At 61.5% G+C, this 53,171-nt stretch carries 61 protein-coding genes and 1 pseudogene (1 of these 62 running past the window's edge); 35 read left to right on the forward strand and 27 right to left on the reverse strand.

Annotated features, from left to right (window positions below):
* Positions 1-85 precede the first annotated feature (85 nt).
* On the reverse strand, positions 86-1,480 hold the full coding sequence (locus tag ACYP2Q_RS25155) for a sensor histidine kinase (RefSeq protein WP_459732956.1): 1,395 nt from the start codon (positions 1,478-1,480) through the stop codon (positions 86-88).
* The gene (locus tag ACYP2Q_RS25160; protein WP_020796732.1) at positions 1,458-2,141 is read right to left on the reverse strand and encodes a response regulator transcription factor; all 684 of its coding nucleotides are present in this window, start codon (positions 2,139-2,141) and stop codon (positions 1,458-1,460) included. The genes ACYP2Q_RS25155 and ACYP2Q_RS25160 overlap by 23 nt, the downstream gene beginning before the upstream one ends.
* Positions 2,142-2,460: 319 nt before the next feature.
* On the opposite strand from ACYP2Q_RS25160, the gene ACYP2Q_RS25165 reads away from it, so the two are divergent.
* On the forward strand, positions 2,461-3,390 hold the full coding sequence (locus ACYP2Q_RS25165) for a hypothetical protein (protein ID WP_459732957.1): 930 nt from the start codon (positions 2,461-2,463) through the stop codon (positions 3,388-3,390).
* 251 nt (positions 3,391-3,641) lie between these two features.
* On the opposite strand, the gene ACYP2Q_RS25170 is transcribed toward ACYP2Q_RS25165, so the two are convergent.
* Entirely contained in the window at positions 3,642-4,256 is a 615-nt protein-coding gene (locus ACYP2Q_RS25170) for a glutathione S-transferase (RefSeq protein WP_459732958.1), read from the reverse strand.
* Between the two features lie 364 nt (positions 4,257-4,620).
* Here ACYP2Q_RS25170 and ACYP2Q_RS25175 point away from each other — a divergent pair, with 364 nt between their 5' ends.
* From ACYP2Q_RS25175 to ACYP2Q_RS25185, 3 genes are all read left to right on the forward strand, one after another.
* Positions 4,621-5,025, forward strand: a complete 405-nt coding sequence (locus ACYP2Q_RS25175; RefSeq protein ID WP_007935965.1) for a TraR/DksA family transcriptional regulator — start codon at positions 4,621-4,623, stop codon at positions 5,023-5,025.
* Between the two features lie 577 nt (positions 5,026-5,602).
* Positions 5,603-6,826, forward strand: a complete 1,224-nt coding sequence (locus tag ACYP2Q_RS25180; protein ID WP_459733036.1) for a methyl-accepting chemotaxis protein — start codon at positions 5,603-5,605, stop codon at positions 6,824-6,826.
* A gap of 221 nt (positions 6,827-7,047) precedes the next feature.
* Positions 7,048-7,257: a hypothetical protein gene (locus tag ACYP2Q_RS25185; RefSeq protein ID WP_459732959.1), complete on the forward strand. Its 210-nt coding sequence runs from the start codon at positions 7,048-7,050 to the stop codon at positions 7,255-7,257.
* 2 nt (positions 7,258-7,259) lie between these two features.
* Here the strand turns inward: ACYP2Q_RS25185 and ACYP2Q_RS25190 are convergent, their stop codons facing one another.
* The 3 genes from ACYP2Q_RS25190 to ACYP2Q_RS25200 all read right to left on the reverse strand — a co-directional run bounded on the left by ACYP2Q_RS25190 (position 7,260) and on the right by ACYP2Q_RS25200 (position 8,261).
* Complete coding sequence (locus ACYP2Q_RS25190) at positions 7,260-7,499, reverse strand: DUF2789 domain-containing protein (RefSeq protein WP_459732960.1); 240 nt, start codon at positions 7,497-7,499, stop codon at positions 7,260-7,262.
* A gap of 137 nt (positions 7,500-7,636) precedes the next feature.
* Entirely contained in the window at positions 7,637-7,867 is a 231-nt protein-coding gene (locus tag ACYP2Q_RS25195; RefSeq protein WP_046817580.1) for a hypothetical protein, read from the reverse strand.
* 154 nt (positions 7,868-8,021) lie between these two features.
* A complete protein-coding gene (locus ACYP2Q_RS25200) occupies positions 8,022-8,261 on the reverse strand; it encodes a hypothetical protein (protein WP_459733037.1) in 240 nt (79 codons plus the stop codon).
* Between the two features lie 408 nt (positions 8,262-8,669).
* Here ACYP2Q_RS25200 and ACYP2Q_RS25205 point away from each other — a divergent pair, with 408 nt between their 5' ends.
* The 4 genes from ACYP2Q_RS25205 (at position 8,670) to ACYP2Q_RS25220 (ending at position 11,016) form a co-directional block, all read left to right on the forward strand.
* Positions 8,670-9,140, forward strand: a complete 471-nt coding sequence (locus ACYP2Q_RS25205) for a hypothetical protein (protein ID WP_459732961.1) — start codon at positions 8,670-8,672, stop codon at positions 9,138-9,140.
* Entirely contained in the window at positions 9,140-9,343 is a 204-nt protein-coding gene (locus ACYP2Q_RS25210) for a hypothetical protein (RefSeq protein ID WP_459732962.1), read from the forward strand. The genes ACYP2Q_RS25205 and ACYP2Q_RS25210 overlap by 1 nt, the downstream gene beginning before the upstream one ends.
* Positions 9,344-9,461: 118 nt before the next feature.
* Positions 9,462-10,475 carry an ABC transporter substrate-binding protein gene (locus ACYP2Q_RS25215; protein WP_459732963.1) on the forward strand — a complete coding sequence of 338 codons (1,014 nt, stop codon included), beginning with the start codon at positions 9,462-9,464 and terminating at the stop codon, positions 10,473-10,475.
* Between the two features lie 103 nt (positions 10,476-10,578).
* Positions 10,579-11,016 carry a DUF3995 domain-containing protein gene (locus ACYP2Q_RS25220; RefSeq protein ID WP_459732964.1) on the forward strand — a complete coding sequence of 146 codons (438 nt, stop codon included), beginning with the start codon at positions 10,579-10,581 and terminating at the stop codon, positions 11,014-11,016.
* 149 nt (positions 11,017-11,165) lie between these two features.
* On the opposite strand, the gene ACYP2Q_RS25225 is transcribed toward ACYP2Q_RS25220, so the two are convergent.
* The 7 genes from ACYP2Q_RS25225 to ACYP2Q_RS25255 all read right to left on the reverse strand — a co-directional run bounded on the left by ACYP2Q_RS25225 (position 11,166) and on the right by ACYP2Q_RS25255 (position 18,477).
* Positions 11,166-11,528, reverse strand: a complete 363-nt coding sequence (locus ACYP2Q_RS25225; protein WP_459732965.1) for a Na+/H+ antiporter subunit G — start codon at positions 11,526-11,528, stop codon at positions 11,166-11,168.
* Positions 11,525-11,803, reverse strand: a complete 279-nt coding sequence (locus ACYP2Q_RS25230; protein ID WP_046817574.1) for a K+/H+ antiporter subunit F — start codon at positions 11,801-11,803, stop codon at positions 11,525-11,527. Before ACYP2Q_RS25230 ends, ACYP2Q_RS25225 begins: the two co-directional genes overlap by 4 nt.
* Positions 11,800-12,288: a Na+/H+ antiporter subunit E gene (locus ACYP2Q_RS25235; RefSeq protein WP_459732966.1), complete on the reverse strand. Its 489-nt coding sequence runs from the start codon at positions 12,286-12,288 to the stop codon at positions 11,800-11,802. The genes ACYP2Q_RS25230 and ACYP2Q_RS25235 overlap by 4 nt, the downstream gene beginning before the upstream one ends.
* The gene (locus ACYP2Q_RS25240) at positions 12,285-13,970 is read right to left on the reverse strand and encodes a monovalent cation/H+ antiporter subunit D (RefSeq protein ID WP_459732967.1); all 1,686 of its coding nucleotides are present in this window, start codon (positions 13,968-13,970) and stop codon (positions 12,285-12,287) included. The genes ACYP2Q_RS25235 and ACYP2Q_RS25240 overlap by 4 nt, the downstream gene beginning before the upstream one ends.
* Positions 13,967-14,311, reverse strand: coding sequence for a Na+/H+ antiporter subunit C (locus tag ACYP2Q_RS25245; protein WP_007986256.1), 345 nt, complete (start codon positions 14,309-14,311; stop codon positions 13,967-13,969). The genes ACYP2Q_RS25240 and ACYP2Q_RS25245 overlap by 4 nt, the downstream gene beginning before the upstream one ends.
* Entirely contained in the window at positions 14,311-17,229 is a 2,919-nt protein-coding gene (locus tag ACYP2Q_RS25250) for a monovalent cation/H+ antiporter subunit A (RefSeq protein ID WP_459732968.1), read from the reverse strand. The genes ACYP2Q_RS25245 and ACYP2Q_RS25250 overlap by 1 nt, the downstream gene beginning before the upstream one ends.
* Before the next feature lie 219 nt (positions 17,230-17,448).
* On the reverse strand, positions 17,449-18,477 hold the full coding sequence (locus ACYP2Q_RS25255; RefSeq protein WP_459732969.1) for a DMT family transporter: 1,029 nt from the start codon (positions 18,475-18,477) through the stop codon (positions 17,449-17,451).
* Here ACYP2Q_RS25255 and ACYP2Q_RS25260 point away from each other — a divergent pair.
* From ACYP2Q_RS25260 to ACYP2Q_RS25275, 4 genes and pseudogenes are all read left to right on the forward strand, one after another.
* Positions 18,472-19,035, forward strand: a complete 564-nt coding sequence (locus ACYP2Q_RS25260; RefSeq protein ID WP_459732970.1) for a helix-turn-helix domain-containing protein — start codon at positions 18,472-18,474, stop codon at positions 19,033-19,035. The two genes, ACYP2Q_RS25255 and ACYP2Q_RS25260, sit on opposite strands and share 6 nt — an antisense overlap.
* A 162-nt stretch (positions 19,036-19,197) precedes the next feature.
* On the forward strand, positions 19,198-20,601 hold the full coding sequence (locus tag ACYP2Q_RS25265) for an LLM class flavin-dependent oxidoreductase (RefSeq protein WP_459732971.1): 1,404 nt from the start codon (positions 19,198-19,200) through the stop codon (positions 20,599-20,601).
* A 109-nt stretch (positions 20,602-20,710) separates the two neighbouring features.
* A pseudogene (locus ACYP2Q_RS25270) lies at positions 20,711-20,794 on the forward strand (ABC transporter ATP-binding protein); the annotation flags it as partial.
* Positions 20,795-20,817: 23 nt separating this feature from the next.
* Positions 20,818-22,248 carry an FAD/NAD(P)-binding protein gene (locus tag ACYP2Q_RS25275; RefSeq protein ID WP_459732972.1) on the forward strand — a complete coding sequence of 477 codons (1,431 nt, stop codon included), beginning with the start codon at positions 20,818-20,820 and terminating at the stop codon, positions 22,246-22,248.
* Between the two features lie 68 nt (positions 22,249-22,316).
* Here ACYP2Q_RS25275 and ACYP2Q_RS25280 read toward each other — a convergent pair whose 3' ends face one another.
* The 5 genes from ACYP2Q_RS25280 to ppnN form a co-directional block, all read right to left on the reverse strand.
* Positions 22,317-22,529 (reverse strand): hypothetical protein, encoded by a 213-nt coding sequence (locus ACYP2Q_RS25280; protein ID WP_459732973.1) that lies wholly within the window; start codon positions 22,527-22,529, stop codon positions 22,317-22,319.
* Between the two features lie 159 nt (positions 22,530-22,688).
* Positions 22,689-23,027, reverse strand: coding sequence for a hypothetical protein (locus ACYP2Q_RS25285; RefSeq protein ID WP_459732974.1), 339 nt, complete (start codon positions 23,025-23,027; stop codon positions 22,689-22,691).
* Positions 23,028-23,204: 177 nt separating this feature from the next.
* Positions 23,205-23,945 (reverse strand): response regulator, encoded by a 741-nt coding sequence (locus ACYP2Q_RS25290; RefSeq protein ID WP_459732975.1) that lies wholly within the window; start codon positions 23,943-23,945, stop codon positions 23,205-23,207.
* Between the two features lie 681 nt (positions 23,946-24,626).
* Complete coding sequence (locus ACYP2Q_RS25295) at positions 24,627-25,067, reverse strand: NUDIX hydrolase (protein ID WP_459732976.1); 441 nt, start codon at positions 25,065-25,067, stop codon at positions 24,627-24,629.
* Positions 25,068-25,143: 76 nt separating this feature from the next.
* Entirely contained in the window at positions 25,144-26,517 is a 1,374-nt protein-coding gene (ppnN, locus tag ACYP2Q_RS25300; RefSeq protein WP_323608044.1) for a nucleotide 5'-monophosphate nucleosidase PpnN, read from the reverse strand.
* Positions 26,518-26,751: 234 nt separating this feature from the next.
* Here ppnN and ACYP2Q_RS25305 point away from each other — a divergent pair, with 234 nt between their 5' ends.
* Positions 26,752-27,279, forward strand: a complete 528-nt coding sequence (locus ACYP2Q_RS25305; RefSeq protein WP_459732977.1) for a DUF3087 family protein — start codon at positions 26,752-26,754, stop codon at positions 27,277-27,279.
* A 6-nt stretch (positions 27,280-27,285) separates the two neighbouring features.
* Here ACYP2Q_RS25305 and ACYP2Q_RS25310 read toward each other — a convergent pair whose 3' ends face one another.
* Positions 27,286-28,239 carry a LysR family transcriptional regulator gene (locus tag ACYP2Q_RS25310; RefSeq protein ID WP_459732978.1) on the reverse strand — a complete coding sequence of 318 codons (954 nt, stop codon included), beginning with the start codon at positions 28,237-28,239 and terminating at the stop codon, positions 27,286-27,288.
* Between the two features lie 132 nt (positions 28,240-28,371).
* Between ACYP2Q_RS25310 and ACYP2Q_RS25315 the strand changes: the two genes are divergently transcribed.
* From ACYP2Q_RS25315 to ACYP2Q_RS25340, 6 genes are all read left to right on the forward strand, one after another.
* Positions 28,372-29,547, forward strand: a complete 1,176-nt coding sequence (locus ACYP2Q_RS25315) for a M20 aminoacylase family protein (RefSeq protein WP_459732979.1) — start codon at positions 28,372-28,374, stop codon at positions 29,545-29,547.
* 60 nt (positions 29,548-29,607) lie between these two features.
* Complete coding sequence (locus ACYP2Q_RS25320) at positions 29,608-30,396, forward strand: ABC transporter substrate-binding protein (RefSeq protein WP_459732980.1); 789 nt, start codon at positions 29,608-29,610, stop codon at positions 30,394-30,396.
* Between the two features lie 58 nt (positions 30,397-30,454).
* The gene (locus tag ACYP2Q_RS25325) at positions 30,455-31,144 is read left to right on the forward strand and encodes an ABC transporter permease (RefSeq protein ID WP_459732981.1); all 690 of its coding nucleotides are present in this window, start codon (positions 30,455-30,457) and stop codon (positions 31,142-31,144) included.
* Positions 31,141-31,854, forward strand: a complete 714-nt coding sequence (locus ACYP2Q_RS25330) for an ABC transporter permease (RefSeq protein ID WP_459732982.1) — start codon at positions 31,141-31,143, stop codon at positions 31,852-31,854. Before ACYP2Q_RS25325 ends, ACYP2Q_RS25330 begins: the two co-directional genes overlap by 4 nt.
* Positions 31,855-31,874: 20 nt before the next feature.
* Positions 31,875-32,642 carry an ABC transporter ATP-binding protein gene (locus tag ACYP2Q_RS25335; RefSeq protein WP_459732983.1) on the forward strand — a complete coding sequence of 256 codons (768 nt, stop codon included), beginning with the start codon at positions 31,875-31,877 and terminating at the stop codon, positions 32,640-32,642.
* Positions 32,643-32,738: 96 nt separating this feature from the next.
* Positions 32,739-34,292 carry a sensor domain-containing diguanylate cyclase gene (locus ACYP2Q_RS25340; RefSeq protein ID WP_459732984.1) on the forward strand — a complete coding sequence of 518 codons (1,554 nt, stop codon included), beginning with the start codon at positions 32,739-32,741 and terminating at the stop codon, positions 34,290-34,292.
* Positions 34,293-34,295: 3 nt separating this feature from the next.
* Here ACYP2Q_RS25340 and ACYP2Q_RS25345 read toward each other — a convergent pair whose 3' ends face one another.
* The 3 genes from ACYP2Q_RS25345 to dapA are packed head-to-tail and all read right to left on the reverse strand — an operon-like array spanning position 34,296 to position 36,538.
* A complete protein-coding gene (locus ACYP2Q_RS25345) occupies positions 34,296-35,213 on the reverse strand; it encodes a LysR family transcriptional regulator (RefSeq protein ID WP_459732985.1) in 918 nt (305 codons plus the stop codon).
* Between the two features lie 29 nt (positions 35,214-35,242).
* Positions 35,243-35,611, reverse strand: a complete 369-nt coding sequence (locus tag ACYP2Q_RS25350; RefSeq protein ID WP_459732986.1) for a DUF2784 domain-containing protein — start codon at positions 35,609-35,611, stop codon at positions 35,243-35,245.
* Positions 35,612-35,662: 51 nt separating this feature from the next.
* Entirely contained in the window at positions 35,663-36,538 is an 876-nt protein-coding gene (gene dapA, locus ACYP2Q_RS25355; protein WP_459732987.1) for a 4-hydroxy-tetrahydrodipicolinate synthase, read from the reverse strand.
* A gap of 428 nt (positions 36,539-36,966) precedes the next feature.
* On the opposite strand from dapA, the gene ACYP2Q_RS25360 reads away from it, so the two are divergent.
* The 3 genes from ACYP2Q_RS25360 (at position 36,967) to ACYP2Q_RS25370 (ending at position 38,195) form a co-directional block, all read left to right on the forward strand.
* The gene (locus ACYP2Q_RS25360; protein WP_459732988.1) at positions 36,967-37,665 is read left to right on the forward strand and encodes an AzlC family ABC transporter permease; all 699 of its coding nucleotides are present in this window, start codon (positions 36,967-36,969) and stop codon (positions 37,663-37,665) included.
* Complete coding sequence (locus tag ACYP2Q_RS25365) at positions 37,665-37,976, forward strand: AzlD domain-containing protein (protein WP_175649005.1); 312 nt, start codon at positions 37,665-37,667, stop codon at positions 37,974-37,976. The genes ACYP2Q_RS25360 and ACYP2Q_RS25365 overlap by 1 nt, the downstream gene beginning before the upstream one ends.
* Before the next feature lie 72 nt (positions 37,977-38,048).
* Entirely contained in the window at positions 38,049-38,195 is a 147-nt protein-coding gene (locus ACYP2Q_RS25370) for a hypothetical protein (protein ID WP_459732989.1), read from the forward strand.
* Positions 38,196-38,325: 130 nt separating this feature from the next.
* Here ACYP2Q_RS25370 and ACYP2Q_RS25375 read toward each other — a convergent pair whose 3' ends face one another.
* Positions 38,326-38,595 carry a hypothetical protein gene (locus ACYP2Q_RS25375; RefSeq protein ID WP_459732990.1) on the reverse strand — a complete coding sequence of 90 codons (270 nt, stop codon included), beginning with the start codon at positions 38,593-38,595 and terminating at the stop codon, positions 38,326-38,328.
* A gap of 180 nt (positions 38,596-38,775) precedes the next feature.
* Complete coding sequence (locus ACYP2Q_RS25380) at positions 38,776-39,459, reverse strand: SOS response-associated peptidase (RefSeq protein WP_459732991.1); 684 nt, start codon at positions 39,457-39,459, stop codon at positions 38,776-38,778.
* Positions 39,460-39,857: 398 nt separating this feature from the next.
* Here ACYP2Q_RS25380 and ACYP2Q_RS25385 point away from each other — a divergent pair, with 398 nt between their 5' ends.
* Positions 39,858-40,757 (forward strand): polysaccharide deacetylase family protein, encoded by a 900-nt coding sequence (locus ACYP2Q_RS25385; RefSeq protein ID WP_459732992.1) that lies wholly within the window; start codon positions 39,858-39,860, stop codon positions 40,755-40,757.
* A gap of 52 nt (positions 40,758-40,809) precedes the next feature.
* On the opposite strand, the gene ACYP2Q_RS25390 is transcribed toward ACYP2Q_RS25385, so the two are convergent.
* Entirely contained in the window at positions 40,810-41,706 is an 897-nt protein-coding gene (locus tag ACYP2Q_RS25390; protein WP_459732993.1) for a LysR family transcriptional regulator, read from the reverse strand.
* Between the two features lie 127 nt (positions 41,707-41,833).
* Between ACYP2Q_RS25390 and ACYP2Q_RS25395 the strand changes: the two genes are divergently transcribed.
* From ACYP2Q_RS25395 to ACYP2Q_RS25430, 8 genes are all read left to right on the forward strand, one after another.
* Positions 41,834-42,973, forward strand: a complete 1,140-nt coding sequence (locus ACYP2Q_RS25395) for a muconate cycloisomerase family protein (RefSeq protein WP_459732994.1) — start codon at positions 41,834-41,836, stop codon at positions 42,971-42,973.
* 10 nt (positions 42,974-42,983) lie between these two features.
* Complete coding sequence (gene catC, locus ACYP2Q_RS25400) at positions 42,984-43,274, forward strand: muconolactone Delta-isomerase (RefSeq protein WP_008053771.1); 291 nt, start codon at positions 42,984-42,986, stop codon at positions 43,272-43,274.
* A 52-nt stretch (positions 43,275-43,326) separates the two neighbouring features.
* On the forward strand, positions 43,327-44,256 hold the full coding sequence (catA, locus tag ACYP2Q_RS25405; protein WP_406592443.1) for a catechol 1,2-dioxygenase: 930 nt from the start codon (positions 43,327-43,329) through the stop codon (positions 44,254-44,256).
* Positions 44,257-44,466: 210 nt separating this feature from the next.
* Complete coding sequence (locus ACYP2Q_RS25410) at positions 44,467-45,426, forward strand: AraC family transcriptional regulator (RefSeq protein ID WP_459732995.1); 960 nt, start codon at positions 44,467-44,469, stop codon at positions 45,424-45,426.
* A 229-nt stretch (positions 45,427-45,655) separates the two neighbouring features.
* Positions 45,656-47,020: a benzoate 1,2-dioxygenase large subunit gene (gene benA, locus ACYP2Q_RS25415; protein ID WP_459732996.1), complete on the forward strand. Its 1,365-nt coding sequence runs from the start codon at positions 45,656-45,658 to the stop codon at positions 47,018-47,020.
* Positions 47,017-47,505, forward strand: coding sequence for a benzoate 1,2-dioxygenase small subunit (gene benB, locus ACYP2Q_RS25420; RefSeq protein ID WP_459732997.1), 489 nt, complete (start codon positions 47,017-47,019; stop codon positions 47,503-47,505). Before benA ends, benB begins: the two co-directional genes overlap by 4 nt.
* Before the next feature lie 10 nt (positions 47,506-47,515).
* Positions 47,516-48,529: a benzoate 1,2-dioxygenase electron transfer component BenC gene (gene benC, locus ACYP2Q_RS25425; RefSeq protein WP_459732998.1), complete on the forward strand. Its 1,014-nt coding sequence runs from the start codon at positions 47,516-47,518 to the stop codon at positions 48,527-48,529.
* A gap of 25 nt (positions 48,530-48,554) precedes the next feature.
* The gene (locus ACYP2Q_RS25430) at positions 48,555-49,328 is read left to right on the forward strand and encodes a 1,6-dihydroxycyclohexa-2,4-diene-1-carboxylate dehydrogenase (protein WP_459732999.1); all 774 of its coding nucleotides are present in this window, start codon (positions 48,555-48,557) and stop codon (positions 49,326-49,328) included.
* 10 nt (positions 49,329-49,338) lie between these two features.
* Here the strand turns inward: ACYP2Q_RS25430 and ACYP2Q_RS25435 are convergent, their stop codons facing one another.
* On the reverse strand, positions 49,339-49,701 hold the full coding sequence (locus ACYP2Q_RS25435) for an NUDIX hydrolase (protein ID WP_459733000.1): 363 nt from the start codon (positions 49,699-49,701) through the stop codon (positions 49,339-49,341).
* Between the two features lie 218 nt (positions 49,702-49,919).
* Between ACYP2Q_RS25435 and ACYP2Q_RS25440 the strand changes: the two genes are divergently transcribed.
* Complete coding sequence (locus ACYP2Q_RS25440) at positions 49,920-50,117, forward strand: DUF2188 domain-containing protein (RefSeq protein ID WP_459733001.1); 198 nt, start codon at positions 49,920-49,922, stop codon at positions 50,115-50,117.
* 48 nt (positions 50,118-50,165) lie between these two features.
* On the opposite strand, the gene ACYP2Q_RS25445 is transcribed toward ACYP2Q_RS25440, so the two are convergent.
* Positions 50,166-50,987 carry a class I SAM-dependent methyltransferase gene (locus ACYP2Q_RS25445; protein ID WP_459733002.1) on the reverse strand — a complete coding sequence of 274 codons (822 nt, stop codon included), beginning with the start codon at positions 50,985-50,987 and terminating at the stop codon, positions 50,166-50,168.
* 179 nt (positions 50,988-51,166) lie between these two features.
* Here ACYP2Q_RS25445 and ACYP2Q_RS25450 point away from each other — a divergent pair, with 179 nt between their 5' ends.
* The 3 genes from ACYP2Q_RS25450 to ACYP2Q_RS25460 all read left to right on the forward strand — a co-directional run.
* On the forward strand, positions 51,167-52,108 hold the full coding sequence (locus ACYP2Q_RS25450; protein ID WP_459733003.1) for a fatty acid desaturase: 942 nt from the start codon (positions 51,167-51,169) through the stop codon (positions 52,106-52,108).
* An 8-nt stretch (positions 52,109-52,116) separates the two neighbouring features.
* Complete coding sequence (locus ACYP2Q_RS25455) at positions 52,117-52,908, forward strand: phosphate/phosphite/phosphonate ABC transporter substrate-binding protein (RefSeq protein WP_459733004.1); 792 nt, start codon at positions 52,117-52,119, stop codon at positions 52,906-52,908.
* 169 nt (positions 52,909-53,077) lie between these two features.
* Positions 53,078-53,171, forward strand: the 5' end (the start) of a protein-coding gene (locus ACYP2Q_RS25460; protein WP_459733005.1) for a sigma-70 family RNA polymerase sigma factor. It continues 449 nt past the right edge of the window; only the first 94 of its 543 coding nucleotides appear in the window; its start codon is at positions 53,078-53,080; its stop codon lies off the right edge, out of view.

Genomic DNA, 53,171 nt, shown 5'->3' on the forward strand with positions numbered 1-53,171 from the left:
CGAAGGCGGCGGCACATTCAGCATCGTGGTGCCAGACAGTCTGTCTTCGCTGGCAAGCCAGCTCCTACAAAGGGACGCGTTGGGTTCAGGTCTGTGCAATCAAACTCTGCCGACAATCGAGCACCAACCGCGCCCCACCCAGCTCGCTGTTACCCACTTCCAGCGTAAACCCGTGCAGGCTGACAATCGCCGCGACGATCGACAAGCCCAGGCCAAAACCGCTTTTCTGGTTGCCCGCCTCGGCGCGATAGAAGCGCTGGAACACCGCCACCCGTTCTTCCTCTGGAATGCCGGGACCGGAGTCGAGCACTTCGATGCGGGTATGCCCGCTTTCATTGAGCCCTCGCAAAATCACCTGGCCACCGGGCGGGGTGAACTTGATCGAGTTGCTCAACAGGTTGGCCACGGCCTCGAACAGCAAGGCGCGGTCGCCATTGAGCGGCGGCAACCACTGCGGCAGTTGCAGTTCGAACTTCAGGCCGTCGTCTTCCGCCAGGGGCAGGTAGAAGTCATGCAGTTCCTGCAGCAACGGCATCGGGTCGAGCTGCACGAAGCCGGAACGGCGTTGGCGATCCTCCAGTTCGGAAATTCGCAACAAGCCACGAAAGCGCGCCATCAGTGTATCCGCCTCGCCCAGCACCAGGTCCAGTTGGGCCGCTTGCGCCGAGCCTTCGCCAGCCTGTTGTTGCATGCGGTAGAGCTGCGCGCGCAGGCGGGTCAGGGGGGTACGCAGGTCGTGGGCAATGTTGTCGCACACGCCCTTGACCTCGTGCATCAGGCGCTCGATGCGTTCGAGCATGGCATTGACGATGGCGGCGAGCATGTCCAGTTCGTCGCGGCGATTGGACAGCGGCAAGCGTCGGGTCAGGTCACCGTTGACGATCGCTTCGGCGCTGCCCTGGATCGCGCGAATCCGCCGCAGCGGGCGGCGGCGCAACAGGTGCCAGCCGACGATGCCCGGCAGGATGGTCAGGGTCACTCCCCAGAACAGCGCGTGCAAGATGATCCGCGTCACGGCAAACAGCGAGCCGTTGTCACGCACCAGTATCAGCCAGAGGCCATCGCGGGTCTGGGTCGCCACGGCGTCGCAGCTGTCGTTGGGCAGCGTCGGGTCGTCGGAGTCGGCGCAGTCGCTGAGCATGTGGATCTTGCCATCGAGCGGCAAGCCTCGGGGGATATGGTTCAGCGCACCGCTGAGGTAGCGATGCTGGCTGTCGAACAGGCCATAGGCGTCGAGGCCGCGGATGTCGAAGGTCATGCTGACGGCGAGGGCGTCCACCAGTTGTTCGCCCTGGAAACGCGAGAACAGGTGCTGGCGCTGCATCAGCGAATGCTTGGCCAGGTTGTCCAGGTAAGCGGAGACCTCGTAGTACATGACCCCCATGAGGATCCCGCTCCACAACACGAACAACGCGCTGTACAGCGCCAGCAGGCGACTGCTGGAGGAACGCCAGCCTTTAGACGGGTTCGGCAATGACATAACCCGAGCCTCGCACGGTTCGAATCAGTGGAACATTGCCAGGAGGGTCGATCTTCTTGCGCAGGCGGCCGATGTGCACGTCGATCAGGTTGGTACCGGGGTCGAAGTGATAACCCCAGACCTCTTCGAAGATCATCATCCGCGAGAGAATTTGCCCGGTGTTGCGCATCAGGAATTCCAGCAGCTTGTACTCGGTGGGCAACAGCGTCAGCAGCTGGCCGTCGCGGCTGGCTTCGTGGCTGATCAGGTTCAGTTCCAGGTCTGCCACGCGCAACGTGGTGGCTTGCGCGGTCACGGTGTTCTGCCGGCGCAGCAGGACTTCGACCCGGGCGGCCATTTCATCGGTGGCGAAGGGCTTGGTCAGGTAATCGTCGCCGCCGGCACGCAAGCCGCGCACGCGCTCGTCGACGTCGGAGAGGGCGCTGATCATCAGGATCGGCGTGGCCACGCCCATGGTCCGTAGCGTGGTGACGATCGCCAGGCCGTCGAGCTCGGGCAGCATGCGGTCGAGGGTGATCAGGTCGTAGTTGCCGCTGACCGCACGCTCCAGGCCCTCTCGACCGTTGTCGACCCAATCGACGTCAAGGCCGTGGCTGCTCAGTTCGGCGACAATTTCCCGGGCGGTCACGGCGTCGTCTTCGATGGTCAAGATGCGGGTCATGGAGTTGGCCTGATATTCGGTTCAAAACAGAGTGGAGAGCATTTTGCCAAGAATTGCTCGCAGGCTTCCTAAATAAAAGTTCATTTGAAACATATCCCCCCGTAGGAGCCGCCGACAGCTGCGATCGTTTGATCTTCGCAATCAATGCATAAAACCCGTCGAGCATACCGATTCCTTGCATATTGCATGGATCGTGGAAGTTCAAACTTTCTAACACACTGAAAAAACAGGATTTATTAAAAGTGCGCGACTGGCACGGTGACTGCAATTGCTCTTTCGAGACTTGTAACACCATCTTTCTGCCTGGAGCGATACAACAATGAATAGATCCTCTGAGGGTTTCTATCCCGCCACGGATGAGTCGAGCACGGTGTCCGGCGTGTCCTGGGGTGCGATCTTCGCCGGGGCCGCGGCTGCGGCGGCGTTGTCGCTGATCCTGGTGCTGCTCGGTTTCGGCCTGGGGTTCTCGGCGGTTTCGCCGTGGGCCAATGAAGGTATGAGCGCCAAGGGCCTGGGTATTTCGACGATTGTCTGGCTGGCCGTCACGCAAATAATCGCGTCCGGGGCCGGTGGCTACATCGCCGGCCGGCTGCGGGTGAAGTGGGCTTACATGCATGGCGATGAAGTCTACTTTCGCGACACTGCCCACGGTTTTCTCGCCTGGTGCGTGGCGACGTTGGTAACAGCGACGTTGGTGGCCGGCTCGGTCAGCAGTGTCATCAGCGGCGGGGTACAGGCCGGGGCGCAGGTTGCCGGTGGTGCGGCCAATGCTGTCACTCAAGCAGCGGGAACTGCGGCAGCCAACACAGACAGTGATCAGTATGGCTACTACATCGACAGCCTGTTTCGCGATGACCGTCCGGCCGCCGTCAGCGATGACGCCGCCCGAGGCACTGTGACGCGCATTTTTGTGCGCTCCCTGAGCGATGGTCAGTTGGCCCCTGAAGACCGCACCTACCTGGCTCAACTGGTGGCGCAGCGGACCAACCTGACGCAAGCGGATGCAGAGCGTCGTGTGGACGAGGTCTATGCCCGCACGCAAAAAGCCGTGGCCGACGCCAAGCTGGCAGCCCAACAGGCCGCTGACACCGCCGCCAAAGTCGCTGCCTGGACCACCTTGTGGATGTTCGTCGCGCTGCTGGCCGGTGCGTTCTTCGCCAGCCTGGCCGCCACCTTCGGCGGTCGTCGCCGGGATGCCGTGGTGTATGTGGAAACCGACACCTACGTCACCACCGCTCCGATTCGTTAACCCAGGAGAATCATCATGCGTTCATTACTGTTGTTCTTTCTCGGTGTACCTATCCCGATCATCATCCTGATCGCTCTGTTCATGCACTGATCTACTGGGGCTTGTGCCTCTGCCGCTCCTGCCTTGCGCAGGAGCGGCGTTTTTATTTTCGACAGTTACATTGATGTTGGCTGTAATTGCCTCTTCGCGAGCAAGCCCGCACAGTGGACCGCGGGCTTGCTCGCGAAGAGGCCTTATCAGGCGCTATAAATTCATCCATCAATAGGAGAAGCAACAAACGCCTCAAGCCCCTCGGCATAAGCGGTAAACGCAGCAATCAGCGGAAACTGCGCGGCATCAACCTGATCTGGCACCACCAGATTGGTAAAACTCCAGGCCACGGCGAGCGTGATGCCATCCTGACCAATCGAGCCGTCACTGGGCAGCGGTTGCTTTTCCAGCTCCCTTTCCAGCGCCGACCAGGCGGCCGCCAGTTGTCCCTCGACGCGTTCGACCCAGGGTTGGAACTGGATCTCTGCCGGGCGCAGGTTGCGCTCATAATAAAGCTGCACCGATTTTTCACTGGCCGCCAGTGCCAGGCCAATCAGGCGCAATGAACGCAGGCGTTGCTCGATACCCTTGGGCATCAGGCTGCGGCCAGGTGCGGCCAGCGCTTCCAGGTAATCGATGATCAGCGTCGAATCCATCAACACCTCGCCATCGTCGAGCAGCAGGGTAGGTGCCTTGACCACCGGGTTGATTTGCTGGAACTGCTCGAAGGTCCTGAATACCGACACCGATTGCTGCTCCAGGGCGATGTCCAGGCGCTTGGCCGAAATGGCGACGCGTCGCACGTAAGGTGAATCCAGCATGCCGATCAGCTTCATATAACCGCTCCTTGGGATAACCATTTGTCGAGCAACAACCTTAGCTGAGCCCGATCGACCTGCACCAGGGCCGCATGCAGCTCAGCGGTTTGTCTTGCATATCCCTGTGCTGGATTGAATTTCTTGCTATAAACGCACTCCGATATCCGCCTGGATGCCTGGCTTAGAGCATTTTCGAGGCTTTGTCGGACAAATTCGCTGTCTTTTCAGTTGCTGAGGCCTCAAGTCGGCCTTAGACTGCCGCCCCTCGTAAATTGAGTGCCGGGTGGCGCTTGGTATAAACGGCGCCTTTGCGATGACCTTCGATGGTCCGCCGCAACGCTCCCTAATTCGCCTTAATGCACGTTTTTTTATAGAGATATCAATGACAAAGGACAAGTTGCTGGCCATGCCGGCGGATGACTACATGAATGCCGAGCAACATGCTTTTTTCTCCGAGCTGTTGCAGAACATGAAAGTCGAAACCCACGAGCGCATCGAGCAGAACCGCATCGCCATCGAAAGCCTGGACACCCCGGCCGACCCGGCTGACGCCGCTTCCGTCGAAGAAGAGCGCACCTGGCTGGTGAACGCGATCGATCGTGATCAGCGCATGCTGCCCCAGTTGGAACAAGCACTGGAACGCATCAAGGAAGACAGCTTCGGCTGGTGCGATGACAGCGGCGAGCCGATCGGCCTCAAGCGCCTGCTGATCAGCCCGACCACCAAGTACTGCATCGAAGCTCAAGAACGTCACGAGCAGATCGACAAGCACCAGCGTCAGGCCTGATTCTGTAAAAAGATCGCAGCCTTCGGCAGCCCTGTAGGAGCTGCCGCAGGCTGCGATCTTTGCTTTTCGACGTCTACAAATCCCCCTGACTTCTATTGATCTGCTGCAACGTCCCCGACTAAAGGCTCATGGATAATGGCCTTGTGCCGGCGTTTAATGCGAAGACAACAAATAGAATATTGGCGGGGTGACAAAGATGACGAGAGACGGATCTCTGGTTGCGGCAGTGCCCGCAGCCGTGCTTTTGCCGAAAAACCGCTGGCTGACGCCGACCCTGCAAAGCATCGCCCTGGTGCTGTTGCTGTGCGGCATGACCCTGGGCGGCTGGTCGCTCTACCTGGGCCTGCCTTTGGCGGTGATGACCATCTGGCTGCCGCGCTTGCGCTCTCGCGCAATGCCCGAAGCAGTGCCTGCCGATACCTCCAACGCGCTCTCGGCGCTGACCCGCGAACTTTCCTACACCACCAGCCATAACGCTCTGTCAGCTGCCGGCGTGGCTTTTTCGGTCAAGCAACTGGCCGACAAGTTGCAATCGCAATTGGGGGCGGCGGCGCAAATCGTTGGCAATGCCGAAGTCATGATTGCCACCGAGCAGGCCACCTCGACCCTCAGTCGCCAGGCGCTCAGGGCCGCCAGCGAAGCGCATCAGAGCGGTGTGGCAGGGCGCGCCGAGTTGATCGAATCCATCGCCCGCATGCACCAGCTCAGCCAGCGGGCGAGTAATAGCCGTGAACTGATCGAGGCCCTGAGCCTGCGCAGCGATGAGATTCAGCGGGTCACGCTGGTCATCCAGTCCATCGCCAGCCAGACCAACTTGCTGGCCTTGAACGCGGCTATCGAAGCGGCGCGGGCCGCAGAACACGGTCGTGGCTTCGCGGTGGTGGCCGACGAGGTCCGCGGGCTTGCCGCGCGCACTGCCACGGCCACCGGCGAAGTCGGCGAAATGGTCGCCGACATCCAGCAACGCACCGCGCAAGTGGTCGAGCAGATCCGCCAGTTATCCGCCGACCTCGACACCGGTGTCGAGCAGGTCGAACAGACGGGTCAGCACCTGGAAAACATCGCGCGCCTGGCCGCCAGTGTCGAAAGCCAGGTCGGCGCAATCGCCAGCGGTGCTGAAACCAACCGCGAACAACTCGATAGCCTGTTTCACGCCATCGAGCAGATGCGCAGCGACCTGGCCATCAGCGACCAACAGACCCAGCGCCTGGCCCTCGCAGCGGTGCAGATGGAAGGCCAGGCCGAGACCATCAGCGAGCGCCTCGCCGAAGTCGGCCTGGATGACTACCACCAGCGGATATACGACCTGGCCCGGGAAGGCGCGAGCCAGATCGCTGCGCGTTTGGAGGCAGACATCGATGTGGGGCAGATCAGCCTCGAAGACCTGTTCGACCGCCATTACCAGGCGATCCCCGATACCCACCCGACCAAGTACCGGACGCGTTTCGATCGTTATACCGATCAAGTCTTGCCAGGGATCCAGGAGCCGTTGCTGGCACGCCACGAAGGCCTGGTGTTCGCCATTGCCTGCACCCAGCAAGGCTATGTGCCGACGCACAACCAGGCGTTCAGCCAGCCACTGTCCGGCGACGTAGAGCGCGATACCTTGCATAACCGCAGCAAACGCAAATTCGCCGACCGCACGGGGATCCGCTGTGGCAGTCATCAGCAGGCGGTGCTGCTGCAGACCTACACCCGCGACACCGGCGAACTGATGCATGACCTGTCGGTGCCGATCATGCTCAAGGGTCGCCATTGGGGCGGATTGCGCCTGGGCTACAAGCCGCAACACCCTCTGTAGGAGCGAGCTTGCTCGCGATGGACTCAAGAACGCGGCGTTTAGCCGGTAAACACACGCTATGGTTGACGACCATCGCGAGCAAGCTCGCTCCTACAGGGGAGCCCCTGGCTATTGTTACAATTTTGGTAACTGAGATGTACGAAGTCGTTATTGTTTGCGTGCCTGTGGAATCGTTACCATACCTCTATTAGTTAGGTAGCTAACGGAATTCGAGGCGCAACATGCACAGTAAAGTTGATGTCGCGGTCATGATCGGCAGCGGAGTACCCGCCAGTCTGCGGGCTTTGGGGCAAAGCGTCTGCTGGGTGGTACTGGTCAATGGCGAACGCCGCGGCACCGCCTATTCCAGTCGCAATGAAGCCGAAGCGTGCAAGGCTGCCTGGTTGGCGCAATTGCGCGCCGCAACGACCGGCAGCCTGCACTGTGCCTGAGGCTAGTGAACCTGATGCATGCGCAGGTTCAGGTCGTCGACCACCCGCGCCCAGTCGGCGTCCTCACGCAGTTGTTCTTTGAGGAAGCCTGCCTGTTGCGGGGTCCAGAACTCGGCATCGATGAGTTTCTTGTCGTCGGGCAGGGGGGAATGGCTGGCGATGAAATCGTCAATGGCTCGCTCGCTGGAATCCAGGCCGAGCTGGTCGAACAAGCCTTTCAAGTCGTGGGTCGGTGATTCCATCTTGATCTCCTTGCTGGTCAGGGCGTATCGAATGAGAGATAGGAAGGACGTCTCTGGTACATCTGAGGGAGGTGGGCTTCAGTAAGTTCGAAAACGATATTCAACGCAGCAATGAGGATAGACCGCAAATCCGCCTCTCAGCTTTTCAAGGCGCCCGCATCGACGGCGGCCTTGAGTTCCAAGGCCGATTGCTGGGCGGCGAGGGCGGCGATGTCGGAGGACTTGAACCAGCGATCCTTCTCGACCTGATGATAGGTCACGGTTTTCAGCGGCGGTTTGGCGCGCATCACGATCACAGCCTGGAATTCACCGTCGATTTCCCTGGCTTCGCCCCTGATGAAAAACTCGCCGATATCAAATTCCGTCACGTTGCTGCCTTCCCATGAAAAATATTGTTGTTTAACGCGCCCGCCACAGGCAGGCGCGTTTGATTGGTCAGGCAGTATGGCAGCAGTTGCAGGCCGGCGGCTGAGTAAAGTCGCCGGCCTGACGAAACCTTCAATTGAAAACGGAACGAATGTGTCACCTACCTGACTCAAGAGCGCGGGCGAGGGCACAGGCCTGGTTATGATCGCCGCGGAAACCTCTTACGTGCCCCGTGGAAGTTTCCTTGATATGGAAGAACGCGATGCCCGCCAGGACCACCTGGAATCGTGGCAGCGAAGTCTCGACTTGCGCAGCAAGAAACACCGCAGGGTGCGGGGAGGATGGGGGGTTGGAGTAAGATGCCTGGGGATGGGCAAAGTGTGTCAGTGTGCACATATGAAGTCCTTTTCGTGGTTTGCCGACGTAATGTACGTCGTTATGGGTAGTCTCGATGAGCATCGCTGCTCTAGAATCAGCGTTATTGTTGGGTGGACAGGGTTATCTAAAGCAATTTTCGCCTGGCGATATGTCAGAAAAGTGCTTTTTTATAAGAGTTTTTTCCCTAAAGTTGATAGTCCGTATTTTTCTGTCCGTTCCAAGGGCTTTTTCCTTCAGCCTTTGTCGAACGCGGGGCGAGACGATGTGAGCGGCATCCAGTAATCTGCTCAAGCCTCGAGAGGGATGAACACTCTGCTCATCCCAGGATCTCAACCCGGGTTAACTGGCTTCACCTCGGCATTGCCGCTTTTTTGGCTGTGCGCTTTTTTCGCGTGCGGCATCATTTTCAGATGTGGGGATGTTTCCTTGGCAGTAAGTAATCTCGATATGCATGCCTTGTTCGTGCTGGGTGATTTGCGCGCAAAGCTGGTTAAACAGTTTCAGTCACGTTTTGTTTACCTTACCGAACAGAGCGCCGAAGGCATCTACATTGCCGAAATCGACACCGAAGCCGCGCTGGTGGTGGACGATAAACCGGGGCTCAAGCTCAAGGTCGGCGATCATTTCAGCGCGTCGGTGTTGCCCAGCCGCGAAGGCGGCAAGCTGGAAATCAAGTTTCGCGACATCAAACTGACGGTCTACGGCCTGGGCGACTACGCCTTCGTCACCACCGCCGATGGCCATGCCATCCTGTTCAAGGAAGGCCACAGCGTGGTGACGGTGTTCGCCGCCCACCAGCAACTGCAGGAAGGCCTGACCAAGACCCTGAAAGCCGTGACCGGCAAGGCCGCCAAATGGCGCAAGGGTGAGCTGGTGACGTTCAAGGCCAGTGAGTAGTGAGTCTGCCCCGCGCCGATTTCCATCAGCAGCACCAGGCCAGCGCGCAAGCCGAGGCCCTGCGCCTGTTTGAGCACAAGGCGGTCCTGCAGGGTGCCTGGCTGAACTGGGTGGCCTCGCAGATCTACGCGTTGCAACCCGCGGCGTACGCCAGCATGGTCCGAAGAGAGCTTGCCCTTCTGCAGGAAAACTCCGAAAACTGATCCACTTCCCTCGAAAGCAGGAACCTCTACTACAGTCAGTGGACTGAGTATTCAGAGGCTTTGCGGTCTTCTGCCAGGCCATCCTGCCATTGCTGTGAACAGCACGAGGTGCACAAGCATGAAAGGTATTCGCCGGTTGCTGGCCGCTGTCGTGGCCACGTTCGGATTGTTGGCGTCACCCGTTCCGGTGCTGGCTGCCAGCGCACCGATCCACTTTGCCGACCTTAACTGGGAAAGCGGCAGCCTGATCACCGATATCCTGCGGATCATCGTCGAGAAGGGCTATGGGCTGCCGACCGACACTTTGCCGGGCACCACCATTACCCTGGAAACCGCGCTGGCCAACAATGACATCCAGGTCATCGGCGAAGAGTGGGCCGGGCGCAGCCCCGTCTGGGTCAAGGCGGAGGCCGAAGGCAAGGTCGCGAGCCTGGGCGATACGGTCAAGGGTGCCACCGAAGGCTGGTGGGTGCCCGAGTACGTGATCAAGGGCGACCCGGCCAAGGGCATCAAGGCGATGGCGCCGGACTTGCGCAGTGTCACCGACCTGCCCAAGTACAAGGACGTGTTCAAGGACCCTGAAGCCCCGAGCAAGGGCCGCTTCCTCAACAGCCCCATCGGCTGGACCTCGGAAGTGGTCAACAAGCAGAAGCTCAAGGCCTATGGGCTCGAGGACAGCTATGTGAACTTTCGCAGCGGTTCGGGGGCGGCGCTGGATGCGGAGATCAGCTCGTCGATTCGCCGGGGCAAACCGGTGCTGTTCTATTACTGGTCGCCGACGCCGCTGCTCGGGCGCTTCAAGCTGATCCAGCTGGAAGAGCCGCCCTTCGATGCGCAGGCCTGGAAAACCCTGACCGACGCCGACAACCCGAATCCGCAACCGACCCGCTCGCTGCCCTCGAAGCTGTCCATCGGCGTGTCCACGCCGTTCCAGAAGCAGCACCCGGAAATTGCCGAGTTCTTCGCCAAGGTCGACTTTCCCATCGACCCCTTGAACCGCGCGCTGGCCGAGATGAGTGAAAAGCACACGCCACCGCGACAGGCCGCCGAAGCATTCATGAAGGCGCATCCGGAGGTCTGGAAAGCGTGGTTGCCAAACGAGGTCGCGGACAAGGTGTCTGCCGCTCTTTAAGCGCTGGCTGCCTCGTTGGTCGGGTCGTGGGTGTGAGTGCGTGCACGGCCAAAAAAGCCGACTAGGATGAGTCTGTTCAAATCCCTTTCAAGGATTGCAGACCATGACCTTCGTGTTGGCTCAATGGCTGGCGACGGTAATTGCGGCGATCGCTCTGGTACACGTGTATTGGGCGTTTGGCGGTGAATGGGCCGCTGTGGCGGCGGTGCCGCAGGTGCCCGTGGAGGGCGGTACGCGGTTGCAGCCGGCCTTCAAACCCCGTGGCTGGATGACGATGCTGGTGGCGGCTGCATTGCTGGTCATTGCCCTGCTGGTGTGCCTGCGGGTCGGCTGGTGGCTGCCGCAGGTCGATCATCGAGGGTTGCAGTGGCTGATCAGCGCCATTGCGCTGTTGCTGTTCGCCCGGGCCATTGGCGATTCGGAGCTGGTGGGGTTTTTCAAGGAGGTCAAGGGTTCGCGGTTTGCGCGGCTGGATACCTGGGTCTACTCGCCGTTGTGTGTGGTGCTGGGGGCGGGATTGCTGGCGGTGGCCTGGGTCTGAAACAGGCCGCAGCCGATCCAGTGTAGGAGCTGGCTTGCCAGCGAAGGAGTTCAACGATGACGCGGGGAGCCTGAATCCCCGCCGTGCTCTCAGGTTTTTCGCGAGCAAGCTCGCTCCTACAGGTGCTGGCGGAGGCTGCGATCTTTTGCTCAGCCCCCGCTTTCCGTACGCCGACTCGACACCTCCGCCGGCACATCATCCCCGGCCATGCGCTTGCGGAACAACGCCGCGCGGGCCAGCAGCAGGGTGGTCACCGGCACGGTGATCGCCAGCAGGATAGGAATCAGCCAGGCGTGCAGGACTGGCCCTGACTTGAGCGCCGAAAAGAAGATGATCGAGGCCAGGGCCACGCACCAGGCGCCCAGTGTCGAGGCCAGGGCCGGTGGGTGCATGCGCTGGAAGTAATCCTTCATCCGCACCAGGCCGATGGCGCCCACCAGGGCGAACAGGCTGCTGAGCACCAGCAGGATGGCCACGGGTATTTCGACCCACAGGGACAAGGGCGCACTCATTCGATCACCTCGCCACGCAGGAGGAATTTGGCCAGGGCAAACGAGCCGACGAAGCCGAACAGCGCGATCAGCAACGCGGCCTCGAAATAGGTGTCACTGGCATAACGAATGCCCAGCGTCAGCATCATCAGCATCGCGACTATGTAGAGGTAATCCAGGGCCAAAACCCGGTCCTGGGCCGACGGTCCCTTGAACAGGCGGATCAGGGTCAGGATCATCGCCACGCAAAACAGGAACAGGCTCAGCAGGATCGCGTTCGCCAGCAGGCTGCTCATTCGAAAATCTCCATCAGGGGGCGCTCGTAGGTCGCCTTGAAGTGCTGGATGAACAGCGCTTCGTCATCCAGGTCGAAGACGTGCAACAGCAGGATGCTGCGGTCCAGCGCCAGTTCCGACCAGACCGTGCCAGGCACCACCGTGCAGATCATCGACAGCGCGGCCAGGCCGTTGGCGTCGCGCAGGTCCAGCGGCACTTTGATGAACGCCGAACGCGGCGGCCGGCGGCCGGCATTGAGCACGCCAATGGCGACCGCCAGGTTGGACACCAGCACATCGCGACCCACCAGCAGGAACAGACGCAGGATCACCCCGGGCCGGCGGATGCGGATCGGCAGCGGGCGCAACTTGCGCATCATCAACGGCGCGCAAAACCCCAGTAGCGCACCCAGCAGCAAGTTGCCGGGGCTCAGCGACAGATTCAGCAGCAACCACAACAGCCACAGGGCCAGCGATAGCCACGGCGCAGGCAACAGGCGCTTCATGGTTGCACCTCCAGCAGCGCCGCCTTGGCCTCAGGGCTTGGCACCGCGCGGGTGCCGAGCACCGCCATCACATACTGCTGCGGGTTGTTCAAGGCGTTGGCCGCCGCTTGGGTGTAGCGCAACAGCGGCTCGGCCTTGAACGTCAGCAGGATGCTCAGGCCCAGCAGGGCGAGGATCGGTACGCATTCCAGGCGCCGCAGCACGGGCGAGGGGCGTTCCGCCGGAGTCCAGAAACGCTGGATGCCCACCCGGGAAAAGGCGATCAATGATGCCAGTCCCGAGAGGATCAGCAACGCCAGCAAGCCCCACGCAGCATTCGAGACCGGCGCGTCGCCGCCGTTGCCCAGGCCCATCGGGTTGAGCAGGGCGCTGAGCAGGCTGAGCTTGCCGATGAACCCGGAAAGCGGTGGCATGCCGATGATCAACAGGGCGCAGGCGATGAAGCTCAGGCCGAGGAACGCCATGGTCCAGGGAATCACCTGGCCGACCACGGCTTTCTGGTCGTCGTCGAGGTTAATGCCCTTGACCGGATGCAACGATTCCAGCGGCCGAGGCAGCATTTCGTTTTCATCCTCCAGGGGGATTTCGTTGGCCGAGCGCGAACGTTCGATCAGTTCCGCCAGCAGGAACAGCGCACTCAGCGCCAGGGTCGAGCTGACCACATAGAACAGCGCCGCACCGATGAGGTTGGGCTGGGCGAAGCCGATGGCTGACAGCAGGATCCCCGCCGACACCAGGATGCTCAGGCTGGCCATGCGTTCCAGGCGTTGCGCCGCGAGGATCGCCAGTGCCGCGCAGACGATGGTGGCCATGCCGCCGTAGATCAGCCAGTCGCCACCGAAGTACGCCGAGGCCCCGGCCTGACCGGAAAACAGCAGGGTCCACAGGCGCAGCAAGGTGTAGATGCCGACCTTGGTCATGATCGCGAACATCGCCGCCACCGGCGCGCTGGCCGAGGAGTACGCCGGCACCAGCCAGAAATTCAGCGGCCACATCCCGGCCTTCGCCAGGAACGCCACCGCCAGGATGCCCGCGCCCGCGTGCAGCAGGCCGCGATCGGCCTCCGGCACCAGCGGGATCTTCAGTGCCAGGTCGGCCATGTTCAGGGTGCCGGTAACGCCGTAGATCAGCGCCGCGCCGATCAGGAACAGGGTCGAGGCCAGCAGGTTGATCGAAATGTAGTGCAACCCCGACGATACCCGCGCCCGCCCGGAGCCATGCAGCATCAGGCCGTAGGAGGCGGCCAGCAGCACTTCGAAGAACACGAACAGGTTGAACAGGTCCGCCGTGAGGAAGGCGCCGTACAGGCCCATCAACTGGATCTGGAACAGCGCGTGGAAGCTCGAACCGGCACTGTCCCAGCGCGCCATGGCGAACAGCAGGGCGCAGACGCCGATGATGCCGGTCAGTACCAGCATCAGTGCCGACAGGCGATCGACCACCAGCACCAGGCCGAACGGCACTTGCCAGTTGCCCGGCAGGTACACGCCGATGGAGCCGGCGATTTCAGTGCTTTGCGTCCATTGCAGCAGCACAACGGAAATACCGAGCCCGAGCAGGCTGGAGAACAGATTGATTTTCGCCTTGAGCGGGCGATGTTTCTCGCCGAGCATCAGCATGATCGCGGCGGTCAGCAGCGGCAGCAGGATGGGCGCGACGATCAGGTGCGACAACGGATTCATTCTTTAGGCTCCCGGCCATCCACATGGTCGGTGCCGGTCAGGCCCCGGGAAGCCAGCAAGACCACCAGGAACAGCGCGGTCATGGCGAAGCTGATGACGATCGCGGTCAGTACCAGCGCTTGCGGCAGCGGGTCGGTGTAGTGCAGCAGATCCTGGGGCACGCCATCCTTGATGATCGGCTCCTTGCCGATGAACAGGCTGCCCATGCTGAAGATGAACAGGTTGACGCCATACGACAGCAGGCACAGGCCCATGACCACCTGGAACGTCCGTGGACGCAGGATCAGCCAGACGCCGGACGCGGCCAGGACGCCGATGGCGATGGCGATGACTTCTTCCATCAGACAGCCTCCTTCATGACGGCGGTTTTGGGCTGGGCCGCGGTCTTGTGGCCCCGCACCGATTGGTGGGCGAGTGCGGTGAGGATCAACAGCGTCGAACCGACCACCACGGCATACACGCCAACGTCGAAGAACAGGGCGCTGGCAATGTGAATGTCACCCAGCAGCGGCAGCTCGAAGTGCCAGGTGTGGGTGGTCAGGAACGGATACCCGACGACCATCGCGCCGAGCCCGGTGACGGTGGCGAACAGCAGGCCGACGCTCATCCAGCGCAGCGGTCGCAGGCTCATTTGCGCTTCGACCCACTGGGTGCCGGCGACCATGTATTGCAGGATGAACGCCACCGACATCACCAGGCCTGCGACAAAGCCGCCCCCCGGCTGGTTATGGCCGCGCATGAACAGGTAGAACGAGACCACCAGCGCGATCGGCAGCAACAGGCGCACCAGCACCGCCGGGACCATCATGAAGCCGAGCGCGGTGTCACTGGCGTGGCGCGGGTTGACCAGGTCGGTGACCACGTCGGGCGCGAGCAAGCGCTGCTGGGCCGGCAACTGCAGGCTTTCCTTGGGCGGGCGGAAACGCCGCAGCAGGGCGAACACGGTCAGGGCCACCGCCACCAGCACGGTGATTTCACCCAGGGTGTCGAAGCCACGGAAGTCCACGAGCATCACGTTGACCACGTTGCTGCCGCCGCCTTCGGGCAGGGCGCGGCTCAGGTAGAACGAGGAAATGTCGTTCGGCGTCTGCCGGGTCAGCATCGCGTAGGCCAGCAATGCCATGCCGCCGCCGACCACGGCCGACAGCAGCAGGTCGCGGATACGGCGGATGCGCGCCTTGCGCAGGCTGCTTGGCAGCGGCGAAACCTCTTCGATCCGCCGTGGCAGCCAGCGCAGGCCCAGCAGGATCAGCACCGTGGTCACCACTTCGACCACCAGTTGCGTCAATGCCAGGTCCGGGGCCGAGAACCAGACGAAGGTTACGCAGGTCATCAGGCCACACACGCTGACCATGGTCAGGGCGGCCAGACGGTGATACTTGGCCTGGTACGCGGCACCGAGGGCACAGGCAATCGCCAGCAGCCAGAGGATGACGAACACGATCGAGCCCGGGATCTTCGGCCGATCGCCCCAATGCAGGCTGCTGTGCAGCATCGGGATCAACCCGGCCAGGACCGCGGCGAGCACCATCAGGAACAATTGGGTTTGCAGGCGCCGGGTGCTGATCCGCCGCTCCAGGCGTCGGGCCAGGCGCATCTTGATCACCAGCAAGCGTTCGAACAGACGCTTGCCGTTGAGCCGGCCAATCAGCGGTGGATAGCGGAAACGACCGCGCTTGAGCTGATTGCGCAGCAGCAGGTACAAGAGGATGCCGCCGGACATGGCGATCAGGCTCATGATCATCGGCGCGTTCAGGCCGTGCCAGATAGCCAGGCTGTACTCCGGCAGGGTGCCGCCCACCACCGGCTGCGCAGCGGCAGCGAGCAACGGGCCGACCACTTGCGCCGGGAAAATCCCCACCACCAGGCAGGTGAACACCAGCAACTCGACCGGCGCGCGCATCCAGCGCGGTGGCTCGTGGGGGGTGTGGGGCAGGTCGGTGGCAGTCGGGCCGAAGAACACGTCCACGGTGAAACGCAGGGAGTAGGCGACGCTGAAGGTCCCGGCGATGGTCGCGACGATCGGCAGGGTGGCTTCGATCCAGGCCGTGGCGTTGATGAACACGGTTTCGGCGAAGAACATCTCCTTGGACAGGAAACCGTTGAGCAGCGGTACACCGGCCATCGAGGCGCTGGCGACCATGGCCAGGGTGGCGGTGAACGGGATCAGCTTGAACAGGCCACTGAGCCTGCGAATATCGCGGGTGCCGCTTTCGTGGTCGATGATCCCGGCGGCCATGAACAGCGAGGCTTTGAACGTGGCGTGGTTGAGGATGTGGAACACCGCGGCCACGGCGGCCAGCGGGCTGTTCAGGCCCAACAGCAGGGTGATCAGGCCCAGGTGGCTGATGGTCGAGTAGGCCAGCAGGCCCTTGAGGTCGTTCTGGAACATCGCGCAATAGGCACCGAGCAACAGGGTGCAGGCGCCGGCGCCGCTGACGATGTAGAACCATTCTTCGCTGCCGGACAGCGACGGCCATAGCCGGGCCAACAGGAACACCCCGGCCTTGACCATGGTCGCCGAATGCAGGTAGGCCGATACCGGAGTCGGCGCGGCCATGGCGTGGGGCAGCCAGAAGTGGAAGGGAAATTGCGCACTTTTGCTCAGTGCGCCGATCAGGATCAGGGGTAGCAGGATGGGGTAGAGGGCATGTGCGCGAATCATCTCGCCGGCGGCCAGGACCTTGTCCAGGTCATAGCTGCCGACCACATGGCCAAGCAGCATGACCCCCGCCAGCAGGCACAATCCCCCGGCACCGGTGACCATCAGCGCCATGTACGCGCCGCGTCGCGCATCGGCGCGGTGGTGCCAATAGCCGATCAACAGGAACGAGAAGAGGCTGGTCAGCTCCCAGAAAAATACGATCTGGATCAGGTTACCGGAGATCACCAGCCCGAGCATGGCGCCCATGAACGCCAGGAAAAACGCGAAGAACCGCGGCACCGGGTCGTCCGGCGACATGTAGTAGCGGGCGTACAGCGACACCAGCGTACCGATGCCCAGCACCAGCATCGAGAACAGCCAGGCGAAGCCGTCCATGCGCAGGACGAAGTTCAGGCCAAGGCTCGGCAGCCAGAAGAATTCTTCGCGGATTACCCCGCCATGGGCGATTTGCGGGTACAGGAGGGCGACCTGGACAGTGCCGATCAGGGCAACCAGGCCCGCCAGGAGCGATTCGGTATTGCGCGCGTTGTGTGGCAGCACCGCTGCCAGACAGCTGCCTAAAAAAGGCAGAAGCAGTAGAACTATCAGGGACATAGGCTTCTAATCTGCGGAAGTTTATGAAGCATCATACGTGCCAGCTCCCGGATCGCCAAACGCCAAGCTGTCGCAGAATCCTACAAGGTAGACGGAAAAGTCTTGCTTCACATTGTTTCAGAGGTGGCGCAGAAAAGATCGCAGCCTGCGGCAGCTCCTACATGGAAACGCGTACCCCTGTAGGAGCTGCCGCAGGCTGCGATCTTTTGATCTTGCTGTTCAGTTGCCGCTTTCGCCTTCCAGTGCCTCTTCAACCTCAACAGCATTTTTACCCTTGGTCTTCAACTCACTGACAATCACCGCCGCCACAATCAGCCCGGCTCCCAGCAAGGCAATCGCCGGCAGCCGCTCCCCGGCGATCCGCCCGACAATCCCGGCCCACACCGGCTCACCGGCATAGATCAAGGTCGCCCGGGTCGGCGAAACACTCTTCTGCGCCCAGTTCATCGCCACCTGTATCGCCGCACTCGCCGCGCCCAACCCCAAGGCACTGCACAGCAGCAACCAGGAGAAATCCGCAATAGCCTCGTTGGTTGGCACCACCATCAGCAACGACAGCACCGAAGTCACCGCCAATTGCACCACGGTCACCCGTTTTACATCGACCTGGCCGGCGAAGTTGCTGATCAGAATGATCTCCGCCGCAATGGCAATGGCGCTGATCAACGTGGCGATTTCACCGGGGCTGAAGTTCAGCGCTGCGCCGGAAGGTCCCGACAGCAGCATCAACCCGGTAAAGGCCAGCATGATGCCGATGCTGGGCATCAGCCCCGGACGACGCCCCAGCACCAGCCATTGCAGCAGCGGCACGAAGGGCACGTACAACGCGGTGATGAATGCCGACTGGCTGCTGGGAATGCTCTGCAACCCTACCGTCTGCAAGCCGTAACCGAGCATGATCGCCACGCCGATAAAAGCCCCGGCCTTGAGTTCGAACAGGGTCAGATGGCGCAGGCTGCGCCAGGAGAACAGGGCGACGATGATCGCGGCGGCGGCAAAGCGCAGGCCGACGAAAAACATCGGGCCGCTGACGGTCATCGCATGCTGGACCAGCAAAAAGGTGCCGCCCCAGACCATGGTGATCAGTACCAGCACGCACTCGGCCTTGCTGAGCCGCAGGAAACGGGAGGAAGCCTGGGAGGAGTTCGCCGACGTCATGATCTTGCACACTATTTGAGGGGGACGCACAATGCGTCGCAAGTTGGGCAGTATACTGCGCAACATCACCAAGTGAGCAATATAGTGCACAAAGATTCCTCGCCCCGGGCTTCGGTCCTGCAGCACGTCAGTCAGAACATTCGTCGAATGCGCCATGCCGCCGACATGAGCCAGACCGCGTTGGCGGAAAAATCCGGAGTCAGCCGGCGGATGCTGGTGGCCATCGAGGCCGGCGAAAAGAACGTCAGCCTGACCACCCTCGACCGGGTGGCCGAAGCGCTGGACGTGGCCTTCAGCGACCTGATCCAGGCCCCCGATGTGCGCGACCACAGCCGCATCAACGAGCTGGCCTGGGCCGGTACGATCCCAGGCAGCAAGGCGGTGTTGCTGGCGAAAGCCAACGCGAGCCGTGAAGTCGAACTCTGGGAATGGCGCCTCGAACCGGGCGAGCATTACCCCTCGGAGCCGGACGCCGATGGCTGGAGCGAACAGTTCTACGTCTTCGAAGGTTGCCTGACGGTGATGGTCGGCGAGGTGCCGCACAAGATCGCCGCCGGCGAGTTCTTCATGTTTGCCAGTAACCAGCCTCACTCCTATCGCAACGATGGGCCGGTAGCGGTGCGGTTCGTGCGAAACGTGGTGATTTGACTGTTGGCTCATCAACAGCGGATCGACACTTTGCTGCTTTAAAGCTGTAAGTGTTTCTTTGAATGTCTCCTATTCTATTGAAATGTAAGTAGATTATTTTAAGGCATGACTCCTGCAAAGCACTGGGTATCTATCCCCCCAAGGCTTTCGGAGTACCGTTTGATGGCCCGTGAAATTCGTCTCAATGCTTTCGACATGAACTGTGTCGGCCACCAGTCGCCGGGGCTGTGGGCGCACCCGCGGGATCGCTCGTGGCAGTACAAGGACCTGGAATACTGGACTGACCTGGCGAAAATCCTCGAACGCGGCAAGTTCGATGGGCTGTTCATCGCCGATGTGCTCGGCATCTATGACGTCTACAACGGCAGCGGCGATGCGGCGATCCGCCAGGCCGCCCAGGTGCCGGTCAACGACCCGCTGCAACTGATCCCGCCGATGGCGCTGGTCACCGAACATCTGGGCTTTGGCCTGACCGCGTCGCTGTCGTTCGAGCATCCGTACCCGTTCGCCCGGCGCCTGTCGACCCTCGATCACCTGACCAAGGGCCGCGCCGGCTGGAACATCGTCACTTCGTACCTGGAGAGCGGGGCGAAGAACCTCGGGCAGAAAACCCAAACCGAACACGACGCCCGCTACGATTTCGCCGAGGAGTATCTGCAAGTTTGCTACAAGCTGTGGGAGGGCAGCTGGGAAGAGGGCGCCATCCTGCGCGATCGCGAGCGACGGATTTTCAGCGACCCGAGCAAAATCCATGAGATCCAGCACGTCGGCAAACACTTCCAGGTGCCGGGGATCCATCTCTGCGAGCCCTCGCCGCAACGCACCCCGGTCTTGTATCAGGCCGGCGCGTCGAGCCGCGGCAAGCAGTTCGCCGCCGAGCATGCCGAATGCGTGTTCGTTGCCGCGCCGTCGAAAGTGCTGCTGAAAAAAACCGTGTCCGACATCCGCCGCCGCGCGGCGCAGGCGGGGCGTGATCCGTCGAAGATCCTGATTTTCAACCTGCAGACGGTGATCCTCGGCGAGACCGACGCCAAGGCCAAGGCCAAGTTCGAGGAATACAAGACCTGGGTCAGCTACGAAGGGGCTATGGCGTTGATCTCCGGCTGGACCGGCATTGATTTCAGCCAGTTCAAACCGGATGAACCGCTCAAGCATGTGCACACCAACGCCATTCAATCGGCAGTGGAAGCGTTCTCCACGGCCGACCCGAACAAGGTCTGGACGCCGAATGAACTGGCCGACTGGGTCGGTATCGGTGGTTTTGGACCGCTGTTTGTCGGCAGCCCGGAGACCGTTGCCGATCTGTTGCAGGAATGGGTCGAGGAGACCGATGTCGATGGCTTCAACCTGGCCTATGCCCTGACCCACGAAACCTTCATCGACGCCGTGGAATTGCTGGTGCCGGAGCTGCAGAAGCGCGGGGTGTACAAGACCGAATATGCGCCTGGGACCCTGCGCGAGAAGTTGTTTGGCGAGGGGCCGCGTCTGCCGGATATTCATCCGGGCAGCGGTTATCGCGACCTGGCGGCGTTGCGTCAACAGGAGAAGAAGGCGGCGTCGGCCTAGACGCCATCGCCGGCAAGCCAGCGCCTACAGGTTCCTGAGTCGTTCACCAATTCTGTGACCGCCACAAATCTGTAGGAGCAAGATTGCTCGCGATGACGCCAGCAAGACCATCCCCAGACCTCGACCGACGCATCCTACTTTGGTCCTGCTCGATGAGCCTTCCATGGGTTTGGCGCCTATTATCGTCGAGGATAAACACTGATCAGTGAGAACGGCATGAGTGAAACCCGAAACGGACAGGCGAGCGACGCCATCCGTCACGCAGACATCCTGATCATCGGCGGCGGCCTCAGCGGCGCGATGCTGGCCGCGCAGTTGTTGCGCCTGCCGGGCAAGCGCCGGGTGCTGGTGATCGAACCGCGCGCCGAACTCGGCCGCGGCGAGGCCTATAGCGCCGTGGAGCTGGGGCATACGCTTAACGGCAACGCGGCGCGCATGAGCGTCGATCCGGACAACGCCGATGACCTGACCCAATGGCTCACTGACTTCATTGCGGCCGGTGGCTGGCCGGAGTCGGATGAGCAGCATGTACCGATCAGCGAGCTGTTCCCGCCCCGGGGGATTTTCGGCCTGTATGTGCAGCAACGCCTGGCCGAGGCGCAAGCGCTGGGAGCGTTGAGCGGCTCAACGGTCGAGCATGTGCGGGCCGAGGTGGTCGATCTGCAAACCGATGCGCAATCGGTGCGCTTGACCTTGAGCGACGGCCAGCGCCTGCAGGGTGCTTTTGCCGTGCTCGCTACCGGGATGTTTCCGGCTGCGCGCACGCCGCAGACTGAGTCCAGCGGGTTGAACGCGGCGGCGCTCGACCCGTGGGATGTGACCGCGATGCAGCAGCTCGATCCGCAGTCGACGGTGCTGATCATCGGCTCGGGCCTGACCATGGTCGATGCCGTGGTTTCGCTGGAGCAAGCCGGGCATCGCGGGCCGATCGAAGTGTTTTCCCGCCACGGCCTGCTGCCCCATGTGCGCCGGCAGCCACCGGCCTGGGTCGATTTCCTGGCGGCCGACCCGAGCATTCGCACGCCGCGACAGCTGGTGCGTGAATTGCGCCGGCATTGCCGCGACGCCATCGCCCAGGGCATCGACTGGCAGGCACCGCTGGACACGGTGCGGGTGCACATCGGGCGCTTGTGGAACCAGGCCAGCGACGTGCAACGCCGTCAGTTCGTCAGGCATGTACGGCCGTGGTGGGAAAGCCATCACCATCGCTCGCCGCCGTTGAGCGCCGAGCTGGTGGAGCGCCTGCACGGGCAAGGGCGGTTGCGGATTCAGGCGGCGTCGTTCAAAGGGCTGGAGCCTTCTTCGGGTAGCGGAGTGAGCATTCGCATCCGCCGTCGGGGTGACGCGCAAACGGTGGTAATCAGTGGCGCGGCGTTGATCAACTCCAGCGGCATCGAATATGACTGGCGCCGGGTGGCTCGACCGTTGCCCCGGCAATTGCTGGCGCGCGGGCTGATCCGGCCAGGGCACCTGGCGCTGGGCATTGCCGCAGAGGTCGACGGTGCGGTGCTGGATGCCGATGGCCAGGCTGCCAGCCGGTTGTTTGCCATGGGACCACCGTTACGCGGGATGTGGTGGGAGAGTACTGCCGTCACCGACGTGGCCAGTCAGGCCAAGGCGTTGGCCGCGCGCCTGGCAACAGCGTAAACGTCGCACCAATGAAGAAACCCCGCGTTTGGCGGGGTTTCTTGTTTCAAACAGCCCAAGGCCGTTGATCAATAGCGCTGATATTTGGAGCCGAACTCAGGACGGTTTTCCGCGACGTAGAGTTTGTCCTTGTGGTCAGCGCTGACGGTGTTCATGTTCTGTGCGGCCGGTTGGCTGACTTTCACCGCTGCAACGATGGGCGCGGTGGCGTGTGGGGCGGCGATGGCGCCAGTGCTGCCAAGAACCGCAAGAGCGAAGCCGATACCGATGATGCTTTTCATGATGATGCTCCAGAGCGTGGGAAGAAGATGTAGCCACTGTAGGGCTGGAGCATCGCGATGAAAAAACACCTGTACGCATAGTCGTTATCGAGAACAGTGATCCTTGTATTAAAACTGTGGGCGAGCTTGCTCGCGATGGGAACCGGTCAGTCGAGGCGATCAGTAGCGCTGATATTTCGAGCCGAACTCGGCGCGGTTTTCGGCGACGATCACACCGCCGCGCACGGCGTTGCTCGGGATCGAGGCAACGCGTTCGCGCAGTTCCTGCAGACGATCGGCACCACCTTCAGCGACACGGTTCTCGATCAGGCGGTCCGATCCACCCTCAGCCACGCGATTTTGTTGCAACCGGTCCGAACCGCCTTCCGCCAGCAATGCCGCGATCGGGCTGTTGGGCGCAAGACTTGCGGTGTTGGCTGAGGCCAGGTTCGACAGACCGAGGCCGCCAACCAATGCCAGGCCGAGTGCCAGGGACGAAACTTTCGAGAAGTTGAACATGGGTAATTCTCCGTGCGCTTTAGTGATTGTGAAGTCAGTAGCGGTTGCTATCTGGTGGTCACAGTTAAACGCCGGGGTGTATCGCTGATGTGTGCCTGAACGGTCCGAAATGGGCTTGTGCGTATCCAGACCGGGTTTCTATACAAACGGATACAAACTCTCTGAAAGAAATCCCGATCAACGTTGCGCGTCGAGCATTTCCACCGGGTAGGAGAATACATAGCCTTCGCTGCGCACGGTCTTGATGTAGGTCGGTTCCCGGGAGTCGTCCTTGAGCCGTTGGCGCAGGCGGCTGACCAGCAAGTCGATCGAGCGGTCGAACAGGTCGGCGTCGCGGCCCTGGGTCAGGTTGAGCAGCTGGTCGCGGCTCAGCACCCGTTGCGGGTGATCGAGCAATACCCGTAGCAGCCGGTATTCGGCGCCACTGAGGGCCACCAGGGTGTCGTCTTCGTCCAGCAGATGACGGGCGGTGGTGTCCAGGCGCCAGCGGCCGAAGCCGAGCATCCGCCCGCTTTCGCTGATCAGCAGGTTGGGTGGCAGCATGCGCGTGCGACGCAGTACGGCGTTGATCCGCGCCAGCAGTTCGCGGGCGGCGAAGGGTTTGGTCAGGTAGTCGTCGGCGCCCATTTCCAGGCCGAGGATACGATCGGTTTCGTCGTTGCGTGCTGTGAGCATCAGGATCGGCGTAGCTTTGTGCTTGCCCGCGCGTAGTTCACGGCACAGGACCAGGCCGTCGTCGCCGGGGAGCATGATGTCGAGCACGATCAGGTCGACCTGGTTGCTTTCGAGGAAGCTGCGCATGTGCCGGCCGTCGGGAACCACGGTGGTGCGCAGGCCGTTTTTCTTCAGGTAGTTGCCGACCAGTTCGCGAATTTCACGGTCGTCGTCGACGATCAGGATGTGGTTGACGTGGTCCATCGGTCGATCCTCTTCTCTCTGTCTTTGCCAGCCTCATTGCCAACCATACATTCTGTAGGAGCTGGCTTGCCAGCGATGGCGTCCTGACAGACGCCCCATCTCTCGCGGCCGCACCCGATCCACTGTGGGAGATTCTATGTTGACCGAGTACATATCCATTCCTGCCATAACGGCCACCTATGGTTTCGCTCTTACAGCGAGTCACTTGGAAGAGCCCCAAGTAACCAAGGGCTCTTGCCCCTGACGTTCGGTGCCTCGCTGTGGCTCGGCATGCCCTCGCTCCGGTCCTGCTCCGTGGGCCCGCCGCGATGGGCCATCCTTGGCCCAGCGCGGCTAACCCGGCATCCATGCCGGGTTGCCCACTGCGCAGAACCGGAACGAAGCCTCACGATGGGGCAAGAAAATCAAAAGCCAGATCAAAAGCCAAAGCCAAAGCCAAAGCCAAAGCCAAAGCCGAAGCGAGGCGGCCTACGAGCCGACCTGATCTCAGGTAATCGCATTCTCCTGTAGGAGCTGGCTTGTCGGGCCGCCGCATCGCAGCGATGACGGCGGCACATTCACCGCCGCAATCGCCAGCAAGCCGGCTCCTACAGGTCTGTGTAATACCGCCAGTCATCATGCACCCCGCAACCCTGTAGGAGCTGGCTTGCCGGCGAAGACAATCTGCCAGCCCACCAATCCTCAAGCCTTCCCCAGCATCTCGATCAAACCCTGCGGCCACACGGTCTCCTTGGTCTGCTGCAGTTCGGCGATCGACCACCATTTGTGTTCAGTCATCACGCGCATCTCTTCGGCCGTCCAGCCATCGCGCGTCAGTTGCTCATGTTCCGCGCGCACGACAAAGTACTGCTCCACCGCCAACACCGTCTCGCCACTGGGCAACATCATCGAAAAGCGGTCCTGCGCAACACTGTCGCCTAGGGCGTCGACCTGCATACCGGTTTCCTCAAACAGCTCCCGAACCGCCGCCGCTTCGAAGGTCTCACCGTCCTCCAATCCGCCACCGGGCGTTGCCCAGTAGTTGCGGCCGGCGAGAGCGTCGCCCTTGTGCTGGAAGCGAAACAACAGAACCTGACGGTCGGGGTTGATGACCAGCAGTCTGGCGGCATTGCGTTGGCGCATGGTGATTACCTGTCCCTGGAACAAAGAGCCGAAGCATTTGGCTTCGGCTCGTGTTTAACAAATTACATCAACTTGATCACGCAACCACTCGATAACACGGCACATAAGCTGCGCCACCCGGCAATTTCATCCGGTGCTGGGCGACGAAGGCCTTGAGCAGTTGGTCCAGCGGTTGCATCACGGCTGCATCACCACGGATCTGGTACGGGCCGTGTTTTTCGATCAGGCGGATGCCCTTGTCCTTGACGTTGCCGGCGACGATGCCGGAGAACGCGCGGCGCAGGTTGGCGGCCAGTTCGTGGGCCGGCAGGTCGCGGCTCAGCTTGAGGTTGGCCATGTTTTCGTGGGTCGGGTCGAACGGTCGCTGGAAACCTTCATCGATCTTCAGCAACCAGTTGAAATGGAACGCATCGTTGCGTTCGCGTCGGAACTGTTTGACTGCCTTTAGGCCTTGGGTCATCTGCCGGGCCACTTCTGCCGGGTTGTCGATGATGATCTGGTAGTGTTTCTTGGCGGCCTCGCCCAGGGTGGCGCCGACGAACGCGTCCAGCTGTTCGAGGTAGGGCGCGGCATGTTTCGGCCCGGTGAGGATGACCGGGAAGGGCAGGCCCTGGTTGTCCGGGTGCATCAGGATGCCGAGCAGGTACAGGAACTCTTCGGCGGTACCGGCGCCGCCGGGGAAGATGATGATGCCGTGGCCGACGCGGACGAAGGCTTCCAGGCGCTTCTCGATGTCCGGCAGGATCACCAGTTCATTGACGATCGGGTTCGGCGCTTCGGCGGCGATGATCCCGGGTTCGGTGAGGCCAAGGTAGCGCCCGCCGTGGATACGCTGCTTGGCGTGGGCGATGGTGGCGCCTTTCATCGGGCCTTTCATCACGCCGGGGCCGCAACCGGTGCACACGTCCAGGCTGCGCAGGCCCAGTTCGTGGCCGACTTTCTTGGTGTATTTGTATTCTTCGGTGTTGATCGAGTGCCCGCCCCAGCACACCACGATCTTCGGTTCGACACCGGGACGCAGGGTGCGGGCGTTGCGCAGCAAGTGGAAGACATAGTCGCTGATGCCCTGGGAGGTGCTCAGGTCGATGCGTTGGCTGTCGAGTTCGTTTTCGGTGTAGACGATGTCGCGCAGGGCGCTGAACAGCATTTCACGGGTGCTGGCAATCATTTCGCCGTCGACGAAGGCGTCGGCCGGGGCGTTCAGCAGTTCCAGGCGCACGCCGCGGTCTTGCTGGTGGATGCGGATTTCGAAGTCCTTGTAGGCTTCGAGGATGGTCTTGGCGTTATCGACGTGGGCGCCGGTGTTGAGGATGGCCAGGGCGCATTGGCGGAAGATGTCGTAGGTGCTGCCGGATCCGGCTTCACTCAGTTGCTGGACTTCCCGTTGAGAGAGTGTTTCCAGGCTGCCTTTCGGGCTGACCGAAGCATTGATTACTTGTCGTTGGGTCATTCAAAGATCCTTAAAACGATGTCATTCCTACAGAAACAACGAATGGCATCCGAATAGAGTGTTTCCATGAAAGAAGATGGCACGAACTGCGTGGTGTCGCCATGTCCTCCTGTTGACGATGAAAAAATGACAAGCAACCCCAGCATAGCTAAATCCGTCGCAGAGGCGATAATGGCCCGCGGTCTTTTTACCCTGCGACCCTATATACCATTGAAGCCAAGGAATCCCGACGTCATGTTCGAAATCCAGCCGATGAACGCCGACGACTACCGGCAACGGACGCGGCGCAGCACGGTGATGATCGCGCTGATCTTCCTCGCGCTGGCGATGGCCCTGTCCACCGCGGCGGTGACCTTGTTCGGCGAGCCCGGCGGGGACAATCTGCGCTTCAACATCGGTGGGGTGTTCGCCGCGGTACTGATCATGGCCGGGTTGATGCGCAAGCTGTTCTGGCACCAGGAATGGATGGCACCGGCGGTCTACAGCTGGCAGCTCAAGCGCAGCCTGATGAGCATCACTAACGTCATGCACCACCTCAAGGCCGCCGTGGAAGTGGGGAATCCAGACGCCATGAAGCTGTTGCGTTTCTATCACTTGGGACTGAGCCAGATGCATCAACTGGACGGTAACTCCAGCGATGATGCGCAATTGCACCGGGAAATGCAGCAGCACGAGGCGCGGATGCAAGCGCTGGGCATCGACACCCGGCAAACTCGATTGAATCCAGCGTGGCTCGAATCCCTGAAACCGCCACTCAGCTGAGCCTGCTCACACCCGCAGGCGCAGTGTTTCGAAGAGTTGCCGGTCTTCCGTCCTGGCCGAACGCGCATGCCGACGAATGACTTGCAGCAGGCATTCGGTGAAGCACTGGGCCGAATTACTTAACGCGCCGTTGCGGCGAGTCACGATGCTCAACTGCCGGGATTCGAATTGTTCGTTCAGGTCCAGGGCAACCAGGCGCCCAAGGAACGGCGGGGCAATGCTGACGATGGACGGGCCCCAAGTGCACATGTCAGCCCGTTCGACCATCATCTGCAGGATGGCCAGCGAATGCGCGCGAACGATGCGGTTCTCGTCGATCTGCGCGCCGTGTTGCCAGAACAACGCCTGCATCAACCCGGCGTGGCCGTCCGGCGCATAGTTCAAGGTCCAGTTCTGGTCCAGCAGTTCATGGATCGAGCGCGCGTCCTTTCGTGGATGGCCCTCGCGCACCAGCACCGACGTCTGGTAGTCGAGCAGGGTCTCACAGGCAAATTCCTGGGTGGTCTGCGCGGGGTGCAACTGGCCGATCGCGAAATCCATGCTGCCGTCGCGCAGCAGCGGTTGGGCCACGGCCATCAGGCTTTCGTACAGTTCCAGCCTGATGTGCGGCATCCGCTCGCGAAAGGCCAGGACCACTTCAGGCAGGAACGTCAGGGCGATCCATGGCGTGACGCCGACGCAAAGCCTGCCCTGGGCCTTGCCACGCATGTGATCGAGTTCGGTTTGCGCGTGTTCGAGTTGTTTGATCACCAGCCGGGCGTGGGTCAGCAGGACTTTGCCGTACTCGGTGAAGTTCAGGCCGCTGGGGGTTCGGCTGAACAAGGGCAGTTGCTGGCTGGTTTCCAGCTCCCGTAGCGCCTTGGTCACGGCTGCCTGGGAGATGTTCAGCGAACGGGCGGCGGCGCGGATGCTGCCGGTCTCGGCGCTGGCGATCAGTGCTTGTAATTGATGCAGTTTCATCTGCTAACCCTTCAGACAACCAATGGTTGTCATCATAACCAAACTGGGCCTCCCCAGCCCAGGGTCCATTCCCTAAGATCGATTCCAGCAGCGCTTGACAAGGCGCGCCGCCTCAATCGAAGGAGAACCACAATGGATGCCGGCCAAGTGCTGCCAGGTATTGCAGCGATACAAGATGAAATGATTGCGTTGCGTCACAGGCTTCACGCCCATCCCGAACTGGGCTTTGAAGAATTCGCCACCAGTGAACTGGTTGCCGGGTGTTTGCGCCAGTGGGGATTCGAGGTCAGCACCGGTGTGGGCAAGACGGGCGTGGTCGGCACCCTGAAAAATGGTGGGGGCCGGTCCATCGGCTTGCGTGCGGACATGGACGCACTGCCGATTCAGGAAACCACAGGACTGGCCTACGCCAGTCGCAACGACGGGGTCATGCATGCCTGTGGCCACGACGGGCATACGGCAACCCTGCTGACGGCGGCCAGGTATCTGGCGCAAACCCTTGCGTTCAAGGGCACGATTCAGGTGATTTTCCAGCCGGCGGAAGAGGGTTTGGGCGGCGCGCGGAAAATGCTCGAGGACGGCCTGCTCGAACGTTTCCCCTGCGATGCGATTTTCGCCCTGCATAACGTACCGGGCCATCCCGTCGGGCACCTGGGGTTCTACAGCGGGCCATTCATGGCCTCTGCCGACACGGTGACGATCAAGGTCATCGGCACCGGCGGCCATGGCGCGGTACCGCACAAGGCCGTCGACCCGGTGGTGGTCTGCGCGTCGATCGTGATCGCCCTGCAAAGCATCGTGTCGCGCAACGTCAACCCGCAAGACACGGCGATCATCACCGTAGGCTCCATTCATGCCGGCAGCGCCTCGAATGTCATCCCGGCCAGCGCCGAGATGAGCCTGAGTGTGCGCGCACTGACCCCCGAGATTCGCCAGTTGCTTGAATCGCGGATTACCGCGCTGGTCAGCGCACAGGCCGCCAGTTTCGGTGCCCAGGCGCTGATCGATTACCAGCACTGCCATCCGGTACTGATCAATGATCCCGAGTCGACCGCGTTTGCCCGGGCGGTCGCCCGTGACTGGTTGGGCGACGAGCAGTTGATCGACGACTTGCGCCCCTTCACCGCCAGTGAGGACTTTGCCTTCATCCTGGAGAAGTGCCCCGGCAGCTACCTGGTGATCGGCAACGGCAACGGCAACGGGGACAGCGGCTGCCTGCTGCACAACCCCGGCTACGACTTCAATGACGCCTGCCTGCCGATCGGCGCGAGTTACTGGGTCAAATTGGTGGAAAGCTTTTTGCGTTGAAACACCGTCATTTCAAGCGCCTGTCATTACAAAAACAACTGCGGCCTGGAGAAGAAGGACATGAACAAGATACTTGCAGCGGTTTCACTGGTGGCCCTCACGGCATCGAGCCTCGCTGGCGCGGCCGACTGGTCCGGCAAAACCCTGAGACTGGGGGTGGACCCCACCTATCCACCGCTGGAATACAAGCAGCGGGACGGCACGCTCACCGGTTTCGGGGTCGACATCGCCGAGGCGCTGTGCACGCAGCTGCAGGCGCGCTGCGTCTGGGTGGAGAGCAGCTGGGACGGGATGATCCCGGGATTGCTGGCGCGCAAGTTCGACGCGGTGGCGTCCTCGATGACGGTCACGCCCAAGCGCCTGGAGCAGATTGCGTTCACCGACAAGGTGTCGAACGCGCCGGCTCGCCTGGTGGTCAAGCGCGGCTCGGGTTTGCTGCCAACCCTTGAGTCGCTCAAGGGCAGGCGCATCGGTGTGGAGCAGGGCTCGACGCAGGAGGCGTACGCCAAGGCCGTGTGGGGTTCCAAGGGCGTTGAAGTCCTGTCTTATCAGAACCAGGACCAGGTGTACGCCGATCTGGTGGTGGGGCGCCTCGATGCCTCGTTGCAGGGCTCGATCCAGGCCAGTTACGGATTCTTGAACACGGACGTGGGCAAGGATTACGAGTTTTCCGGCGCCACCCTGGACGATCCCGAATTTTTTGGCGTGGGCGATGGCATTGGCCTGCGCAAGAACGATGTCGAGTTGCGCGAGGACTTGAACAAGGCCCTGGCGGCGATTCTCGCCGACGGCACTTACCAACGTATCAACAAGAAGTACTTCGACTTCGACGTCTACGGCGCGAAATGACCGGCATGCCTCTTCACCCCATCCGATAAGAACACTCAATAAGAAGAAGGAGAGTGAAATGCTTCTGGAAGGCTTTGGCCCGCAGATTCTGCTGGGCACCCTGGCCACCATCAAACTGGCGCTCTGGTCGTTGCTGATCGCTGTCCTGGCAGGGCTGCTCGGTGCCAGTTCCAAGCTGTCGTCCAACCGCGTGTTGCGAGCGCTGGCCACCGGCTACACGACGGTCATCCGCAGCATGCCGGACCTGGTGATCATGCTGCTGCTGTTCTTCAGCCTGCAGATGCTGCTCAACCGCATGACCGACTGGCTGGACATCGGGCAAATCGAGATCGACCCATTCGTGGCGGGCGTGGTGACGCTGGCGTTCATCTACGGGGCCTACTTTACCGAGACCTTCCGGGGTGCGTTCCAGGCCGTCCCGGCAGGCCAGGTCGAGGCGGCGCGGGCCTACGGCATGAGTCGCGGGCAAACCTTTCGCAAGGTGCTCCTGCCGCAGATGCTGCGCCATGCGCTGCCGGGCATCGGCAACAACTGGCAGGTGTTGATCAAGTCCACGGCGCTGGTATCGATCATCGGCCTGACCGATGTGGTCAAGGCCACCCAGGATGCGGGCAAGGGCTCGATGCAGTTCTTTTACTTCACCCTCGTGGGCGGCTTGATCTACCTGGCGATTACCAGCGTGTCCAACGTCGTGTTGCTGTGGCTGGAGCACCGCTACTCGGTCGGTGTCAGGAAGGCCGCGCTATGACCGGTATTCTCGAAGACTATTGGCAGGCTTATCTGTGGAGCGACGGGCCGCACTTTTCCGGGTTGGCGGTGACCTTATGGTTGCTGATCCTGTCGGTGGTGATGGGGTTTGTGCTGGCGCTGCCGTTGTCGATTGCGCGCGTCAGTGGCAATCCGCTGCTGCGCTTGCCCGTCTGGTGCTACACCTACGTGTTTCGCGGAACGCCGTTGTACATCCAGCTGCTGTTCTTCTACACCGGGGTGTACAGCCTGCATGTGGTCCGCTCCCAGGATTTTCTCAACGCGTTTTTCCGTGACGGTTTCAACTGCACGGTGCTGGCGTTCGGGCTCAATACCTGTGCCTACATGACCGAAATCTTTGCCGGCGCCATCCGGGCCACGCCCCATGGCGAAATCGAGGCCGCCAGGGCCTACGGGATGGGGCGGTGGACCCTCTATCGGCGCATCGTGTTGCCCTCGGCCCTGCGTCGGGCACTGCCGTTCTTCAGCAACGAAGTGATCCTGATGTTGCATTCCACCTCGGTGGCCTTCACCGCCACGGTCCCCGATCTGCTGAAGATTGCCCGCGACGTCAATTCGGCGACCTACGCCTCGTTTACCGCTTTCGGTATTGCCGGGGTGCTGTATGCCGCCAGCGCATTTTTGCTGATCTGGCTGTTTCGTCGTGGCGAACTGCATTGGCTGGCGTACCTCCAGCCGCGCACGCACTGACCCCTATTGGACTTGCTCGAATGTATAAATTGATCGTTGAAGATGTGCACAAGAACTACGGCAGTCACGAAGTCTTGAAGGGGGTATCGCTCAAGGCCCGCGCCGGCGACGTGATCAGCATCATCGGTTCCTCCGGATCCGGCAAAAGCACGTTTCTGCGGTGCATCAACCATCTCGAACAGCCGTCGGCCGGACGCATCATTGTCGATGCCGAAGAACTTCGGACCCGTCGCGATGCCAGGGGACAGCCGTGCGTGGTCGATCCCGGGCAATTGCGGGTCATGCGCAGCAAGCTGTCGATGGTGTTCCAGCACTTCAATCTGTGGAGCCACATGACGGTGCTGGACAACATCATCGAGTGCCCGATGAGCGTGCTCGGCGTCGATCGGGCGCAGGCCACGGAGCGGGCGCAGCATTACCTCGCCAAGGTCGGCCTGCCAGCCAAGGTGCAAGGACAGTATCCGGTGCATTTGTCTGGCGGCCAGCAACAGCGGGTGGCCATTGCCCGGGCGCTGGCCATGGAGCCGCAGGTGATGCTGTTCGACGAGCCGACGTCCGCGCTCGACCCCGAACTGGTCGGCGAGGTGCTCAAAGTCATGCAGCAACTGGCCGAGGAGGGCAGGACCATGGTGGTGGTCACCCATGAAATGGCGTTCGCCCGCCAGGTCTCGAACCACGTCATGTTTCTGCATCAGGGCCGAGTGGAGGAGCAGGGCGAACCCGGAAGCGTCCTGGAGCATCCGCGCAGCGAGCGGCTGCAGCAGTTCCTGGCGGGGAGCCTGAAATAACGCTGCGCGGATTGTCGCAACAGCCCCATGTATACTTGTCGTGGTTAAAATGGCGAATGGGACAATTCGCCATGGCATGAGTATCCAGGGAATTTCATGGGGCATCCGTCTAACAACGAGCGTATCGAAAAAAACCGCTACGGCGTCGCCAGGCTCAAGACTCGCTCGGCGGTGACGCTGATGATTGCCGTCTGCCTGTCGATGGTGGTGATCGTGAGCTGGGAAACCTGGAACTCGCGCCAGTACCATCTGCATGACAAGGAAGTAGCGATGTCCAACCTTGCGCAGACCCTGGCCTCGCAGGCACAGGCGGCAATCAAGCAAGCCGACACGCTGCTGTTCACCCTGGTCGATCGCCTGGAGAACGACGGTATCGAACAGGGTCGGCTCGATCGCCTGCAACGCTTGCTGCGCGCCCAGCGCAGTGAGTTGAGCCAGCTCCATGGGCTGTTCGTCTATGACGAAAACGGCAAGTGGATTGCCAACTCCAATGGCGCCGAGGTGGGGGGCGCGAACAATTCCGACCGTGAGTACTTCATCTATCATCGCGATCATCCCGACCGCGGACCGCACATCGGCCCTTCGATCAAGAGCCGCTCCAGCGGCGAATGGATCATGACGGTGTCGCGGCGGATCAATTATCCGGACGGCCGTTTTGCCGGCGTGGCGCTGGCGACGATCTACCTCAGCCATTTCCTGCAGCTGTACGATGGCATCGACATGGGCAAGAACGGCGTGATCAACCTGATCGCCAACGATGCCAGCATCATCGTGCGCCGACCATTTCACGCGGCGGACATCGGTACCAACCTGGCCAAGAGTCCGTTGTTCACAAGGCTTTTGCCACAAGGCAGTTCGGGCACCGCCACGGTCCGGTCGATCATGGATGGCGTGGAGCGGGTCGTGGGCTTTCGCCGGGTCGAGGGCTATCCGCTGATCGTCTTCACCGCGCTGAACAAGGATGAGGTGTTGGCAAGCTGGCGCCAGCAGTCGTTGCTCAGTGTGGGTATCGTCGCGCTGCTGCTCGGGGTACTGGGGGTGCTGGGCTTGCGCCTTATCAGGTTGATGAAGAAGCAGGACCGCATCCAGGCGGATTTGCTCGGCACCCAGGAGCGGCTGCTGGAGCTCAATCGCAACCTTGAGTTGCTGGCGCTGGAGGACGCGCTCACGGGCCTGGCCAACCGACGCCAGTTCGATCTGTTCATCCAGGCGGAAATGAGCCGCGCCCGCCACAACGTGACAGGGTTGGCCCTGCTGATGATCGATGTCGATCATTTCAAACCGTTCAACGATCGCTACGGCCACTTGGCCGGCGATGAGTGCCTGCGCAAGATCGCCGGGATCATTACCGAGCACATCAAGCGCCCTGGCGATCTGGGTGCGCGCTTTGGCGGCGAGGAGTTTGCCGTGGTGCTGCCGGGGACTGACTACGTCGGCGCCTTTCTGCTGGCGGAGAAAATCCGCCATGCGGTCCAGGCCGCCAGCTTGCCGCACAGCGAAAGTCCTGATGGCAAGGTCACGGTCAGCGTAGGGGTCTGCGGTTACGATCCGGCGTCGCAAGCCCAGACCGGCGAGCTGATCGGGGCGGCCGACAAGGCGCTGTACGTGGCCAAGGCCAGCGGGCGCAACATGAGCGTGATTGCCAACTGAGGCTCAGGCAAACCGATCGCTGCCTTGTACCAGCCGGGTGCAAAGTTGCGATTGCTTGAGCTTTTCCAGCCACCAGCCCAATGCCCGCCCGTCGTGATCGCCGCGCCAGCCGGCATAGAGGATGTTCGGCTCGCGCGGGTCCGCCATCTGCTTTTCAACCAGCGAGCCATTGCCCAGTAGCGAGCCGACCCGATGCCTGGGCAGCCAGCCCACGCCGAGACCGTCGCACTGGGCGAGGATTTTCGCGCGCATGGTCGGCACGGCCAGCACCGACTGGCCACCCGAGACCCCGTAGGTACTGCCTTCGCTGGCCCGGGACGAGTCGGCCACGACAATCGCCCGGTGCTGCGCCACCTCGGCGCGACTGATCGGTTCGCGGGCCTTGGCCAGCGGGTGCCTGGGCGAAACGGCGAACACCCACTCCATTTGCCCCAGTTGCATCCAGCGCAGGGACGCGATGGCCGGCGGTTCGTTGGTGGCGCCGATGATCAGGTCCGCGCGGCCTTCACGCAGGGCCTCCCAGACCCCCCGGAGCACTTCCTGGGTGATGCGCAGCGGTACGCCGGAGCGCAGCGCATCGAATTCGTGGATCACCGGGATCAGGGTTTCGAACTCCAGCAGTTCATCGGTGACGATCCACAGTCGACTTTCCCAGCCATTGGCCACTTGCTGCACCCGTTGGGTCAGGCGCGAGACGTCCTGCATCAGTCGCGCCGCTTCGTTGACCAGCAATTCACCGGCCGGGGTGAGTTGCAGGCGGTAGCGCCGGCGATCGAACAGCAAGGCGTCGAAGCGTTCTTCCAGTTGCCGCGCGGCATAGGACACCGTCGAGGGCGCCTTGCCGAGGTAGGCGGCGGCCCGCGACAGGCTGCCGGTCTCGCGGATCGCTTGCAGCAGCGTCAGGTCTTCAGTGGACAGCATGGCCCGGATCCTCGTGTTTGCCGTAGGCGCTACAGTCGGCGTTTCCTGTGCCGGATCAATCGAAGATAGACCAGTACGTTCACCAGCAGTACCGCAGCGCCCAGTCCCAGCTGGATAGCCGGCGTCAGCCCGGCCGGATAAATGATCGGCCATAGGTAGTGTTCGATGAAGCCAGCGCCGTAGCCCGTATCCCCTGCGGCCTGGCGCATCAGGTTTTCCCAGTGCGTCAGCGGGCAGGGCAGGTGGAACACCTCCACCGCCACGCCCCAGGCCGCGGCGGGCAGGTGCCACAGCATCAGGCGCGGCCATTTGAGCACCAGCAACCCGCCGCCCACCACGAACACAATGAACGCCAGGTGCAACAGCACCAGGCCATCGGCGGTGATTCGGTAGAGCATCCTGGCCTCCTGGCGCGGCAGTCTGATCGCGCCATGATACTGCCTGGCGCGCTATCGATTGTCGTTGCCCAGCGCGCCAAGCACCTCCTGCAAACGCGTGACCATGGCAGCGCTGCTGCGTTGCATCGGTGCGCGCAGTTCATCAATGATCAAGCCTTGCAAGGCCAGCGCGGTTTTCACTGGCGCAGGGTTGGGTTCGATGAACAGGCTCTGGATCAGCGGCAGCAGCTGGAAGAACGTGGCACGGCCGGCCGCCAGCTGGTGGTCGCGAACCTGTCGGTACAAGGCCACGAAGCGTTCGGGATGGACATGCGCCGACGCGGCAATCGCACCTTTGGCGCCCAGGCACAGGGCATTGAAGATCTGGTTGTCTTCGCCGCACAGCACATCGACCTTGCCGCTGGCCAGCAACGCCAGGGTGTTGTTCAGGTTGCCGCCACAGTCCTTGATCGCGACGATGCGCTCATGGGCGACGATATTCAGCAAGGTCGCCTGGTCGAAGCTCACGCCGGTGCGGTAGGGGATGTCGTACAGGATCAGCGGCACGCTGGACGCATCGGCGACCGTCTGGAAAAAACTTTCGAGCCCCGCCTGGGACGGCCGGATGTAATACGGCGGCGGCACCAGCAGGCCGGCCACCGGGCGCTCGAGAATCTCCTGCTGAAAGTGCAGCAGCTCGATCAGGTTGTTGCCGGCCAGGCCCATGACCACCTGCCGGGCCGGCACCTGCTCCAGCACCGCATCGAGCACCGCCAGCTGCTCGTGCTTGCCCATGGCCGCCGGTTCGCCGGTGGTGCCGCAGACAATCAGGCCGTCGACGCCGCTTTCCAGCAGATGGCTGACCAGTCGGCGCAGGCCGATGAAATCGATGGCGCCATCGTGGAACGGCGTGACGAGGGGAACCCAGATACCTTGGAACGATGACATGCACTTTCTCCTGATGGTTGACCGATTCGTCACCGTCAGAAGGGCAGGAGGAGGTAAGCAAGGGGAGGGTGGTCCGTCGCGCTCAATGTCCTGTCAGCTCATCTGACGGGACAGCGCGCCCCGGTCACATGAGCGACTGTTTCTTCGATTTAAGGGTGCGCGCAACGCGAGCCTGGGCCTTGGCAGTCAAGCCAATGACACAAGCGTCGAGATTGAAGGTTGCGGACATCGTTGTTTACACCCTGAATGAGGCGCCCAGTTTTAAAAGCTGGCGGGGTGTTTGTCAATCCGCTATATCAGGAAAATGTAGCCGTCCTGTTGAGCGACGAAGCCGCCAGCCGATGAATGTTGCAAGTGCGCAAGATTGTTCAAGCCATCGGCCGTGACTGCTGGCAAAGTCTCGGGTCTTTCCCTGATTGCAGAGCGTTATGTCCAACTCCCTCATGCCGCGCAGCGCATTCCTGCGTGGCGCCGTGGCGATCATGCCCTTATCCCTGGCGACGGCGCCCTGGGGCCTGCTGGCCGGGTCCATGGCCATCGAAGCCAATCTCACGCCCCTGCAAGGCCAGGGCTTGTCGAGCATCGTGTTCGCCGGCGCCGCGCAATTGGTGGCCATCGGCATGCTCAAGGGCGGGGCCGGGATCTTTTCGATCCTGCTGACCACCTTGTTGCTGACCTCCCAGCATCTGCTCTACGGCATGAGCCTGCGTTCGGTGATCTCGCCGTTGCCGGGGCGCTGGCGAGCGGGGTTGGGCTTTTTGCTCACCGATGAGCTGTTCGCCCTGGTCAGCCAGCACGACAGGCAACAGTTCAACCGCTGGTACGCCCTGGGTGTGGGCCTGACGTTCTATGTAGCGTGGAACCTCTTCACCCTGGCGGGCATCGTGCTGGGCCGCAGCATTCCAGGCCTGGAACACCTGGGGCTGGACTTCTCCATCGCGGCCACCTTCATCGCCCTGATCACCCCGGTGGTGCGCAACGTGCCGACCGTGGTCTGCGTCGCGGTCTCGTTGTTCTGCTCGGTGCTGTTCAGCTACTGGCAATGGGGCTCGGCCCTGGTGCTGTCGGGACTGGCCGGCATGACTGCCGGGTTTATCTGCAACAAATTCCAGGGAGTGCGCACATGATGGTCTGGGCAGTTATTTTCGGCATGGGCGTGCTGGTGTTTCTCAACCGCTATGTGTTCCTGGAACCGCGTCTGCCGGTGCGCTTGAGCAGCAACGCCAGGCAGTTCCTCGGTTTCGCCGTGCCGGGCATGTTGACCGCGATCTGCGGGCCGATCGTGTTCATGCCGGACAAACAGCTGAACCTGCAATGGGACAACCCCTACCTGATCAGTTCGCTGGTGGCCGTCGGCCTGGTGCTGTACACCCGCAACACCTTGCTCAGCATGCTGTTGAGCATGGGCTTTTTCTTTTTGCTGCGTTGGTGGCTTTAAGTCGGGCGTGGGTAAATTGTTCTACGCTTAAGGCTGATGACCGATCCCCTTTTCAGGAAGAGAGGTGAGCACATGGCAACAGAGAAAAAACAACCGGATCCCGAAGTAGATGAGGATGAACCGACTGAAGAAGAAATCGAGCGGCAGAGGCGTTCGAGACCGGACTGGAAGCATCCCGACGATGGCACTGAATTGTCGGAGCCTGACCGCAAGTTCTGAGCAAATTGCAAACACTTTAACTGTGGGAGCGAGCCTGCTCGCGAAAAACTCGAGGACGCCACGGGGCATCAGGTACCCCGCGTCATCGTTGACGACCATCGCGAGCAGGCTCGCTCCTACAGGGTTGGGATTATTCCAGCATCGGCGGGAAATCAGGGTGCGTGGCCCGATAACCCAGGTTCCTGTCGATCCAGGCATTCAACTCGTTGACCATGACCGGGGGCTTGCCCGGATAGCGTTCGAGGATTGAACCCAGGACCTCTTTGATATTGGGGATCAAAAGCAAGTTACGGGTCTGTATGTACTGCCCGATGAAACAGTCGAGTTGGTAGTGCTCTGTCTTTGTAAGATAAATGCACGCCAGACTCGCGACTTGATCAATTGTAAAATCGTCGCGCAATTGAGTTCTCTGCAAGGCTTGATGTATGGGATTTCCTTAGTTGTTGACTCTTTGGTCAATCTGGTATGCCACTCGGAAATGCGGCGCGAATCCTAGCCGCAGCACTGACAAATGTATGTAAGTGCATGGCGTTGTCTGACAAGCGGTGGAAGCATCAAAGTGCCATGTTTTTACAGGTGTTCAATCCTTGAAAGCATCAATCAACCCAGGGCCCTGATTCCTGACATTGCCCACGGCCTTGTCGACCCGGTACCACTCAAAAGCATCACTGTCCTCCCCCTGTAGCAGCACCATCTGTTCGGCACGTTCCCTGGGCGTCGCCGGGTCCAGCCATTCCCGTGCCAGTTCTGCGTTGAACACCACCGGTCGGCGATCGTGCACGTCCAGCATGCCGCCAGCGCTATCGGCGGTGATGATGACAAAGCCGTCGTCGTCCCTGGGGGCAGCACCGCCCTCCGGGAATTGCCCGATCGCCGCACAGAAGACAGGCCCTTGGTCGCGCCGGCGAATCAGCCAGGGTTGCCGTGTGCCGTCCCCGGCATCGACCCATTCGAACCAGTTGTCGACGGGGCAGATGGCGCGGTGGGGCCAGATCGCTCGAAAGAACGGGCCGTGGGCGACTTTCTCGACCCGTGCATTGATCGGCGCCGCACGATCCTTCGCCCAGTGCGGTCGCCAGCCCCAGCGCTGCGAGTCGGCATGCAGGCCGTCGTTCTCCAGGTGCAACAGCGCGAGCTGGGTGGTGGGTGCGGCGTTGTAGCGCGCCAGCGGCTGATCGCCGACCTGGTTGATCAAGGCGTCGGGAAGACTCAGCACCGCCACGAAGTCATGGATACCCCGGTATTGCGACAATCGTCCACACATCGATCGAACCCTCCGGCTGGAATGTTCAGCATAGATGGCGTGCTACGCATCTGTAGGAGCCGGCTTGCTGGCGATGGCGTCGGTGGGATCGCCATCGCTGGCAAGCCAGCTCCTACAGGGTTCTGCGGGGTGTGGTGGATTTGTGGTGTGACGCAGATCTGTAGGAGCCGGCTTGCTGGCGATGCGATGGGGGCCGTTATGCCCTCATCGCTGGCAAGTCGGATCGCCGGCCGAACTTGCCACCGCACCAATCATCGATCATTCGTTCCAGCAGGCCCTGGCGAACTGAGCCAACGCCCGGGCAAGCACCGGAACCAAACACTGTGTACCTTATCCAACCTCGGCCCGCCGCTGTGTGTGGGTCGGCGAAGGTTGAAGGGTCTGCCCCAAGGCGAAACATGAAACAGTTGTTCAAGGTTCTATTGGTGTGCGCCCTGGCAGTCGGTCTGCTGGGCTGTATCTCCGCGCCCATTGAAATGACCCCGCACACCGAACAGGCGTTGCGCGCGCAACCGCCGGTGCGCTTTCTGCTGACGTTCGACGACGGGCCCAGCGCCTCGAGTTTCTGGAACCCGACCGAGACCGTGCTCGACAGCCTGGCGATCAATCCTCTGCAACCGGGCATCAAGGCGGTGTTTTTCGTCCAGACCCGCGCCACACGGGCCGGCAACAGTGACATCGGGCGGGCGGTCATGCACCGCGAGCGTGATGCCGGGCACATCCTGGCCTTCCACACGGCCACGCCTTCGCACACCAATCACCGTTCGCTCGGCGCGCAGGAACTGGAGCAGGCGCTCACCGAAGGGTGTGCCGACATCACCTCGATCACCGGCGCGCCGCCGACCCTGCTGCGCCCGCCATTCTGGAGCTACGACAAACGCACGTTCGCCGCCTACCAGCAGCATGGCCTGCATGTGCTGCTGACCGACCTTAGCGCCAACGACGGCAAGATCTGGGGTTTCAACGCCAGCCCCCGGCGCCGCGCCCACATGCTGCGTTCGATGTCCGAAGTGCGCGAGCGCATTGCCCGCGGCGAACTGCCGGTGGTGGACGGGGTGATTCCGGTGGTGGTGACCTTCCACGACCTCAATCGCTACACCGCCCGGCACACCCGCGAATACCTGCAGATCTTGCTCGACAGTGCCCGGGCGACGGGGGTGCGCACCGCCCGGGAGCCTTTTTACGACGACACCGCCGCGCTGCAACGGGCCGCCATGGCGCGCACCCTGCGCGACAGTTCACAGCCGGCGCAATTGCCGGGGATCTGGAACTGGATCTGGAAAGACAATAGCCATTGAGCAAAAGCTGCAAAATGAGAAGCGGATAACATTTGCCGGTTGAAGACCGGCCCTACAAGGGCGTGATCGCCTGTGGCAGCAGTTCGTCGATCATTCGCAAGCAATGGCTCAACCCCGGCGACACGTCGCCCACCCGCCGACTGAGAATGATCGGCGAGGTGGCGTTGTCTTCCAGCAGCGGGGTGAACCCGATGTCGTCGCGATGCAGCAACTGCACCGAGGCCGGCACCAGGGTGATCCCTATCCCGGCCCCCACCAGCCCGATTGCCGTCTGCAGCTCGTTGGTCCATTGCGCCACGTGGATGCTCACCCCATAGGATTCGAACAGCGCGATCACGTGGTCGGCGTAGCTGGGGCGCGGGTTGCCGGGGTACAGCACGAAGGGCTCTTTGGCCAGGTCGCGCAGGCTCACGGGGCCAGCCAGCAACGGGTGACCGGAGGGCAGGGCGGCCACCAGGCGGTCTTCGGTGAGCACGGTCTGGACGATGGCCGGGTCGTCGATGCGGATGCGGCCGAAACCGACGTCGATGCGCCCGGCCTTGAGCGCCTGGACCTGCTGCAGCGTGGTCATTTCCGACAGCCCGAGCTCCAGTTCCAGCGGTTCGCCGCTGCGCAAGCGGCGAATCAACTGCGGCAGCACGCCGTACAACGTCGATGGCGCAAAGCCGATGCCCAGCCAGGTCTTTTCCCCCAGGCCAATGCGCCGCGTGTTGTCGCAGACCTTGTGCAACTGGTCGAGCAGGGCGGTGGAATGCTCATGGAAAAAACGCCCGGCGTCGGTCAGCTTCAATGGTCGGCCGCGCTCGAGCAGCATCACCCCCAGTTCATCCTCCAGTTGCTGGATCTGCCGGCTCAGCGGCGGCTGGGCGATGTGCAGCCGTTCGGCGGCGCGGGTGAAATTGAGGGTTTGAGCCAACACCTGAAAGTAACGCAGGTGACGCAGTTCCATGGAGCCTCCGGATTTCTAGCGGTTGCATACCTTGAAGGTATCAAGCCAGACCAATTCTATATTGGCCGCCCGGAAAAAGCCGTATGAGAATCAGGCCCAGAACTTCAAGAACCTGACGGGTATCGAAATGCTTGCTACAGCCATTGACTCGATCGAGACGATCATCGTCGATCTGCCGACCATCCGCCCGCACAAGCTGGCGATGCACACCATGCAGAACCAGACCCTGGTGGTTATTCGCGTGCGCTGTGCCGATGGCATCGAAGGCATCGGCGAATCCACCACCATCGGTGGCCTGGCCTATGGCAACGAGAGCCCCGACAGCATCAAGACCAATATCGACACGCACTTTGCGCCACTGTTGATCGGCCAGGACAGCAGCAACGTCAATGCCGCGATGTTGCGCCTGGAGCGCAGCATCCGTGGCAATACCTTCGCCAAGTCCGGCCTGGAAACCGCACTGCTCGATGCCCTGGGCAAACGCCTGGGCCTGCCGGTCAGCGAGTTGCTGGGCGGCCGCGTGCGTGACTCGCTGCCCGTGGCCTGGACCCTGGCCAGCGGCGATACCGAGAAGGACATCGCCGAAGCGGAAAAAATGCTCGACCTGCGCCGCCACCGCATCTTCAAACTGAAGATCGGTGCCGGCGAGGTCAATCGCGACCTGGCCCACGTGATCGCGATCAAGAAAGCCCTCGGCGATCGCGCGAGCGTCAGGGTCGACGTCAACCAGGCCTGGGACGAAGCGGTGGCCTTGCGCGCCTGCCGGATCCTGGGCACCAATGGTATCGACCTGATCGAACAGCCGATCTCGCGCAACAACCGCGCCGGCATGGCACGCCTGAATGCCATGAGCCCGGCACCGATCATGGCCGACGAATCCATCGAATGCGTGGAAGATGCCTTCAACCTGGCCCGCGAAGGCGCGGCCTCGGTGTTTGCCCTGAAGATCGCCAAGAACGGCGGCCCGCGCGCGGTGTTGCGCACCGCCTCGATCGCCGAAGCGGCCGGTATCGCCCTGTACGGCGGCACCATGCTCGAAGGCGGAATCGGCACCATGGCCTCGGCCCATGCCTTTGTCACCCTGAACAAACTGGCGTGGGACACCGAGTTGTTCGGTCCGCTGCTGCTGACCGAGGACATTCTCAGTGAGCCGCTGGTCTACCGCGATTTCGAACTGCATGTCCCCAACACGCCGGGCCTGGGCCTGAGCCTGGATGAGGAGCGCCTGGCGTTCTTCCGTCGCGACAAGACTATTCATCAAGCCTGAGGAGAGCATTATGCTGTTCCACGTAAAAATGACCGTGAACCTGCCGGTCGACATGAATCCCGAAGCGGCGGCCAAACTCAAGGCCGACGAAAAAGCCCTGGCCCAGCGCCTGCAAGAGCAGGGCAAGTGGCGTCACCTGTGGCGCATCGCCGGGCACTATGCCAACTACAGCGTATTCGATGTCGACAGCGTCCAGGAACTGCATGACCTGCTGATGCAACTGCCACTGTTTCCGTACATGGCCATCGAGATTGACGCGATGTGCCGGCATCCTTCTTCCATCCGTGACGATGATCGCTGAGCCCAGCCTGTCCAGCGCGCTACGCTAATAATTACAAGATGAGGAACCCAGAATGAACGTGAAGATTTCCCACACTGCCGAAGTCCAGAAATTTCTCGAAGAGGCCAGCGGCCTGCACAATGATGCCGGTAGCCCACGCACCAAGGCCTTGATCTACCGCATCCTGCGTGACTCGGTGAACATCATCGAAGACCTGGCCGTGACCCCGGAAGAGTTCTGGAAAGCGGTCAACTACCTGAACGTGCTGGGTGCGCGCCAGGAAGCCGGGCTGGTGGTGGCCGGTCTCGGCCTGGAGCACTACCTTGACCTGCTGATGGACGCCGAAGACGAGCAGGCCGGCAAGTCCGGCGGCACCCCGCGCACCATCGAAGGCCCGCTGTACGTGGCCGGTGCACCGCTGTCCCAAGGCGAAGCACGCCTGGATGACGGCGTCGATCCGGGTGTGACCCTGTTCATGCAAGGCCGCGTGTTCAATACCGCGGGCGAACCCCTGGCCGGTGCCGTGGTCGACGTGTGGCACGCCAACACCGGCGGTACCTACTCGTACTTCGACCCTACGCAATCGGAATTCAACCTGCGTCGCCGTATCGTCACCGACGCCGAAGGTCGCTACCGTTTTCGCAGCATCGTGCCGTCGGGCTACGGCTGCCCTCCGGACGGTCCGACCCAGCAACTGCTCGATCAACTGGGCCGTCATGGCCAGCGCCCGGCGCACGTGCACTTCTTCATTTCCGCGCCGGATCATCGCCACCTGACCACCCAGATCAACCTGGATGGTGAAAAATACCTGCACGACGATTTCGCCTACGCCACCCGTGACGAGCTGATCGCCAAGATCACCTTCAGCGATGATCAACAGCGCGCGGCGGCCCATGGTGTCAGCGGTCGCTTTGCCGAAATCGAATTCGACTTCACCTTGCAGTCGACCGCCCAGCCTGAAGAACAGCAGCGCCACGAGCGGGTTCGCGCCCTGGAAGACTGATCGCCAAACCCCTGTGTAGGAGCGAGCTTGCTCGCGATGGACTTGAGAGCGCCGTGTTTTGCCAGTAAACACGCGTTATCGTTAACGACCATCGCGAGCAAGCTCGCTCCTACACAGGGGTTTCGGTTAACGGTCAGGATTATCCCGGGCGAATCACGCAGTGTTCTAGAATGACCCGATGCAACTCATAACAACAATGAGAGTGACCCGATGATGCAAGCTCAACTGTTGAGTCAGCGCAGCAGAGTATTCGACCAGGCCGACCCCTACGCGGTGTCGGGCTACGTCAATCAGCATGTCGGCAACCACTGCATCCTCATGCCCCGTGCCGGCCGCCCCCTGGCCAGCCTCGATCATCGTAAATTCGCCAGTCTCGACCTGTGCCGCATCAGCTACGGCGCCAGTGTGCGGGTGACTTCCGGCGCGCTGGAGAGCATTTACCACCTGCAAGTGCTGCTACGCGGCAACTGCCTGTGGCGCGGTCACGGCCAGGAGCACTACTTCGCCCCCGGCGAACTGTTGCTGATCAACCCCGACGACCCCGTTGACCTGACCTATTCCGCCGATTGCGAAAAATTCATCCTCAAAGTCCCGACCCGCCTGTTCGAGTCCGTCTGCGATGAGCAGCGCTGGCGTTATCCGGGGCAGGGCGTGCGGTTCCTGGAAAACCGTTATCAGCTCAATGAACTGGAGGGTTTCGTCAACCTGCTGGCAATGATCTGCCAGGAGGCCGAATCCAGCGAGCAGATTCCCAGGGTGCAGGAGCACTACACGCAAATCATCGTCAGCAAGATGCTCAGCCTGATGAAAACCAATGTCTGCCGCCTCGACCTGGGCTCGCAGACGGCCACCTTCGAGGCGATTGCCGATTACATCGCCAATAACCTCAAGCAGGACATCGACAGCGAAGAACTGGCGCGCCAGGCGCACATGAGCCTGCGCTCGTTGTATGGCCTGTTCGAACGCAATGCCGGCCTGACGCCGAAAAACTACCTGCGCCACAAACGCCTTGAACGCATCAACGCCTGCCTGAGCGACCCGACCTGCAACGTGCGCAACGTTACCGAGGTGGCGATGGACTACGGCTTCCTGCACCTGGGGCGGTTCTCCGACAGCTACCGCAAGCAGTTCGGCGAGTTGCCATCCGATACCCTCAAGCGCCGCCACTGAGTCAACCCGATCCCTGTAGGAGCTGGCTTGCCAGCGAAGGCGGCGTATCAGGCGACATTGAAGTTGCCTGACCCACCGCTTTCGCTGGCAAGCCAGCTCCTACAGGGGGTCGGTGTCCATCCCAAGCCCTGCACAAAACGGATAAAGGTCTGCACCCCGCGGATAGTCCGCCCCATTGCCCCGGCCTAGCATGACCCCTGCCTGAACAATAACAATGGAGGCGGCGGCCATGACCCTGCGACCTGAATATTTGCAATCCCTGCTTGAAGACGATCCAGAGCAGGGCCTCTATCGCTGCAAACGCGAGATGTTCACCGACCCCCGGTTGTTCGATCTGGAGATGGAACACATCTTCGAAGGCAACTGGCTGTACCTGGCGCACGAAAGCCAGATCCCCAACATCAACGATTTCTACACCACCACCATGGGGCGCCAGTCGATCTTCATCGCGCGCAACAAGGACGGTGTGCTCAACGCCTTCATCAACGCCTGCAGTCATCGCGGCGCGACCCTGTGCCGGCACAAGTCCGGCAACAAGAGCTCGTACACCTGCCCGTTCCACGGCTGGACGTTCAACAACTCCGGCAAGCTGCTCAAGGTCAAGGACCCGGCCCAGGCGGGCTACCCGGCGAGTTTCAACTGCGAAGGCTCCCACGACCTGACCAAGGTGGCGCGCTTTGAATCCTATCGTGGCTTCCTGTTCGGCAGCCTCAAGGCCGATGTGCTGCCGCTGGTCGAGCACCTGGGCGAGTCGGCGAAGATCATCGACATGATCGTCGACCAGTCCGCCGATGGCCTGGAAGTGCTGCGCGGCTCTTCCAGCTACATCTACGAAGGCAACTGGAAGCTCACCGCCGAAAACGGTGCCGACGGTTACCACGTCAGCTCCGTGCACTGGAACTACGCCGCCACCCAGAACCAGCGCAAGCAGCGCGAAGCCGGTGATACCAACCCGACCATGAGCGCCGGCAGCTGGGCCAAGCAGGGCGGTGGTTTCTATTCCTTCGACAAGGGCCACATGCTGCTCTGGACTCGCTGGGCCAACCCTGAGGATCGCCCCCTGTACGAACGTCGCGATGAGCTGGCCCAGGACTTCGGCAAGGCCCGCGCCGACTGGATGATCGAGAACTCGCGCAACCTGTGCCTGTACCCCAACGTGTACCTGATGGACCAGTTCAGCTCGCAGATCCGTATCGCCCGGCCGATCTCGGTCAACCGCACGGAAATCACCATCTATTGCATCGCCCCCAAAGGCGAAAGCGACCATGCGCGTTCGAGCCGGATTCGTCAGTACGAAGACTTCTTCAACGTTAGCGGCATGGCCACCCCGGACGACCTGGAAGAGTTCCGCTCCTGCCAGACCAGCTACCAGGGCAGCGTCACCACCTGGAACGATATGTCCCGTGGCGCCGAACACTGGATCGAAGGCGCTGATGAGGCTGCAAAAGAAATCGACCTGCACCCGCTGCTCAGCGGCGTGCGCACCGAAGACGAAGGCCTGTTCGTGCTGCAACACAAGTACTGGCAGCAGACCATGCTCAAGGCCCTGGCGGCCGAGCAGTCGAAACTGATCGCAGTGGAGGACGTGCAGTGACCATTTCCTATGAATCGGTGCGCGATTTCCTCTATCGCGAGGCGCGCTACCTCGACGACCGCCAGTGGGACGAATGGCTGGAACTGTACGCCCCCGACGCGACCTACTGGATGCCGTCCTGGGACGACAATGACGAACTGACCGAGGACCCGCAGCGGGAAATCTCGCTGATCTGGTACGGCAACCGCACCGGCCTGGAAGACCGCGTCTTCCGCATCAAGACCGAGCGTTCCAGCGCCAGCGTGCCGGACACCCGCACGTCCCACAACATCAGCAACATCGAACTGCTCGAACAAGCCGACGGCCTGTGCAAGGTGCGCTTCAACTGGCACACCCTGAGTTTTCGCTACAAGACCGTCGACAGCTATTTCGGCAGCAGTTTCTACACCCTCGACGTGCGTGGTGAAAACCCGTTGATCAAGGCCAAGAAAGTGATCCTGAAGAACGACTACGTTCGCCAGGTCATCGATGTTTACCACTTGTGAGGCTGCCGTCATGACCCATTCCATTGCTTTGAACTTTGAAGACGGCGTCACTCGGTTCATCGACGCCAGTGCCGGCGAAACCGTGGCCGATGCCGCGTACCGCCAAGGCATCAATATTCCGCTGGACTGCCGTGACGGCGCCTGCGGCACCTGCAAGTGTTTTGCCGAGGCGGGCAGCTATGACCTGGGCGAGGAATACATCGAAGATGCCTTGAGCCCTGAAGAAGCCGGACAAGGCTATGTCCTGACCTGCCAGATGCGCGCCAAGAGCGATTGCGTGGTGCGGGTGCCTGTGTCCTCGGATGTCTGCCGCACAAGCCAGGCCAGCTATAACGCCACCATCAGCGCCGTGCGCCAGTTGTCCGACAGCACCATTGCCCTGTCGATCAAGGGCGAGTCGTTGAGCAAGCTTGCCTTCCTCCCGGGCCAGTATGTGAACCTGGGCATTCCCGGCAGCGAGCAGACCCGCGCCTATTCGTTCAGCTCGTTGCAGCGCGACGGTGAAGTCAGCTTCCTGATTCGCAACGTGCCCGGCGGCCTGATGAGCAGCTTCCTCACCAGCATGGCCAAGGCGGGCGACAGCATGAGCCTGGCCGGTCCCCTGGGCAGTTTCTATCTGCGCGATATCCGCCGGCCGTTATTGCTGCTGGCCGGCGGCACCGGGCTGGCGCCGTTCACCGCGATGCTGGAGAAGATCGCCGAGCAGGGCAGTGAACACCCGCTGCACCTGATCTACGGCGTGACCCACGATTTCGACCTGGTGGAACTCGACCGCCTGGAAGCCTTCGCCGCCCGCATCCCCAACTTCACCTACAGCGCCTGCGTGGCCAGCCCCGACAGCCAGCACCCGCTCAAGGGCTACGTAACCCAGCACATCGAACCCAAGCACTTGAACGATGGTGACGTCGACGTGTACCTGTGCGGTCCGCCGCCGATGGTCGAGGCGGTCAGCCAGTTCATTCGTGAGCAGGGCATTGCGCCAGCCAATTTCTACTACGAGAAATTCGCCGCCAGCGCGGCCTGAGACCCAGAATACGCATGAGGTACACATGAACAGATTCCACGACAAAGTCGCGCTGATCACCGGAGCGGCCCAGGGCATCGGGCGGCGCGTTGCCGAGCGCATGGCCGCTGAAGGCGCGAAGCTGATCCTGGTCGATCGCTCCGACCTGGTGTTCGAAGTGCAGCAACAATTGGCCCCGCATGGCCAGGTCCTGGCCCTGACCGCCGACCTTGAGCAATACGAGGAATGCAACCGGGTCATGCAAGCTGCCGTCGAGCGTTTTACTCGTCTCGATGTGCTGGTCAATAACGTCGGCGGGACCATCTGGACCAAGCCGTTCGAGCACTATGAAGCGGCGCAGATCGAGGCCGAGGTGCGCCGTTCGCTGTTCCCAACCTTGTGGTGCTGCCATGCCGCCTTGCCCTACATGCTGGAGCAGGGCAGTGGCGCGATCGTCAACGTGTCGTCGATCGCCACCCGCAGCGTCAACCGTGTGCCCTACGGCGCAGCAAAGGGCGGGGTGAATGCGCTGACTGCTTGCCTGGCGTTCGAAACCGCCGGTCGCGGCGTTCGTGTCAATGCCACTGCACCCGGCGGCACCGAAGCGCCGCCGCGGCGAGTGCCGCGCAATGCGGCCGAGCAGACTGAGCAAGAGAAGGCCTGGTATCAGCAGATCGTCGATCAGACCCTCGACAGCAGTCTGATGAAGCGCTACGGCACCCTGGATGAGCAGGCCGGCGCAATCCTGTTCCTGGCCAGCGACGAGGCGTCCTACATCACCGGCATGGTCATGCCGGTCGGCGGTGGTGACCAGGGCTGAGGCATGTGAACTACAGGCGACGCCGAAACGCGCTGAGGATACGCAGCGTGGCGTCGCTGGGGTTGAGATTTTGCACCGCGTCCAGCGGGTACCACAGGCAATCGAAAATCTCGTTTTGCGGCCGCGCCTGTTCCGCATCGAGCAATGATGCTTCGTAGACCTGGTGTCGGGTGCCCCCTGATTCCAGTTCCATCAGGTACAGCATATCGTCGGCGTCCAGGCCGGTTTCCTCCTGCAACTCGCGCACGGCGGCATCGTGCGCGGTCTCACCGGGCTCGACTTTGCCGCCGGGCAACATCCATCGACTCCTGGATTTACGCACCAGGAGAATGTGCCGGTCCTGCTCGCAAATGACGGTTGCACGTACTTTCATCAGTTCTGTCAATCCAGGCTGTCACACAACAGTAACAAAAATGCAATATTCGGGCCGCAACCCGTTGCATCTTTCCTGGACATTTTGAGCAGCAAAGGTGTCCAAAAGTGCAATCTCGCTGCCATTCTCCTGATTCGACGTCTGGTCGGCATCTTCACGGCAGGGGGGTGTAAGGTAGGCAAGTCAACCCTGTGATCACTGCCAAGATGGAGGTGACTATGAGCGTTCCGATGTTGAACAAGATGCACATGAACGGTTATGACGTACTGAGTGTGAACAACGGCCCGTGGCGGGTCTGCACCCAAGGCGACCGGCTTGGCTCGTTTGCCAGTCGGGAAGAAGCGCTGGCCTTTGCGGCTGCGCTGCCTGGTTATAAAGCCCGTTCAAGCAAGCCTCGCAATCAGCAAGCTACATGAAGGCAGCTGTAAAGCCCCGGTTTGCCGGGGCTTTTTTTGGGGGCTCTGTCACTTGGCCGGTTTGACGAACCGCAGCGTCATCCGGTCCGACTCCCCGATCGCCACATATTTCGCCCGATCCTTGTCCCCCAGCGTCAGCGCCGGCGGCAGCGTCCAGACCCCTTCCGGGTAGTCCTTGGTGTCCTTGGGGTTGGCATTGATTTCGCTCTGCTCCTCAAGCTTGAAACCCGCATCGGTCGCCAGTTTCACCACGTAATCGGTGGTCAGGTAACCGCTGTGCTTGATGTCCTCCAGCGACGCTCCATCCTTGGCCCGGTGATCCACCACGCCGAGCACGCCACCCGGTTTGAGCACCTTGAAGAACGCCTCGAACATCAGCGCAGCCGTGTCCGCCAGCACCCAGTTGTGCACGTTGCGAAAGGTCAGGACGGTATCCGCCGAACCGGGTTGACCCAGCACCGGTGCCTTGGGATCGAACTCCAGTACTTTGGCCTTGGCGTACTGCTCGGGGGTTGCTGCGAGTTTCGCCTTGAGCTTTTCTTCGTTCTTGCGCGCGTAGTCACTGACTGTCGGCGCCTGGACGGCGGCAACGTATTGCCCGTGGTCCTTTAGCAGCGGTGCCAGCAATTCGCTGTACCAACCGTTGCCGGGGGTGATTTCAATGACCGTCTGGTGGGGTCCCAGACCAAAGAATTGCAGGCTCTGCTGTGGATGGCGATAACCATCGCGCGCCACGTTTTCCGGTGCGCGCCAGGTACCTTTGAGCACGTTGGCGTATTGCTCGGCGGACACGGCTTGGGTTTGGGTCGCATGGCTGGAAATGGGGGCGAGCAAGGCACTGAGCGTCAAAGCCAGAATGGCAGGTTTCATGGAGCGTCCCTGGGAAGTCGAAGTCGACCCTGAGGCTAGCACGCAGCCATGACCTGCCGATCACACATTATCGATGGTTGACCGCACCAAAGGTTCTAAGGCGCGATCGGCAAAATAAACTGCAAGAAAACCTCGCGCCATTGCACAGCAGGGGACTGGTTCCCGATCTGAGCAACGCCATGCCCCATTATTTCGATACCGCCCACCGTGTAGAAATCGACACCTTGCGCCAACGCCTCACCGCTCGCACCGAGTGGCCGACCTGGTTGCTGCTGATCGGCGTGTACGCTGGCTGGTTCAGCATCGTGCTGGGCAGCGGCTGGTTGGGCCTATGGTGCAGCACATTGTTGTTGATCCCGTTGCTGGTGCTCTGGTTGTCGCTGCAGCACGAATTGCTGCACGGTCATCCCACCCGCTGGGTATCGCTGAACAAGATCCTCGGCTACGCACCGTTCGCCGTCTGGTATCCCTACACCCTGTACCGCGACAGCCATTTGTTGCATCACCGCGATGAAGACCTGACCCTGCCGGGTCGCGATCCGGAAAGCCGCTACTTGAGCGCCGAGCAGTGGCAGGGCAGTTCACTGTTCGAACAAGGCCTGCACTGGCTGGACAAAACCGTGCTCGGTCGTTTCCTCCTGGGCGCTCCCATGGCCTTGCTGGCGCTGGCGCGGGAAGAGTTGCAGCGCTTGAAAAGGGGTGAGCGACAGGCCTGGTTGATGTGGCTGAGCCACGGCACGTTGGCCCTGCTGATGTTGTTGTTCATTGCCCGCTACAGCGTGCTGCCGATCTGGCATTACCTGTTGTTGGTCAGCGTGCCGGCGCTATCGATTGCCATGATTCGCTCCTACTATGAACACCGTCCCCACGCCGCAGCCGAGCAGAGGACGGTCATCAATGAGGCCGCCTGGCCGTGGCGCTGGCTGTTCCTGAACCTCAACCTGCACCTGGTGCATCACGACTTGCCGGGGCTGCCCTGGTACGACTTGCCCCGCGCTTACCAGTCGCGTCGCGAGCAATGGCTGGCGCGCAGCGGCGGGTTCCTGGTGCAGGGTTATGGCCAGTTATGGCGCCGGCACGGGGTGAAGGCCATCGACAGCCCGCAGCATCCGTTCAGTTGAGAAATCCCATGACTTCAGCCTTCGCCGAACTTTTGATGTACGCCGCCCCCGAACCGATCCTCCAGGCCAATGAGCACTGGCTGACAGCAATCCTCGAGCAACTGGGTGTCGCCCGCCGCAACGGCGAGGGTCTTGCCCTGATGGATCTGTGGCTGTCCCCGCACTTGCTGCTGACGCAAACCTGCGGCTACCCGCTGATGACCGCGTTGCGTGGTCGGGTGCGGGTCATCGGTCGTCCTCGTTATGAACTGCCGGATGCCAGCGGCGGCAACCATTGCAGCCTGTTGCTCAGTCGCGCCGATGATCCACGGCACAACTTGCCGGCCTTTCGCGGCAGCCGCGGTGTGATCAATGGCGAAGAATCCAACAGCGGCATGAACCTGATGCGTCACCGACTGGCGCCGCTGCATCGCGAGGGGCAGTTTTTTGCCCGTGTCGGGATCAGCGGCAGCCACCGCGAAAGCCTGCGCTGGTTGCGTGAAGATGAAGCGGACCTGGCGGCCATCGATAGTGTGACCTTTGCCTATCTGGCGCGGCACGCCGAAGCCGAAGTGGCTGGCCTGCGGATTGTCGATCGCAGTGCACTCAGTCCGACCTTGCCGTTCATCACGGCTGCGAGCGTCACCGTTGAACAGGCCGAGGAGCGGCGGCAGGTGATGAACACGACGTTGCAGCAATTGCCCGAAGTCAGCGAACTCCTCGGTCTGCAGGAGGTACTGGCGGCCAGCGAAAGTGACTATCAAATCGTTCTCGACTATCAGCGAGAGGCTGAGGTTCTGGGGTTTGGACGATTAAGGTAAGCAGGATCTTCACCTGTAGGAGCTGTCTCGCGAAGCGAGGCTGCGATTTTTTGATCCCAAAAAAGGAATATAAAAATTCTTTTTTAATATTATTAATGAATAAGGCTCCTTGCTAGGATCGCGCCACCGGATCACCGGACATTCAGCGACCCTAACCCTTGGAGCCTCTATGTCCGGCACCGACCTTTCCCATCGCAACGACGTGGGCGGAATGTTCCGCGCCCATTACCCTTGGCTGTGCGCACGGCTGCGCCGCTATCTGG

It is taken from the genome of Pseudomonas sp. MHK4, from assembly GCF_054600775.1.

Excerpts from the sequence above, each read along its gene's own strand:
- ACYP2Q_RS25155 (WP_459732956.1), bottom strand. The coding sequence starts at position 1,480 with ATGTCATTGCCGAACCCGTCTAAAGGCTGGCGTTCCTCCAGCAGTCGC.
- ACYP2Q_RS25160 (WP_020796732.1), bottom strand. The coding sequence starts at position 2,141 with ATGACCCGCATCTTGACCATCGAAGACGACGCCGTGACCGCCCGGGAA.
- ACYP2Q_RS25165 (WP_459732957.1), top strand. The coding sequence starts at position 2,461 with ATGAATAGATCCTCTGAGGGTTTCTATCCCGCCACGGATGAGTCGAGC.
- ACYP2Q_RS25170 (WP_459732958.1), bottom strand. The coding sequence starts at position 4,256 with ATGAAGCTGATCGGCATGCTGGATTCACCTTACGTGCGACGCGTCGCC.
- ACYP2Q_RS25175 (WP_007935965.1), top strand. The coding sequence starts at position 4,621 with ATGACAAAGGACAAGTTGCTGGCCATGCCGGCGGATGACTACATGAAT.
- ACYP2Q_RS25180 (WP_459733036.1), top strand. The coding sequence starts at position 5,603 with ATGATTGCCACCGAGCAGGCCACCTCGACCCTCAGTCGCCAGGCGCTC.
- ACYP2Q_RS25185 (WP_459732959.1), top strand. The coding sequence starts at position 7,048 with ATGCACAGTAAAGTTGATGTCGCGGTCATGATCGGCAGCGGAGTACCC.
- ACYP2Q_RS25190 (WP_459732960.1), bottom strand. The coding sequence starts at position 7,499 with ATGGAATCACCGACCCACGACTTGAAAGGCTTGTTCGACCAGCTCGGC.
- ACYP2Q_RS25200 (WP_459733037.1), bottom strand. The coding sequence starts at position 8,261 with ATGTGCACACTGACACACTTTGCCCATCCCCAGGCATCTTACTCCAAC.
- ACYP2Q_RS25215 (WP_459732963.1), top strand. The coding sequence starts at position 9,462 with ATGAAAGGTATTCGCCGGTTGCTGGCCGCTGTCGTGGCCACGTTCGGA.
- ACYP2Q_RS25220 (WP_459732964.1), top strand. The coding sequence starts at position 10,579 with ATGACCTTCGTGTTGGCTCAATGGCTGGCGACGGTAATTGCGGCGATC.
- ACYP2Q_RS25225 (WP_459732965.1), bottom strand. The coding sequence starts at position 11,528 with ATGAGTGCGCCCTTGTCCCTGTGGGTCGAAATACCCGTGGCCATCCTG.
- ACYP2Q_RS25230 (WP_046817574.1), bottom strand. The coding sequence starts at position 11,803 with ATGAGCAGCCTGCTGGCGAACGCGATCCTGCTGAGCCTGTTCCTGTTT.
- ACYP2Q_RS25235 (WP_459732966.1), bottom strand. The coding sequence starts at position 12,288 with ATGAAGCGCCTGTTGCCTGCGCCGTGGCTATCGCTGGCCCTGTGGCTG.
- ACYP2Q_RS25240 (WP_459732967.1), bottom strand. The coding sequence starts at position 13,970 with ATGAATCCGTTGTCGCACCTGATCGTCGCGCCCATCCTGCTGCCGCTG.
- ACYP2Q_RS25245 (WP_007986256.1), bottom strand. The coding sequence starts at position 14,311 with ATGGAAGAAGTCATCGCCATCGCCATCGGCGTCCTGGCCGCGTCCGGC.
- ACYP2Q_RS25250 (WP_459732968.1), bottom strand. The coding sequence starts at position 17,229 with ATGTCCCTGATAGTTCTACTGCTTCTGCCTTTTTTAGGCAGCTGTCTG.
- ACYP2Q_RS25265 (WP_459732971.1), top strand. The coding sequence starts at position 19,198 with ATGGCCCGTGAAATTCGTCTCAATGCTTTCGACATGAACTGTGTCGGC.
- ACYP2Q_RS25275 (WP_459732972.1), top strand. The coding sequence starts at position 20,818 with ATGAGTGAAACCCGAAACGGACAGGCGAGCGACGCCATCCGTCACGCA.
- ACYP2Q_RS25280 (WP_459732973.1), bottom strand. The coding sequence starts at position 22,529 with ATGAAAAGCATCATCGGTATCGGCTTCGCTCTTGCGGTTCTTGGCAGC.
- ACYP2Q_RS25285 (WP_459732974.1), bottom strand. The coding sequence starts at position 23,027 with ATGTTCAACTTCTCGAAAGTTTCGTCCCTGGCACTCGGCCTGGCATTG.
- ACYP2Q_RS25290 (WP_459732975.1), bottom strand. The coding sequence starts at position 23,945 with ATGGACCACGTCAACCACATCCTGATCGTCGACGACGACCGTGAAATT.
- ACYP2Q_RS25295 (WP_459732976.1), bottom strand. The coding sequence starts at position 25,067 with ATGCGCCAACGCAATGCCGCCAGACTGCTGGTCATCAACCCCGACCGT.
- ppnN (WP_323608044.1), bottom strand. The coding sequence starts at position 26,517 with ATGACCCAACGACAAGTAATCAATGCTTCGGTCAGCCCGAAAGGCAGC.
- ACYP2Q_RS25305 (WP_459732977.1), top strand. The coding sequence starts at position 26,752 with ATGTTCGAAATCCAGCCGATGAACGCCGACGACTACCGGCAACGGACG.
- ACYP2Q_RS25310 (WP_459732978.1), bottom strand. The coding sequence starts at position 28,239 with ATGAAACTGCATCAATTACAAGCACTGATCGCCAGCGCCGAGACCGGC.
- ACYP2Q_RS25315 (WP_459732979.1), top strand. The coding sequence starts at position 28,372 with ATGGATGCCGGCCAAGTGCTGCCAGGTATTGCAGCGATACAAGATGAA.
- ACYP2Q_RS25320 (WP_459732980.1), top strand. The coding sequence starts at position 29,608 with ATGAACAAGATACTTGCAGCGGTTTCACTGGTGGCCCTCACGGCATCG.
- ACYP2Q_RS25325 (WP_459732981.1), top strand. The coding sequence starts at position 30,455 with ATGCTTCTGGAAGGCTTTGGCCCGCAGATTCTGCTGGGCACCCTGGCC.
- ACYP2Q_RS25330 (WP_459732982.1), top strand. The coding sequence starts at position 31,141 with ATGACCGGTATTCTCGAAGACTATTGGCAGGCTTATCTGTGGAGCGAC.
- ACYP2Q_RS25335 (WP_459732983.1), top strand. The coding sequence starts at position 31,875 with ATGTATAAATTGATCGTTGAAGATGTGCACAAGAACTACGGCAGTCAC.
- ACYP2Q_RS25340 (WP_459732984.1), top strand. The coding sequence starts at position 32,739 with ATGGGGCATCCGTCTAACAACGAGCGTATCGAAAAAAACCGCTACGGC.
- ACYP2Q_RS25345 (WP_459732985.1), bottom strand. The coding sequence starts at position 35,213 with ATGCTGTCCACTGAAGACCTGACGCTGCTGCAAGCGATCCGCGAGACC.
- ACYP2Q_RS25350 (WP_459732986.1), bottom strand. The coding sequence starts at position 35,611 with ATGCTCTACCGAATCACCGCCGATGGCCTGGTGCTGTTGCACCTGGCG.
- dapA (WP_459732987.1), bottom strand. The coding sequence starts at position 36,538 with ATGTCATCGTTCCAAGGTATCTGGGTTCCCCTCGTCACGCCGTTCCAC.
- ACYP2Q_RS25360 (WP_459732988.1), top strand. The coding sequence starts at position 36,967 with ATGTCCAACTCCCTCATGCCGCGCAGCGCATTCCTGCGTGGCGCCGTG.
- ACYP2Q_RS25365 (WP_175649005.1), top strand. The coding sequence starts at position 37,665 with ATGGTCTGGGCAGTTATTTTCGGCATGGGCGTGCTGGTGTTTCTCAAC.
- ACYP2Q_RS25370 (WP_459732989.1), top strand. The coding sequence starts at position 38,049 with ATGGCAACAGAGAAAAAACAACCGGATCCCGAAGTAGATGAGGATGAA.
- ACYP2Q_RS25380 (WP_459732991.1), bottom strand. The coding sequence starts at position 39,459 with ATGTGTGGACGATTGTCGCAATACCGGGGTATCCATGACTTCGTGGCG.
- ACYP2Q_RS25385 (WP_459732992.1), top strand. The coding sequence starts at position 39,858 with ATGAAACAGTTGTTCAAGGTTCTATTGGTGTGCGCCCTGGCAGTCGGT.
- ACYP2Q_RS25390 (WP_459732993.1), bottom strand. The coding sequence starts at position 41,706 with ATGGAACTGCGTCACCTGCGTTACTTTCAGGTGTTGGCTCAAACCCTC.
- ACYP2Q_RS25395 (WP_459732994.1), top strand. The coding sequence starts at position 41,834 with ATGCTTGCTACAGCCATTGACTCGATCGAGACGATCATCGTCGATCTG.
- catC (WP_008053771.1), top strand. The coding sequence starts at position 42,984 with ATGCTGTTCCACGTAAAAATGACCGTGAACCTGCCGGTCGACATGAAT.
- catA (WP_406592443.1), top strand. The coding sequence starts at position 43,327 with ATGAACGTGAAGATTTCCCACACTGCCGAAGTCCAGAAATTTCTCGAA.
- ACYP2Q_RS25410 (WP_459732995.1), top strand. The coding sequence starts at position 44,467 with ATGATGCAAGCTCAACTGTTGAGTCAGCGCAGCAGAGTATTCGACCAG.
- benA (WP_459732996.1), top strand. The coding sequence starts at position 45,656 with ATGACCCTGCGACCTGAATATTTGCAATCCCTGCTTGAAGACGATCCA.
- benC (WP_459732998.1), top strand. The coding sequence starts at position 47,516 with ATGACCCATTCCATTGCTTTGAACTTTGAAGACGGCGTCACTCGGTTC.
- ACYP2Q_RS25430 (WP_459732999.1), top strand. The coding sequence starts at position 48,555 with ATGAACAGATTCCACGACAAAGTCGCGCTGATCACCGGAGCGGCCCAG.
- ACYP2Q_RS25435 (WP_459733000.1), bottom strand. The coding sequence starts at position 49,701 with ATGAAAGTACGTGCAACCGTCATTTGCGAGCAGGACCGGCACATTCTC.
- ACYP2Q_RS25440 (WP_459733001.1), top strand. The coding sequence starts at position 49,920 with ATGAGCGTTCCGATGTTGAACAAGATGCACATGAACGGTTATGACGTA.
- ACYP2Q_RS25445 (WP_459733002.1), bottom strand. The coding sequence starts at position 50,987 with ATGAAACCTGCCATTCTGGCTTTGACGCTCAGTGCCTTGCTCGCCCCC.
- ACYP2Q_RS25450 (WP_459733003.1), top strand. The coding sequence starts at position 51,167 with ATGCCCCATTATTTCGATACCGCCCACCGTGTAGAAATCGACACCTTG.
- ACYP2Q_RS25455 (WP_459733004.1), top strand. The coding sequence starts at position 52,117 with ATGACTTCAGCCTTCGCCGAACTTTTGATGTACGCCGCCCCCGAACCG.